46 protein-coding genes (1 of these 46 running past the window's edge) are annotated in these 57,671 nt (G+C 58.8%); 18 read left to right on the plus strand and 28 right to left on the minus strand.

Annotated elements, in window-relative coordinates; all coding sequences use genetic code 11:
• Both IEX24_RS04775 and IEX24_RS04780 read left to right on the plus strand, forming a co-directional pair.
• Positions 1 to 193, plus strand: partial view of a dihydrofolate reductase family protein gene (locus tag IEX24_RS04775; protein WP_188674652.1) — the 3' end only. 365 nt of this gene lie to the left of the window's left edge; 193 of the gene's 558 nt are visible here — the last part of the coding sequence; its start codon lies off the left edge, out of view; the stop codon is at positions 191 to 193.
• Between the two features lie 324 nt (positions 194 to 517).
• Positions 518 to 1,153 (plus strand): hypothetical protein, encoded by a 636-nt coding sequence (locus tag IEX24_RS04780; RefSeq protein ID WP_188674655.1) that lies wholly within the window; start codon positions 518 to 520, stop codon positions 1,151 to 1,153.
• A 165-nt stretch (positions 1,154 to 1,318) separates the two neighbouring features.
• Here IEX24_RS04780 and IEX24_RS04785 read toward each other — a convergent pair whose 3' ends face one another.
• The 5 genes from IEX24_RS04785 to IEX24_RS04805 all read right to left on the minus strand — a co-directional run bounded on the left by IEX24_RS04785 (position 1,319) and on the right by IEX24_RS04805 (position 9,111).
• Positions 1,319 to 3,826 (minus strand): glycoside hydrolase family 65 protein, encoded by a 2,508-nt coding sequence (locus tag IEX24_RS04785; RefSeq protein WP_229715102.1) that lies wholly within the window; start codon positions 3,824 to 3,826, stop codon positions 1,319 to 1,321.
• Between the two features lie 94 nt (positions 3,827 to 3,920).
• Positions 3,921 to 4,694, minus strand: a complete 774-nt coding sequence (locus IEX24_RS04790) for an HAD family hydrolase (RefSeq protein ID WP_188674661.1) — start codon at positions 4,692 to 4,694, stop codon at positions 3,921 to 3,923.
• A gap of 152 nt (positions 4,695 to 4,846) precedes the next feature.
• Positions 4,847 to 5,131: a GNAT family N-acetyltransferase gene (locus IEX24_RS04795; RefSeq protein WP_188674664.1), complete on the minus strand. Its 285-nt coding sequence runs from the start codon at positions 5,129 to 5,131 to the stop codon at positions 4,847 to 4,849.
• A 112-nt stretch (positions 5,132 to 5,243) separates the two neighbouring features.
• Positions 5,244 to 7,622 (minus strand): FUSC family protein, encoded by a 2,379-nt coding sequence (locus IEX24_RS04800; protein ID WP_203585891.1) that lies wholly within the window; start codon positions 7,620 to 7,622, stop codon positions 5,244 to 5,246.
• Between the two features lie 265 nt (positions 7,623 to 7,887).
• Complete coding sequence (locus IEX24_RS04805; RefSeq protein ID WP_188674667.1) at positions 7,888 to 9,111, minus strand: alpha/beta hydrolase family protein; 1,224 nt, start codon at positions 9,109 to 9,111, stop codon at positions 7,888 to 7,890.
• A 103-nt stretch (positions 9,112 to 9,214) separates the two neighbouring features.
• On the opposite strand from IEX24_RS04805, the gene IEX24_RS04810 reads away from it, so the two are divergent.
• The 4 genes from IEX24_RS04810 to IEX24_RS04830 all read left to right on the plus strand — a co-directional run bounded on the left by IEX24_RS04810 (position 9,215) and on the right by IEX24_RS04830 (position 12,998).
• Positions 9,215 to 9,835, plus strand: a complete 621-nt coding sequence (locus tag IEX24_RS04810) for a TetR/AcrR family transcriptional regulator (RefSeq protein ID WP_188674669.1) — start codon at positions 9,215 to 9,217, stop codon at positions 9,833 to 9,835.
• 30 nt (positions 9,836 to 9,865) lie between these two features.
• Positions 9,866 to 10,084: an SRPBCC family protein gene (locus IEX24_RS04815; protein WP_188674672.1), complete on the plus strand. Its 219-nt coding sequence runs from the start codon at positions 9,866 to 9,868 to the stop codon at positions 10,082 to 10,084.
• Between the two features lie 233 nt (positions 10,085 to 10,317).
• Complete coding sequence (locus tag IEX24_RS04820) at positions 10,318 to 11,160, plus strand: MBL fold metallo-hydrolase (protein WP_188674675.1); 843 nt, start codon at positions 10,318 to 10,320, stop codon at positions 11,158 to 11,160.
• Positions 11,161 to 12,095: 935 nt separating this feature from the next.
• Positions 12,096 to 12,998, plus strand: coding sequence for a hypothetical protein (locus tag IEX24_RS04830; protein WP_188674678.1), 903 nt, complete (start codon positions 12,096 to 12,098; stop codon positions 12,996 to 12,998).
• Positions 12,999 to 13,355: 357 nt separating this feature from the next.
• Here IEX24_RS04830 and IEX24_RS04835 read toward each other — a convergent pair whose 3' ends face one another.
• Positions 13,356 to 14,093 carry a S1 family peptidase gene (locus tag IEX24_RS04835; RefSeq protein WP_188674681.1) on the minus strand — a complete coding sequence of 246 codons (738 nt, stop codon included), beginning with the start codon at positions 14,091 to 14,093 and terminating at the stop codon, positions 13,356 to 13,358.
• A gap of 574 nt (positions 14,094 to 14,667) precedes the next feature.
• Here IEX24_RS04835 and IEX24_RS04840 point away from each other — a divergent pair.
• Positions 14,668 to 16,095 carry a methyltransferase gene (locus IEX24_RS04840; RefSeq protein WP_188674683.1) on the plus strand — a complete coding sequence of 476 codons (1,428 nt, stop codon included), beginning with the start codon at positions 14,668 to 14,670 and terminating at the stop codon, positions 16,093 to 16,095.
• Here the strand turns inward: IEX24_RS04840 and IEX24_RS04845 are convergent.
• Genes IEX24_RS04845 through IEX24_RS04855 form a run of 3 tightly spaced genes read right to left on the minus strand, consistent with a single transcriptional unit; the run spans position 16,092 to position 20,172 of the window.
• Positions 16,092 to 16,859, minus strand: a complete 768-nt coding sequence (locus IEX24_RS04845; RefSeq protein WP_188674686.1) for a protein NO VEIN domain-containing protein — start codon at positions 16,857 to 16,859, stop codon at positions 16,092 to 16,094. The two genes, IEX24_RS04840 and IEX24_RS04845, sit on opposite strands and share 4 nt — an antisense overlap.
• An 8-nt stretch (positions 16,860 to 16,867) precedes the next feature.
• Positions 16,868 to 18,742 carry an SNF2-related protein gene (locus tag IEX24_RS04850; RefSeq protein WP_188674689.1) on the minus strand — a complete coding sequence of 625 codons (1,875 nt, stop codon included), beginning with the start codon at positions 18,740 to 18,742 and terminating at the stop codon, positions 16,868 to 16,870.
• Positions 18,739 to 20,172, minus strand: a complete 1,434-nt coding sequence (locus tag IEX24_RS04855) for a hypothetical protein (protein WP_188674693.1) — start codon at positions 20,170 to 20,172, stop codon at positions 18,739 to 18,741. Before IEX24_RS04855 ends, IEX24_RS04850 begins: the two co-directional genes overlap by 4 nt.
• 549 nt (positions 20,173 to 20,721) lie before the next feature.
• On the opposite strand from IEX24_RS04855, the gene IEX24_RS04860 reads away from it, so the two are divergent.
• The 10 genes from IEX24_RS04860 to IEX24_RS04905 all read left to right on the plus strand — a co-directional run bounded on the left by IEX24_RS04860 (position 20,722) and on the right by IEX24_RS04905 (position 32,416).
• On the plus strand, positions 20,722 to 22,107 hold the full coding sequence (locus tag IEX24_RS04860; protein ID WP_188674695.1) for a hypothetical protein: 1,386 nt from the start codon (positions 20,722 to 20,724) through the stop codon (positions 22,105 to 22,107).
• Between the two features lie 153 nt (positions 22,108 to 22,260).
• Positions 22,261 to 24,768 (plus strand): helicase C-terminal domain-containing protein, encoded by a 2,508-nt coding sequence (locus tag IEX24_RS04865; RefSeq protein WP_188674701.1) that lies wholly within the window; start codon positions 22,261 to 22,263, stop codon positions 24,766 to 24,768.
• A gap of 304 nt (positions 24,769 to 25,072) precedes the next feature.
• Positions 25,073 to 25,531 (plus strand): hypothetical protein, encoded by a 459-nt coding sequence (locus tag IEX24_RS04870; RefSeq protein ID WP_188674704.1) that lies wholly within the window; start codon positions 25,073 to 25,075, stop codon positions 25,529 to 25,531.
• Positions 25,507 to 26,178, plus strand: coding sequence for a hypothetical protein (locus tag IEX24_RS04875; RefSeq protein WP_188674707.1), 672 nt, complete (start codon positions 25,507 to 25,509; stop codon positions 26,176 to 26,178). The genes IEX24_RS04870 and IEX24_RS04875 overlap by 25 nt, the downstream gene beginning before the upstream one ends.
• A gap of 38 nt (positions 26,179 to 26,216) precedes the next feature.
• On the plus strand, positions 26,217 to 27,185 hold the full coding sequence (locus IEX24_RS04880; RefSeq protein ID WP_188674710.1) for a hypothetical protein: 969 nt from the start codon (positions 26,217 to 26,219) through the stop codon (positions 27,183 to 27,185).
• 236 nt (positions 27,186 to 27,421) lie between these two features.
• Entirely contained in the window at positions 27,422 to 28,219 is a 798-nt protein-coding gene (locus IEX24_RS04885; protein ID WP_188674713.1) for an HNH endonuclease signature motif containing protein, read from the plus strand.
• A 63-nt stretch (positions 28,220 to 28,282) separates the two neighbouring features.
• Positions 28,283 to 29,116: a DUF2971 domain-containing protein gene (locus tag IEX24_RS04890; protein ID WP_188674716.1), complete on the plus strand. Its 834-nt coding sequence runs from the start codon at positions 28,283 to 28,285 to the stop codon at positions 29,114 to 29,116.
• A 228-nt stretch (positions 29,117 to 29,344) separates the two neighbouring features.
• Positions 29,345 to 29,551 carry a hypothetical protein gene (locus tag IEX24_RS04895; protein WP_188674719.1) on the plus strand — a complete coding sequence of 69 codons (207 nt, stop codon included), beginning with the start codon at positions 29,345 to 29,347 and terminating at the stop codon, positions 29,549 to 29,551.
• Positions 29,552 to 29,967: 416 nt separating this feature from the next.
• Entirely contained in the window at positions 29,968 to 30,762 is a 795-nt protein-coding gene (locus IEX24_RS04900) for a DeoR/GlpR family DNA-binding transcription regulator (RefSeq protein ID WP_188674722.1), read from the plus strand.
• Between the two features lie 403 nt (positions 30,763 to 31,165).
• Complete coding sequence (locus IEX24_RS04905) at positions 31,166 to 32,416, plus strand: CaiB/BaiF CoA transferase family protein (protein ID WP_188674726.1); 1,251 nt, start codon at positions 31,166 to 31,168, stop codon at positions 32,414 to 32,416.
• Between the two features lie 150 nt (positions 32,417 to 32,566).
• On the opposite strand, the gene IEX24_RS04910 is transcribed toward IEX24_RS04905, so the two are convergent.
• The 5 genes from IEX24_RS04910 to IEX24_RS04930 form a co-directional block, all read right to left on the minus strand.
• A complete protein-coding gene (locus IEX24_RS04910) occupies positions 32,567 to 33,514 on the minus strand; it encodes an alcohol dehydrogenase catalytic domain-containing protein (RefSeq protein ID WP_188674728.1) in 948 nt (315 codons plus the stop codon).
• Positions 33,515 to 33,718: 204 nt separating this feature from the next.
• Positions 33,719 to 34,684, minus strand: coding sequence for a hotdog family protein (locus IEX24_RS04915; protein WP_188674732.1), 966 nt, complete (start codon positions 34,682 to 34,684; stop codon positions 33,719 to 33,721).
• A complete protein-coding gene (locus tag IEX24_RS04920; protein ID WP_188674735.1) occupies positions 34,684 to 35,919 on the minus strand; it encodes a CaiB/BaiF CoA transferase family protein in 1,236 nt (411 codons plus the stop codon). The genes IEX24_RS04915 and IEX24_RS04920 overlap by 1 nt, the downstream gene beginning before the upstream one ends.
• A gap of 458 nt (positions 35,920 to 36,377) precedes the next feature.
• Positions 36,378 to 37,394, minus strand: coding sequence for an NAD-dependent epimerase/dehydratase family protein (locus tag IEX24_RS04925; protein ID WP_188674738.1), 1,017 nt, complete (start codon positions 37,392 to 37,394; stop codon positions 36,378 to 36,380).
• Between the two features lie 160 nt (positions 37,395 to 37,554).
• Positions 37,555 to 38,403: an HpcH/HpaI aldolase/citrate lyase family protein gene (locus IEX24_RS04930; RefSeq protein ID WP_203585890.1), complete on the minus strand. Its 849-nt coding sequence runs from the start codon at positions 38,401 to 38,403 to the stop codon at positions 37,555 to 37,557.
• Between the two features lie 522 nt (positions 38,404 to 38,925).
• On the opposite strand from IEX24_RS04930, the gene IEX24_RS04935 reads away from it, so the two are divergent.
• The gene (locus IEX24_RS04935) at positions 38,926 to 39,381 is read left to right on the plus strand and encodes a MaoC/PaaZ C-terminal domain-containing protein (protein ID WP_188674741.1); all 456 of its coding nucleotides are present in this window, start codon (positions 38,926 to 38,928) and stop codon (positions 39,379 to 39,381) included.
• A 225-nt stretch (positions 39,382 to 39,606) separates the two neighbouring features.
• On the opposite strand, the gene IEX24_RS04940 is transcribed toward IEX24_RS04935, so the two are convergent.
• The 14 genes from IEX24_RS04940 to IEX24_RS05005 all read right to left on the minus strand — a co-directional run bounded on the left by IEX24_RS04940 (position 39,607) and on the right by IEX24_RS05005 (position 57,593).
• Positions 39,607 to 40,983 (minus strand): aldehyde dehydrogenase family protein, encoded by a 1,377-nt coding sequence (locus tag IEX24_RS04940; protein ID WP_188674745.1) that lies wholly within the window; start codon positions 40,981 to 40,983, stop codon positions 39,607 to 39,609.
• Positions 40,984 to 41,124: 141 nt separating this feature from the next.
• Positions 41,125 to 42,813: a thiamine pyrophosphate-dependent enzyme gene (locus tag IEX24_RS04945; protein WP_188674748.1), complete on the minus strand. Its 1,689-nt coding sequence runs from the start codon at positions 42,811 to 42,813 to the stop codon at positions 41,125 to 41,127.
• Positions 42,814 to 42,918: 105 nt separating this feature from the next.
• Positions 42,919 to 43,791 carry a glucose-1-phosphate thymidylyltransferase RfbA gene (gene rfbA, locus IEX24_RS04950; RefSeq protein WP_188674750.1) on the minus strand — a complete coding sequence of 291 codons (873 nt, stop codon included), beginning with the start codon at positions 43,789 to 43,791 and terminating at the stop codon, positions 42,919 to 42,921.
• Positions 43,792 to 43,909: 118 nt separating this feature from the next.
• Positions 43,910 to 46,792, minus strand: a complete 2,883-nt coding sequence (locus tag IEX24_RS04955) for an FAD-binding and (Fe-S)-binding domain-containing protein (RefSeq protein WP_188674753.1) — start codon at positions 46,790 to 46,792, stop codon at positions 43,910 to 43,912.
• Between the two features lies 1 nt (position 46,793).
• Positions 46,794 to 47,603 carry a CoA-transferase subunit beta gene (locus tag IEX24_RS04960; RefSeq protein ID WP_188674756.1) on the minus strand — a complete coding sequence of 270 codons (810 nt, stop codon included), beginning with the start codon at positions 47,601 to 47,603 and terminating at the stop codon, positions 46,794 to 46,796.
• Positions 47,604 to 47,613: 10 nt separating this feature from the next.
• The gene (locus tag IEX24_RS04965) at positions 47,614 to 48,495 is read right to left on the minus strand and encodes a CoA transferase subunit A (RefSeq protein WP_188674757.1); all 882 of its coding nucleotides are present in this window, start codon (positions 48,493 to 48,495) and stop codon (positions 47,614 to 47,616) included.
• Between the two features lie 31 nt (positions 48,496 to 48,526).
• A complete protein-coding gene (locus IEX24_RS04970) occupies positions 48,527 to 49,963 on the minus strand; it encodes an aldehyde dehydrogenase family protein (protein ID WP_188674760.1) in 1,437 nt (478 codons plus the stop codon).
• On the minus strand, positions 49,960 to 50,976 hold the full coding sequence (locus IEX24_RS19825) for an alcohol dehydrogenase catalytic domain-containing protein (RefSeq protein ID WP_188674763.1): 1,017 nt from the start codon (positions 50,974 to 50,976) through the stop codon (positions 49,960 to 49,962). The genes IEX24_RS04970 and IEX24_RS19825 overlap by 4 nt, the downstream gene beginning before the upstream one ends.
• 23 nt (positions 50,977 to 50,999) lie before the next feature.
• A complete protein-coding gene (locus IEX24_RS04980; protein WP_188674766.1) occupies positions 51,000 to 51,869 on the minus strand; it encodes a cyclase family protein in 870 nt (289 codons plus the stop codon).
• 92 nt (positions 51,870 to 51,961) lie between these two features.
• Complete coding sequence (locus IEX24_RS04985) at positions 51,962 to 52,756, minus strand: shikimate dehydrogenase family protein (RefSeq protein ID WP_188674769.1); 795 nt, start codon at positions 52,754 to 52,756, stop codon at positions 51,962 to 51,964.
• Complete coding sequence (locus IEX24_RS04990; RefSeq protein WP_188674771.1) at positions 52,753 to 54,120, minus strand: FGGY family carbohydrate kinase; 1,368 nt, start codon at positions 54,118 to 54,120, stop codon at positions 52,753 to 52,755. Before IEX24_RS04990 ends, IEX24_RS04985 begins: the two co-directional genes overlap by 4 nt.
• Complete coding sequence (locus IEX24_RS04995) at positions 54,117 to 55,031, minus strand: 2-deoxy-5-keto-D-gluconate 6-phosphate aldolase domain-containing protein (protein WP_188674774.1); 915 nt, start codon at positions 55,029 to 55,031, stop codon at positions 54,117 to 54,119. The genes IEX24_RS04990 and IEX24_RS04995 overlap by 4 nt, the downstream gene beginning before the upstream one ends.
• Before the next feature lie 402 nt (positions 55,032 to 55,433).
• Positions 55,434 to 56,228, minus strand: a complete 795-nt coding sequence (locus tag IEX24_RS05000; protein ID WP_188674777.1) for a DeoR/GlpR family DNA-binding transcription regulator — start codon at positions 56,226 to 56,228, stop codon at positions 55,434 to 55,436.
• Positions 56,229 to 56,732: 504 nt separating this feature from the next.
• Positions 56,733 to 57,593 carry a Gfo/Idh/MocA family protein gene (locus IEX24_RS05005; protein ID WP_229715167.1) on the minus strand — a complete coding sequence of 287 codons (861 nt, stop codon included), beginning with the start codon at positions 57,591 to 57,593 and terminating at the stop codon, positions 56,733 to 56,735.
• Between the last annotated feature and the right edge of the window lie 78 nt (positions 57,594 to 57,671).

Here is a 57,671-nt window from a genome sequence, read left to right on the forward strand (position 1 = left end):
CGGCGGCCCGGGCATCGCGGCTCACGCCATTCGGGCGGGCCTCGTCGACGAATATCAGCTCTTCGTCTCCCCCATCGCCGTGGGTGGCGGAACCCCCTTCTTTCCCTCCGACGCGCGCGTGCCCCTCACCCTTCTCGACCACCGCCGCTTCGAGGCCGGGGCCGTCTACCTCCGTTACGCTTCTGCTCGTTAGCGCGAAGGTCAGTCGTGCCGCGGGTCGAAGCGGCAGTGATGAGGCGGCACCTGTGCGGCGGCAAATTCGAGCAGGCGGCGTGAGGCGGTTGAGAACGGGTTGTGAGGCGGTAACCAGGTGCGGGCGGTAACGTAGCTGATCGCACAGCCCGACCGCCTCATCGCGCGCGTCACGAGAACCTGACCCGACGAACGAAAAGCCGAATTGCGCCGCTCCACATACCAAGCACCTGGCCGCCATGCCGCCCCGGCGGTCGCCCCTGACCCGACCCGGGTTTCGCGCGGCCGAACCGCCTCGCCCCTGACTCGACGGGAGAAACGGCCTGTGATCGCCGTCGCGATCGCCTGCTTCAGCATGCTGCCCGTGTTTCTCGTGGGGCCGGCGGCGAACGCGGCTGAACCCGGTGGCTCGTCGTTCGGTTTCGCGGCCGGGGCCGCATCCACGTCAGGGCAGGTGGATGCGCAGATCACGAGCGCCGCAGCGAACGCGAGCGGCGTGAGTACCGATCGCGACGGCTACACGGTGAACAAACCCACAGAAGCGACGGTTGCGCCCGGCAGCTCCACCAACCGCGATTGGGCGGCCCTCGTGCTGGTCGACGGCGGCTGGCCCACCACCGACAACAACGTCACCGTGATTCTGCAATGGATGGACTCGGAGAATGACCCGCAGAGCTGGTGGCTGCGCAATAATCCGCTGAACAATGGATACGGGTCGGGCGGCGGGGCCGGGTTCGGCAGTTACCCCGAGCTCGTGACGGCGGCCAGAGACGCCGCCATCAACCTGTCGCAGAACTCGGTCTATTCGGCGATCATTGCCGACTTCGCCGCATCCGCCCCCGTGTCGACCACGGTCGCCGCCATCGAAGCGTCGCCCTGGGCGAGCTCGCACTACGGCTACGGCAGCATCTGGCACGGCGTCGACGTGCCCATCGTGGCAGCGGATTCGTCGGCCTGGTAACGCCGAGCAATAAACGCAGTGGCCTGGTAAGGCCGAGCAACAAACGCAGTGGCCTGGTAAGGCCGAGCAACCAGACGTAGCCGTGGCACTTTCGTCGGAGCTGACGCACGGTGCCCGCAATACGTCGCCTTAGCGCGCGTGCTCCGACGAAAGTGCCTCAGCGACTCAGTCGAAGCCGATGGCCTCTTCGAGATAGTGCTCGTCGAGGGTAGGGATGGTCGCCGTGATGACCGATCCATCGGCGCGAAGAGTGCCTTCGATGTCGCTCGTGGTCGGCGCGCCTTCGAACACCGGCGCATCGTCTTTCAGCGCCACGGTCACCGGGGTGCCGGCCGTCACGAGCACTCGCTTTTCGCGAACGTAAACCTCGACAGACTCGCCCGTTTCGATCGTGAAGGTGATCACCGCGGCGTTCACCGCCACGTGCATCCGTGCGCCCAGAATCGTCACTCGAAACGCCAGCGACTCCCACTCGTCGGGCAGCCTCGGGTCGAAGGTGAACGTGCCCAGGTAGTCGCGCATTCCGCCGAAGCCGAACGCGAGCGCACTCCATACGCCACCCGTCGAGGCGACGTGCACGCCATCGGCACTGTTGTGGTGCAGATCGCCGAGGTCGACGAACAGGGCGGTGATGAAGTACTCGAGCGCGAGGTCACGGTACCCCACCTCGGCCGCCACGATCGACTGCGTCGAGGCCGAGAGCGTGGAGTCGCCAGTGGTCAGCGCGTCGTAATACTCGAAGTTGCGGCGCTTCTCCTCTTCGGTGAACTCGTCACCCTGCAGCAGCAGCGCGAGCACCACGTCGGCCTGCTTGATGACCTGAAAACGGTAGATGACCAGCGGGTGGTAATGCAGCAGCAACGGGTGCTTCGACGGGGGCGTGTTCTCGAGATCCCACAGCTCTTTCTCGAGAAACTGCGAGTCTTGCGGGTGGATGCCCAGCTCTTCGTCGAAGAGAATGTGCATCGCCTCACCGGCAGCAGCCCACTCGACGATCTCTTCGTCGCGTAAGTCGAGGCGCGCACTCAACCGTGCGAACGCCTCCGGGTCTTCGTGCTCCACCTTACGAAGCCGCCGCACCGCCGCCCGCAGGTTGGCACGCGCCATCACGTTAGTGAACAGATTGTCGTTCACCACGGTCGTGTACTCGTCGGGCCCTGTGACACCGTGAATGTGGAACGACCGATTGACGTGCCCCCGCCAAAACCCGAGGTCAGCCCACATGCGCGCCGTCTCGACGAGAATGTCGATGGCTTCGCCGGCGATCAGAAAGTCGACGTCTCCCGTCGCCGAAACGTACTGCGAGAGGGCATGCGAGATGTCGGCGTCGATGTGGTACTGCGCGGTTCCGGCGGCGTAATACGCGCCTGCCTCGAGCCCGTTGATGGTGCGCCAGGGAAAGAGGGCGCCGCGCTGGTTGAGTTCGCGCGCCCGGTCTCGTGCGGCATCGAGCATCCCGCGGCGAAAGCGAAGCGCATTTCGAGCGACCTGCGGCGACGTGTAAGTAAGAAAGGGCAGCACGTAGATCTCGGTGTCCCAGAAGTAGTGACCGCCGTAGCCCGAGCCCGAGACGCCCTTCGCCGCGATACCTCCGCCGTCGGTGCGGGCCGTCGATTGGGCCAGCTGATAGAGGTTCCAGCGAATGGCCTGCTGAATTTCGGGCTGGCCCTTCACCTCGACGTCTGAGCGCTGCCAGAACTCGTCGAGCCACTCTCGCTGCCTCTCGAAGACCTCTTCGATAGGCGACTCGGCGATGCGATCGAGCGTGCGGTCGCATCGGTCGGCGAGGCCGCGCGTGGGCACCCTCTGCGACGTGTGATAGGCAATAGTCTTGATGAGCCGAATGGGCACACCCGAATGCGCCTGAATGCTGTACACATGCTTCGCGAGATCGTCATCGATCTCCGATGCCTCTCGGTACTCATTCGCGGTCTCGAGCCGGTGCTCCATGCCCACGGCAATGGTCATGCCCGAGTTGGCGGCCCGGTAGCCGAGAATGTAGCGCGAGTCATGCGACGTCTTGAATCGGGGCTGCAGCACGCGGTCTGAGAAGGTCGCGGCACGCCGGGGGTCGTCGATGGGATGCTCGGAGGCAGCCGCGGCCGCAAACTCGTCAACCCAGTCTTGCCTATTGAGTATCTGGCTGGAAATGACCACTGACGCGTTCGCATCGAGCATGGTCACCTCGTATTCGACAACCGCGAGGTGCCGATCGGTGAACGACGCAAGCCTGCGTGATCGAATCAGAACGCATTTGCCCGACGGCGCCCGCCATTCGATTTCACGCCAGAGCACCCCGGTGCGAAAGTCGAGCCGGCGCTCGTAACGAATACAGTCGGCTTCGGCGATGATGAAGGGTTCATCATCCACATACAGACGAATCAGCTTCGCGTCGGGGGCATTCACGATGGTCTGACCGACGCGTGCGAACCCGTATGCCTCTTCGGCGTGCCGAATGGCCCAGGTGTCGTGAAAGCCGTTGATGAAGGTGCCGTTCGAATAGCCGCCGTAACCCTCTTCAGCGTTGCCGCGCATGCCGAGGTAGCCGTTGCCGACGGCGAACATGGTCTCAGACTGGCCCTGGCTCTGGGCGTCGAACTCAGACTCGGTCAGCGCCCATTCGTCGACCGGGTAGCGAAAGCGGTCGAGGGGGTCGGAGTTGACAGGGTTCACAGGGGGCCTCTTTTCGGGTGATTCAGGCGTGTTCGCGTGTTTCGGGTGTTCGCGTGTTTCAAGTGTCGCGTGGCTCGCAGGTACTGGCGCGTCTTCAGGCGTGTTCGGGCGCAACTGCCGGTTCTGAAACGGCATCCACGAGCTCGGCAAGGTCGGTGACAACAATATCTGCGCCCGACGCCAGCAGACCAGCGGCGCCCACCCCTCGGTCGACACCCACGACCAGCCCGAAGTCGCCTTCGCGGCCGGCCTGCACTCCCGAGTGAGCGTCTTCGATGACAGCGCAGTCGGCGGGGGTGAGCCCCAGCAGTTCGGCCGCGTAGACGTAGGTGTCTGGCGCCGGCTTACCCGGCAGCCCGGCGTCGGTCGCCACCAGCCCGTCGACCACCACCGTGAACCGGTCGCCGAGTTCAGCCGCAGCCAGCACGCTCACCGCATTGCGTGAACTCGACACCACTGCGACCTGTCGACCTGACGAAATGGATGCCTCGAGAAAGTCGACCGAGCCGGCATAGGCGACCACGCCGTCGGCTTCCAGCGCAGCGAAGAACTCATCGTTCTTCTGCAGACCGAGCCCCCAGACCGTGTTGCTGCCCGGAGCGTCGTCTGGTGTGCCCTCGGGCACCACGATGTCTCGCGAAGCGAGCAGAGCGCGCACACCGTCGACGCGCGGCTTGCCGTCGATGTAGTCGAAATAGTCGGCCTCGCTGTACGCCGGTTCGACTCCGCGCTCGGCGAGATAGTCGGTGAACAGCCGCGCCCAGGCCCGAACATGAATGTCGACGGTGGGTGTCAGCACGCCGTCGAGGTCGAACAACACGGCCTTGATGGGCTCAAAACGTGATGCGTGTAATGGCAGCGCGGGCATGCAACTCCTCAGATGATCAGTCGGCCGTCATCGCCCGCTGATGACACCATAGCGGCTTACGATTACGGGCCGGTTACACGTTCTGCCGATCATCCGGTGCCCGCGGCACTGCCTGTGTCTCGCCGGTCAGCCAAGTGAGAAGTGGGCGCTCCTCAGCGGGTGAGAAGACCCGCACGCTCAGGATGCTCGTCGAACCACTGCCCCACATACCAGCACATCGGAATCACCCGAAGAGCGGTGTTCTGCTCTACGTCGTCGATGGCGAACGTCACCACTTCGCCCGCATACCCGTGCCCGCGCAATTTCGGGTCGGTGAACGTGTGGTTGAACGAAATACTGTCGTCACGCTTGACGTAGTCGGCAGCGCTCACGAGGGCCCCGTCGACCCGCAACTCGTACCGGTTCCGTTCGGTGTTGTGAATCAAATCGCGTGCCATGCCTCCACTCTACGTCTGCCGCGACCCTCGGCGGCCTCTACCTAGCGCACCCGAGGCTTACGAACGGCGGCACCGATCACCAGCTGGTTTTGCGTTCCAGTACAGCCCTAGTTTAGGAATGTGACTGAGCGGGGGCGAGCGCCGGCACCGACTCGACGATCATCGACTCGAGGCGGCGTACCACGTCGAGGTAGTCGCCCGTCCAGATCACTCGAACGGCGGTGCGCGTGGCGGCACCCGACGAGTGACTCAAGTCACGCCGCACGGCATCGGCCAGCGCGTCATCGGCCGCCGAGTCGCGGAGCGCCGGGCGCGGCAGGGCGCGTTGGGCTACCAGCTGCCGCCCCAGTTCGCCGTACCAACCGGCGAGTTTCGAAGTCGACGCGTCGAGCGCCAGGCGGGCGGTGGCACGGTCGCCGTCGATGATGCAGTCGTCGCTTCGCCAGATGTCGAGAATGGCGTCGCCCGCGAGCCGCATTGCCCCGACGCCAGTGACAGCTGAGGCGACGTTCGCCAACGCGAGCCGCTTAGCGCCGCGTTCGGCCAAATACGTACGGAACGTGTCATCCAGTCGCCTGGATGCGGCCGCGGCCTGCAGAGCCTCGGCCGTCGGCACCGGCTGCCGAGATGCGGTGCTGTCGCATCGGCCCAGTCCGAACGCAACCGTGGCGCTGAGGTACGCGACCGTTTCGACGTACGCATCAGCGAGCGCTCGGCGGAGAGCCGCCGCGGCCCCGCGCGGCCAGAACAGCAGCCCGACGATCAGACTCACCGCGCAGCCGAGCGCGATGTCTTCGATTCGCAACAGCCCCACGCTCCACCCTGTCGGGGCGATGATGTTGAAGAGCAGCACGAGCGTCACGGTGAAGCCGGCCTGACCTGCCGCAAACGAGATGGCGGTCGGTGCCACACCGGCCACGAGAATGGCGATGGGCAGCAACACCCAGAGCAACACGGTCTGCGGCCCGATGGCGAACAGCACGGCGGCGCCGACGAGCACCCCGGCTGAGGTGCCGAGCACCCCCCGCAACGCACTCTGCCCAGTGCTGAGAGCGTTAGAGCGAAGCACCGACAGCGTGCCGAGTACCACCCAGAACGAATGCTCGACGCCGGTCAGATCGGCGATCAGCACGGCAATTCCGAGGGCGGCGGCCCCGCGGATGCTGTTGTGCAGCCATACCGAATTCCACTGCAGCGCGGCCGCAGCACGTTGCACGCCTGCGTCGACGGTGCCGGGCAGGTTGCCCGGCTGCTGGCCGAGCATCCGCTGCCACCAGGTTCGGCGCTCGGCAGCCGCCGTCAACACGATGTTCTCGCCGATCTGGGCCACGGCGAAGCTCAGTTCTTGGGCACGAAATCGCGGGTCGAGTGCCGTCACGAAGTCGTTCACCGCGGTGCGGTCGGCAGCGGCATCCGGTGCCGTATTCGCCGCGCTGACGCTGACGCTGGCCGTAGCCGGCAGCCCCTCTGACGTCGCAGATGTCGCCGCAGGTGTCGCCGCACCGCCCCGCCGAACCGAAACCTCGCTCGTCGCACTCGCCTCGACCGCCCGGCGCGCCGCCGCGAGCTCGGCCAACGCAGCCTCGAGATCTGCCGTCGGGCCACCGGTTCGGGTCAGAGTATCGGCGCCGAGTTCGAGCACGTCGGCCGCCGCCGATTTCACCCGGCAGGCGCTCACGTGCGAGAGCTTGGCAGAGGCTGGCGCTGCGGGCGTGTACGGGTTCGAGTGCACCAGGATGCTCTGCAACCAGTTCAGCTCATCGATCAGCCGCACGACGGTTCGAGCCGACGTGGTGAGCCCGGTAGGCCGGTACGGCGTGCCGAGAAAGATCTCGTGAAGATCTGCAACGGCCGCATCTGCCTCGGCGATGGCGTGCTCGAACTCGCTGCCCTTCTCAGGCGCTTTCTCGCTCACGATGAAGGCGACATCGGCCCTCAACCGCACGGCCAGCGCGCGGCACGCACGAGCGGCCCCCGTGCGCAACCGATCACGCGCGGGCGCCGGCCAGAGCACCGCGATAGCGAACACCCCGACCACCGAGGCAATACCCCAACCGACGAGCCGCGGGCCGATCGACGAGGCCCCGCCCGGCAGGCTCACCGGCAAAATGAACGCCAACAGCAGCGAGGTGCTCGCTGATGCCAGCACAGAGCTCACCGCGCCGACGAAAAGCACCGCGAACGCGACAAGAGCCATGGCAACCGCAGCGAGCCAGATGGGCCGCGAAGCCAACGTGCCGAGACACACGAACACCGCTCCCGTCACGGCGAGCGCTACCTGCGACTGAATTCGCGCCCGCATCGACCCGCCGAAATCGACCAGCAACAACATAGCGAACGAGCCGAAAGCGGCGAACGTTGCCACCTGGGCGTCGCCGATGACGATGCTGCAGAATGCGAACAGTGCCGGCATCACGATCGCTGTGCGCGTGGCTCGGCGCAACGCCGCGTAGCCTGCGTCGCGTTTGCCCAGCCAGCTCCAGAACCGCACGTGCTCTCGCCCTCCCTGCCGCTCGCCACGTCACAGCGTTCGGCTGGTCACAGACTACGAGGCGCATGCCCGTTCTCTCTACAGATGCTTATGCCAATAACCATCCGTATGGAGCCTTGTTTGCGACGATTGGTCAGACAGGAGGCTGGCTAAGCGCAATTGTTATTCTGCCAAAGAGAGTCGTGACGGCGTGTCGCGCTCGATCGGTGCCGAAACGCTGGCAGCCAAGATATTGCTCGACATAGCGAACGCTTCACCATCGGAGTCAGGCGCTGACCGACTGTGCCGCGTTGTCGGTCAGCACAGAGTCGAGCCAGGCGAAGACCTCCTGGTGAAAGAGGGTGCGGGCGCCGCTTTCGCAGTGCGCGCCCGCGCCGTCGGCAGCCATGAACTGCACGTACTTCTTAGGGCAGTCGAGCGCCTCGAAGAGGCGGGGTGCATTCACGCTGAGGTCGTCACCCTCGGCCGAGCAGACGAATGTGGAGCACGCGATCAGACCCTCACGGCCCTTCAGCGAGTACTCGGGCGCCATTCGAAAGTACTCGAGCGGGTCGGTCAAGCCGTGCACCATCAGGTTGCGCCGCAGCGCCCAGCCCGCAGTCGGCTTCTTCATCACGCCGGCGAGCACAGTGCCGAGCAGGCGCAACAGCGCCGGGTTACCGTCGGGCAGTTGCTTGGCGAGCACTCCCGGCAGGCGACTCGCGCTGGCGTCGAAGAGGTCGTACGGGCCGCAGTCAGAGACGCACGCCGCCAGGCGATGCTCAACGCTCGCGGCCCGCGGGGCGAGGTAGCCACCGAAACTCAGCCCCATCAAGACGAGGCGATGTGGATGCACGCCAGCGAGCTCGAGCGCGAAGTTCACCACCGGGGTGACGACCGCCTCCCAATCGGGCCGAAAGACAACGCCGCGATCGATCAGCATCGCTCCCTGCCCCGGGCCGTCGAAGGCCAGCACGTTGTACCCGCGCTGCAACGCGGCTGCGCCATTAGTGAAGTACAGCTCTTCGGCCGTACCGTCATACCCGTTGACAAGTATGAGTGTGGGGCGAAGCGCAGCATCCTGAGCCGCCCGAAAGAAGTACCCCGGCAACGAGCCATTCTCGTATGGAATCTCCACAATCTGCGGTGGAATGTCTAACAACGCGGCGCCAGCACGAAAGTTTTCGACTTCTCGCGCGTGCGCTTCGACCAGTCGCGAATCCAGCGGGGCTCCCATAGTGAACAGTCCCGCCGTTCTGAAGTAGTTCGACGCGCGAAAGTAGGCGCTTCTCGCGCTGATTCGATCACCCGCCGCCAGGCTCATCTGTGCACGGTCGTGCAGCTTCGCTGCCGTCGCCGACCACTGATCGTGCCACGCGTCGAGATCAGTACCGTGAATTCGCGAGGCGATAGCCGCACACTCGCCGAAATCTGCGCCGCCATACGGTGCGTAGCCGAGGGCTCGAACAAGCTGCGCCTCGAACAAGTCGTCTTTCATCAGCCGGGCCATGCTCGCTTCTCCTGTAAACTAACGCGCGTAAACTAACTTGTGTAAGACTATAGAACATAAGCTAACGACTGTAAAGTGATGCGCAACATGACAGGCACCCGGCATGACTGACACCGCACGAAAACGCAACCCGCGCGGCAGCGGAGATCTACTGCGTGAAGAGATCCTCGTCGCCGCCATCACCCTCATCGACACCACCGACGACACGAACGCACTCACCCTGCGGGGGGTTGCACGGCAGGCTTCCATCAGCGCGCCCTCGATCTATTCGCACTTCGACAATCTCACCCTGCTCGTCGAAGCGGTGCTGCAGAGCAGCTTTCACGAACTCGCCGAATCCGTCAGAACGGCCATGGCGGCCGAGCAGCAACCCGCCGCCAAACTCCTCGCCGCGGGGCGGGCCTACGTCGACTTCGGCTGGCAGCACAAAGCCCGGTATCGACTGATGTTCGCCGAGACCGGCTACGCCGAAAACGCAGTGGAAACCTTTGCACTCGTCGCAGAGTCGCTTCAACGCTGCATCGACGCCGGCATCAGCGGGAGTACAGATGCCCGCGCAGACACCTGGATCGTCTGGGCCGCCCTGCACGGCGTCGCCACTCTCGACAAACCCGCGCGCGCCGACTACCTGAGGCTCGGAGCGCTCGACCGGCCAGCACTACTCGAGACGATCATTCGCCGGCTCACGCTCATCCACGGACCGCCTGCCCTAGCAAAGTTGTAACGGTTGCTCTAGAGTAACCGTTACTCAAAAATGACCATTCATTCGTCGGCGCATCGAGTCGCCTTCGAACTCTTCACTTCCCCCATCGGTGAATGGTGGCCCGTAGCCACCAACAGTGTCTATCAAGGCACGGTGGTGCACCTGATCCACACCGGCTGGCAACGCCTTGGCGACGGCGAGCAGCAGTCGAGAGGCTACGCAGAGGGCTGGCCGCAGGTTATGAACGACTACGCGAGGCTTTTCGCGTAGCGCGTCACCGCCTGGTCAGAGGTCGCCTGTAGCGTCGCAGCCGAATGGATGCTCGAGAGAAAGACACCTCGATGAGTGACGACTTGCCGACGCTGCAGTTCGAGCGCCGCCTGAAAAGTCTCGCCCTCTAACTTTGCCGTTAGAGAGACAGATTTTCGATAATCTACGCCTCGCTGCACTACTCTGGGCATGCCCCGAAAGCACGCATCCTCAACGTCGAGACGAGAGTCGCTATGGCACAGAAGCAGTACGCAACCCGCTCGCTCGGCGAGTACACGGTGACAACGGTCTACGACGGGTTTGCCCTTGCCCCGGCAGCCACACTGGTGACCGAAGACACGGGGCTCAACCTGGCAAACCAATGGCACGTGTTTCGACAGACGCGCAAACTTCTCATGCGGGCCGACGTGCTGATGTTCGTGGTCGATACCGGCGACGAGAGGGTACTCATCGACGCCGGCGCTGGGCGACTGCTCGGCCCCACGATGGGGTCTGGCTTGAAGAATCTCGCGGCGGCGGGCCACGACCCGGCTGACATCACGAAGATTCTCATCAGCCACCCGCATCCAGACCACATCGGCGGAATTTCAGTTCGAGGGCAGATCGCTTACCCGAATGCGCACGTTTATGTCGAGGCCGACGATCACGCGTATTGGACCGCTCCGGAGAACACCTATCGCAAGCTCGGCGAAGTTCTTGCGCCGTATGTGTCGCTCGGGCGAGTCCAGCTATTCCGAGCCGGTGACGAGTTCGCGAAAGGCGTTCGCGCGGTGGCGCTGCCCGGCCACACCGTCGGGCATGCGGGTTTCGAAGTGCAATCCCTTGGCCAATCGGCTCTGTTCTGGGGTGACATCATCCACGACTACACGTACCAGCTTGCTCACCCCGACCGAACGCTCGTACTACGTGACTTCGACAAAACCCGGGTCGCCGAAGAGGTGGCGATGCAGCAGAAGATGCTCGCCGAGGTCAGTGCGAGCCATCTGCTGGTCATCGCGCCTCACGCTCCGTTTCCTGGCGCCGGCTATGTCGACGCTAACCCCGACGGCACTTACGCCTGGCGGCAAGCCGCCTGATCGCGACCCGATTTCGAATCTTGATGCCATCGCGACTCAACCCTCGGCTTCGACGCGGCGTGCGGCTGACGTTGCCAGCAGCGACTCCGCGATCAGTTGTGCCGCCCGTGCAGCACCGATGTGGGTGGGTTCGATGACTTCTGCATCGTCTTGCAACCATGTGCGCGCCGCCTCGGCACAAGGCTCGACGTATTCAGGTCGAAAAGCTGACGGGCCCAGAACCTGATCGTTCAAGATCCGCTCGCGTAGCTCTCTCGACCACGAGCGGACGCCAGGGATCCGAGTGCTGGAAGTTGGTGGTCGGCGGCAGGCCCGGCTTGATGTCCATGAGAACCTCGCCGACCTTTTCCGCGTCAAGGATGCGGGCGTCGGGCAGTAACCGCTGCCAGGCCCCTACGTTGCCAGGTATTTCGACTCATCGGTAACCAATGTCGCGACTCTTGACAACGGTGCCCCTAGCGGGAGCCCTCTCGAATTGTGGGACCCCTGTTATTTCGCTGATTCAGCTACTCAATTCAGGCCAGATAGCCAGAATACTGACACAACTCCCCCGCGACAATCGCGATGGGTCAGTGCCACAGAAGCGGCTGAATGCTGACGAGATTCAACTACTCGTTGCGGACTATGAGGCTGGTGAGGGGTCTATCTATGTACTTGCTGCGCGGTATGGCGTGCACCGACAGACCATAGCAAAACACCTAAAGAATCGAGGATGTGCGCTGGGAGCGCGACCGCTCTCGAGTTACGAACTCGCGAGAATCAGGCAGCTTGCGGAAGATGGCTGGAGCCCAAATCGAATTGGGATTGTGCTCGGGCGAGACCCGAAAACAGTACGGAAGGGGCTCGAGTCGCTCATTTCGGAGTTTTCGAGAGACGATGGTTAGGGTGTTGAAGCTCTTGCGAATTGAAGTGCAAGCATAGCGAGCTTCCAAATGATGACAGTTGATTTGAACACGTCACCGATCCAAAATCGCCTCGAGCAAGGTTGGAAACCAAGAGGCAATTGGCAAAAATTAGAACAGGGAGTCACGATGTCCGGCTATCTCGACTCACACTCGGTGTCCGCCGAGTATGTGTTCTGGCAACGCGACGAGGAAGAGGTTCGTGCTTACCTAGTCTCGACCAACAAGGGCATGGGCGCTTGGTTCGACCAGGAATGGGAAGAAGCAGAAGATCACGCGAACGAGATCTTTGACCCGGATTATCACGGCGCGGACCTTCCAGCAGTTCTATTTGAAAAGTCAGTTGGCGTGTATCCCAGCGACTATTTTTGGCAGCTTTCCAGCGCCACCATTAAGGACGCCTGCACTCTTTATGAGGTGTTTCTTGAACAGATGGCCAACGCGGTGCTTATTCGCTCACAGGCACGCCTCGCGAACCTCTCGACGGAAGATTCGTGGAGCTGGTCACAATGCGAACTCTTTTTTCGGCACTACATTGAGGTTGAGGTTAGGCCAGAGAAGATCCGCGCCGTGCTGTGGATTCGAAACAAACTCACACACCTTCGAGATCAATTGCGCACCGACGCCGGCAAAGCCGAGTTCGAAGCCCACATGACAACACTCGACATTTCCGGCCCACCAACTCCCGACGAGACCGAGCTGGGTCTAATCGAGCATCGCGCCTATATCGACAGCGCAATGCAACTCACTCAGCTGCAGACATTACGGGTTCTCGACGTCATCAGGGACCACATTGGAGTAGTTGCATTAGCCGCATTCTCTTTCGACTACGGACGATCGACCACTGAGTACTTGACAGCGTTGCGCAACCGATCACCGATCAGAATTCCAGATTTCCCATCTCAAAAGCTAATCACTTTCGTTGATCCGTCCTAACGACTCCCCCTTTACGTTCACCTAGTCTCCGGACTTTGTCCGCAATAGCATCTGGGCGGAGACCACTTGCGACTGGTCGGACGTACTCATGCGACGTCGCGGATCGGCCAATCTCGTGGAGTCAACGAGCGCAAGATAGTCACGCAGGATCCTCGAGCTGCATCCTACGTGTGTCACCCAGCCCGCGGCGGCGTAGCTCAGCTCAAGGCGGAACCCATCGTCATCGCACTAGGCTCACCGCCCCCCTGAAAGCCACCTCGATGTCTCAAGAATGATGGTGCAGCGAAGACGACTACATCTCGCGCAGGGCCGAGGAGCGATGCCCAAGATGTGCGCTAGCCACAGTGCATCCTTCTGTTACGAGAAAACTGAGCCCGGAACGCCACCGTCTATCACCTCCAAGATCGTCTTGGCGTGCCACACAAATCCGAGATCAGAATCGCTCGAAACCCGACCGGAATAGATTCCGACTAGCTGAGTCGTATCCTCGGGGGCTACCGAGTACAGGCCTTCCCGGCCGACCGGATTGTACATTCGACCAGCTGGATTGAGGTAGACCGGGGATCCGGACATTCCGGGGCGCGTGCGGCTATCCACCAGAAATCGCGGAAGACCGTCTATCGGCAAATGAAACTCGCTGGCGATGGTCCCTTGGACCCACACTCCAACACCGGTTGCCCCTCCGTTTCGCCCAAATGGATAGCCAACGATCATCACGCGATCAGGAACGGCAGGAGTGAATCGGTACTCGCTGTCATCGATAACTGGCGGGCGCTGCATGTTCAGGGCGTGAGCAAGCGAGACGGCCTCGTCGGCCAGGCAAAGTGCACTTACATCGATGTCGGCGCCTCCGTCCGGATGCTCGATCCACGTCGCGTCGAGTTCTGAGGTTATGAGTTGCATCGTGGAAGTCTGCTTGACCAATACGCCTTCGTCGTCTTGTGTAGTCGCTGTAATCCGTATCGAGGTCGGATTTACTCTCCTCTTCGGATCTAAGTACTCGTTCGATCCCGGTTTGCGACCAGAAAGCACATGCCGGTTTGTAATCAAAAAGCGACCCCGTGGGGACACCACGATGAATCCGGTGCCAGTCATCAGCAAGACATCTTCGAATAGCGTTTCCAGAAAGCATGATTCTAAAGAGACTCCATTTATCACGCCCCGACACTACTCGGTGCTCGGACGGCGCAGTCGAGATTGGCCCCGACCGTGCGCGGGTCGGGGGCGGGCCCAACCGCTCCAACACGCACCGGAGCGGTTGCATCCAGGCACGAGGTCAGCCCTTTTGAGGGTCGAAAGCGCGTTGAAAAGAGGAGCACCAGGACGCCACCCTTCACTGGATTCGGCATCGTCGGGCGTGCACGGTAAGACTAGGGGGATGCCTTCTTCATTGCCAGCCGCTCTCGAACGCTGGTTGCGCGCTCCTGACCATGCCGAGGTGCCCTTGGCCTGGGTCCCGGGGTTGGATTTGGCGGAGCGGCAAGCACTCGGAGCCGCGGGCGGAATCGCCAGAGAACTTCTCCCCCCGAGGACAGTAACGGCGCTTCCTGCCGATGTTCGAGACTGGATGGTGTCAGGCCCGTCACCCGACGCGGGAGACCTCGCGGAGTACCGTGCAGTACTTGAGGCTGATGCGGACGGTGGCCTTGCGGGCCTTTATTCCACGATCGTGAAGCGAGCACACCGTCGTCAACTTGGAACATTCTTCACTCCGACAGCGGAAGTGAAGTTCATGCTGGACCTGTGGGACGAGATTGAAGAATCGTCACCCGATGTGGTTATCGATGTCGGGGCCGGGGTGGGTGTCTTCACCGCAGAGGCGGCAAAACGCTGGCCCCAGGCTAAAGTCGTCGCAGTAGACATAAACCCGGTAACCCTCGGGCTTCTCGCCGTTCGGCTTTTCTCTGATTCGGTCACCGATTCAGCGAAGGACTTCGAGGCCCGCGTCACGTTGGTGCGCGAAGACTTCACGACTTGGTTTGTATCCGGGCGTGCGCCGGAACCTGGGCGCCGCCTCGTTCTCGGAAATCCGCCCTATACCCGCGCACAGCTTCTCGAACTTGCTGAGCGAGAACGTCTCCATGAACTAACCGACGGTCTCTGTGGGTCGAGGGCGAGCTTGTCGACCGTGATCACGGCCCTCACTCTGCAGCGCCTTGCGCCGAGCGATGGGCTGAGCTTGCTCCTTCCGGCGCAGTGGCTTGAGTCACAATATGCTCGCAAATTGCGCTCGAGACTGTGGAACGAACAGCGCCGTAGCGTGGAACTTCGTCTGGTTGAGTCGGAAGATCTTTTCGGCGGTGCCCAGGTTGACGCCGTGGCGCTGCTTGTAGGGGCGGAGCGCGACACCCCTCGTCCGTTTCGCATCGGAAAGTGGCGTGAGCCGGAACTCGAGGAACTCGACCGCACTGAGCCGGTCCCTGATTCCTGGCGTCAAGCTTTCGATCACTCTCCGATGCTCGAGCCGCAAACCATCCTGAAAGAGCAATTCGTACTATCCGACCTCGCCGAGGTCCATCGCGGTGTGGCAACGGGCGCAAATGCAACTTTCGTCCTTGATGAGACGGTCGCTCTAGGACTTCCCGTAGACGCAACAAGGCGAGTCGTAACACGGCTCGTCGACCTACCCGACGATCTTGACAGCGCGGCACTCTCTTCGGCATCCGATCGCGCGATTGGATGGCTGCTCACAGCAACTAAGCTGCACGTTGAACAATCAGCGGCGCTAAGAGCGCTCATAAAAAACGCCGAAGAAAACGAGATCCACACGCGCGTCCTCTGCCAGCGTCGAAGCGACTGGTTCGATTTGACCGCTGAAGTACGTTGCCCAGACGTCATCATTGGCGCAATGACACAAAAGCGGTTCAAACTTGTGAACAACTCGATTGGTGCGACGCTGACCAACAACCTGTATGGCATCACATGGATGCGAACGACAACTTCTAAGCAACGGCGCGACGTACTGAGGTGGCTTCGAACCGACGAGGGACAGCAGGCACTAACGGGCGTGGCCCGGCGTCAGGGTGCTGGCCTCATCAAGCTTGAACCCGGCGGACTTCGCAGGTTACCGTTACCGTCGGAAATCGTTTCTGGCTAAAGCACTGCCGAGGGAACACTGGACATCAGCGCGCTCCTCGGCAGATTGACAAGAGCTTCTGTCCACCGCCCGTTCCCGTCGTCCGGTACGTATCGCTCAAATTCCGAAGCACGGCACCAGCCCAATATCGTCGCAGTCTCACCATCGAAGCCGCAAGCCACCATGGCCCACTGCCGAGAGTTTCGTCGGCCAACCTCGTACTCGTTGCGCGACAGAAAGAAACGGAAAGTCTTGCTTGAATTGCTCATCGATGTCTTGACTTCAAGCATTCGCGGACCTGTTCCAATCGTAGGAGCGCTGACGTCATAACCGAACCGATCACTTACTAAGCTGACCCGGCGCACCTGAGCAACGATCTCGTAGTGCCCAAGCGCGCGAAGTTCATCGACGCACCACGCGACTACCGCTTCCTCGCCCAACGCTCCTACTATCTCTCGAACATCGACTCCGTCGATCACGGTGTCCGACGCTGTAGAAGCGGCGAGTAATGTTGAAAGGAGTGGCTCGGCCGCCGGGTCAGGGAGCGCCAGAAGTTCACGTAAGTTCTCACTTCGGTGAACTCGCCCGTTTGAGACGACGACGAGGCCGTGCTCAACGAGCAGAGAAAGAGCGTTGTCCAGGTCGAGGCGAGGGAATCGACCTAAAGTCACGGCGTTTCGGAAGACCAAGTCGAGCGTCGCAGACCCCGTACCACCTTCGTCGACCGCTCGCACGACCCACAACGCGGCACTGATCTGAAAGTCCGAGATCGATAGCGAGCCCATATCAGTCTTCAGTTACGTCGTCGCCCGAGCTCGGCGAGCACAGCCTCGAGGTCTGCACGGTCATCCAAAACGGCGGCCGGCTCTTCGTCGTCTGGAAGAGCTAATTCGACAAGGCGGTCGTCCGCCAGGAGCTGAGATAGCCGCTGAACCTTTTCTTCAACGCGGCGATCGACTCGCTCGTCGATACTCCCGATCGTCGAAAAAATGGTGAAGGTTGTTTGGGTGTCCTGAGGCAATCCAAGCCTGTGAATACGATCGAGCGACTGCAGATACTGACCAGCGTTGAACGTCCGGTCCAGGTAGATCGCATCATGGCATTCCATGTGTAGACTCACTCCCTCAGCAAGCGCAGCGGGGTTCGCAAGAAGCACTTTGCAGTTCGGATCACGACGGAAGCGTTCGATTTCCCGTTCACGAGTTCGAACTCCCTCAGGGGCATCGTCGGAGCTTGGCACGCCTCCGTAGACGATGGCGGGCTCGAGCGCAGCGAGCTGCTGTTCGAGGTCCAGCAAGTTGCCTGGAAAATTTGACCAGACCAAGGTCTTATTCCAAGTAGGCCTTCTGGAGTTTTCAGAAACCAGTCGGCATACCGCCTCGATCTTTGCCGAAATCTCATGATCGGCGTAGCGCTCAACCATCTCTGCGAGATGCGAACCCGCCGGAATCGCCAGAGGGGGGAATCTGTACGCCCGTGCTGCGTCCGCACTGGAGCGCAGTAGCCTCGGGCTCGAAGCGGCCTGTAGGAGATACATCGTGATCTCGCCCATCTGCGCAAACATGAGTTGATCGCCGCGGGATAGATCGAGCAATCCCGCATACCGGTTGAGCAGTGCGTCATAGATTTCTTGTTGGAGGGGATTCATCGGCAGCTGGACCCGACGGATGTCTGAGTCGGGAATATCGAGTTCGGTTTTAGTAGTCCGAACGAACAATGGAGTAATCGCTTCGTTTATAACTCTCATAGCCCGTGGTGCGGGCTGAGGCGCCATTGCCCAGTCCGGAATCCTTCTGCTCGCTCGACCCGAAGGCCAAAGGAAGTCCAAGAGGAACTTGAGATCGCGGGGGTGGTTTGGTGCTGGCGTTCCCGTCAACACATCCCGACGAACGACGTGCGGAGCCAGAGCGAGCAACGCACGTCCCCATTCGCCGCTGATACCACGCTTCGCTCGGTGTGCTTCGTCAAGGACTAAGTGGACATGGTGGCGCGATGCCCAAGAGATGAGATCGTCAATCGCTCCCGGAACTCGCTGATAATTGATCAGAATTACATCCGCGTTCGGGATTCCTTTCGATCGGACGCGCGCCACAGAAGGGGCGGGGGAAAGTACAGAAACGGCGTCTTCTTCCCAAGCGCCGAATGCGGAAAGCGGAGCAATTACAAGGAGCTTGTCCACTCGCCCTCGTGCCTGTTCGATTGCGTGCAGCGCGTAGGCGACGGTTGTCTTACCCGCACCCGGCACAGAAAAATTGGCACCGTGGTGGAGATGCATCAGCTTGTTCAGGTCACGGACCTGGAATTCTCGAAGTGTTCGAATCACCCGATAAAGCCCTCGAGCGAGCTCGTCAGATAAGTCGATCCCTCGCGCCGTGTCGGTAGCGTCGACGGTGTTTAGGAAGCTAATATCCCTGCCATCCTTGACGAGCAGCGCACGCACATTATCGTCCACTTCAAACGCGACATTTCGAGATCGCAGTGTCCCTGACAGCCGCTGTCGCGAGCGCAGGAACCCGTCTGCCGACACGCGAATCTCCGTACGAGCCAGATTACTGTCGCCACCGACGACCAACGCGATCTCGTTCCACGAATCGCCCGAAATTTCCGTGCCAGTGAGGACAACGCGAGCCGGACGCGACTCAAGACGAGCCCGGAGCTGGGCGGTCACTCGCCGTTCTCCTCGTCATTCGTGATTGGCACCTTGATGTCGGCAACGATGCTTAAGACTTCCTCGAGTCGCGATTGAACCAGATCTAATGTCGTTTTCAGATCATCAATCCTCGGGGAAAATTCAGGGTCATCGGCCACATCTTCCAGCGCCTCGACGAGGGACTTGAGGCTGCTGGCCGCCGAATCCGCGCTGCTCTGGGGGCGCACGAGCCGGTTGGCGTCTTTCTTGCGTTGAGCGGCGTTATTAAGGCCTTCCGCCACGCTACCGTGCATGACCCGCTTGATTTCTTGGCCGGTAAGGCTAGTACCGTCCGCCATCGCAAACTCGCGCTCGGGGTCCTGGGACGCCTTCACCACTAAGTCGAGCACACGTTGCGTAACGGAAGACGAGGCCGGTGTGGACTCGCTGCTATCGACATCTAGAAGATCTAAGCCTGCAGGCGCTGCTGCGGGGGCAGCCGTCTCGGTACTTGTTTCTTCAGCCGAAAGCGTCTGCGTAATCGAATCCCCGTCTCGTCCCGCCTCAGCGAGGTGGGGAACCAAGTCTCGCGTTATCCAATCACCTTTGGCTTTTCGAAGCTGGTGAACAGCAGAGTGTCCTGAAAAGTAAGCGATCAGCCATCCGCGAATATGTTCGTCCGCAGGTTCGCGTCCGTACAAGTTCTCAATGTCGCGCACCTCCTTCAACAAATCAATCCAGTTTTGCTGCTGGTCTTCGACCGTTACGAAGATCGAGAGCGGAAGTGGGTCTGCCGTCAACGAGCGCGACCGGTTCATCAGGACCAATACCTCGCGCAGCCGTTTGATGTCCGCAGCTTTGTCGACGCGGAGGCTCGCCGCGATCGATTCATCGGTCATACCGTTGTCATACAACGACTGAATCATCATGAGACGGGCGACAAGGTTGTATTCGTCCTTAAACTCCTTCTGCTGCTGGAGCACGCTTTCCAGGTCGAGCTCTTCTTTATTGTCTGTATCCCCCGGCAACACCGCGACACGAATCGTTGTCGAAGCGGGAATCTTGCCTTCCGCGACCAGACCCCGTAAGAGAACGCAGCGAGAGTTACCGTTGATGAGCTTGCCGCTCCGGGTGATAACGCCAGGCTGAGCCTGCCCCTGCGATTCGAGGCTGCCGCGAAGCCCATCAATATGGCGGTGCGATTTTCGCACGAGATCCGTGACAATCGCCTGCGCCTTCGGGGACTCGGGGTCTGTCTCCACGACGCCTCTGTCTGGGTGATCAGCCAGGAGCGGGGCAATCCGGAAACTTCTTGCGTTCAGAATAGGCACATCGAGCGGGAGTTCGATGACTTCAAAAGTTTGGAAATGACCACGAAACTGGAGACGCTCGGTTTCCGGGATGTCCGGACGCTGGCGCAGCTCGTCAATGGCCTTCTTTATGTGAAGCTCCCGGCTCGTACTGCTCACTCTGTTTCCCCTCATGGCGCCTGCACCCTTTTCACTCAGAGTAGCGACAGCTTCGGACATCAGAGCCCGATGTGACGTTTATCCTGTTGCTACTTCGTGTGCTCTTATTTACGCGCCAGCGATCAGCGCGATGATCGATGCCTCCGTTACAGGGATTCGAGGACCATTCGTTTCGCAAAGGCAGCGCTTCCGCTGTGGCCGAGGAACACTCTGCTCGCGTCGACCGCATCGAGCAACGTAATCGCTGCCGCGTCTTGCTGGTCGAGGAATCTGCCCTCTCTCGCCGCTGCGCCACTCGCGCCGGAGTAGGTTTTTACGGCGGGATTGGCGCCGGCCGTCAACAACCCGATTTGCCGAGCCAGTGTCATCTACTCTCTGTGGCGATTCAATCGGGTCGATATGCTTGCCTCCTCCCGGGATGACCGTCAGCCCATGCGACTCAATGGTGCCTGCGGTTCGATGAACGCGAACATCGAGTTTCATCAGTACACCGGCTTCTTCCGGGTGCACTCCAGCAAGAGATAGTTATCAGGGCGATTGGATTGGGCGATGGAGCATTTGTTACCTGAGGGCCGCGCGGTTATCGACGCCCTCGAACAATTAGGTCAGTCGCTGGGTTACGCGACTACTCGCGAGCATACGGTCGGGCGGTCGGCTGCCATAGATCTGTCCTGGACTGCCGCTGACTCAAACGATGTCCCTCTGTTCGTTTTTGAGGTCGAAAGCACCGCATCAGCGGGCCTCGCGAACAACGCGATGAAGATCTTTGGTTCCCCGTCGAAGTCACTTCCCAAGCCGTTGTTTTTCTTTCATCTGGTCGTCACGGCATCACCGACGAATGAGCGAATCCGAAACGCTCAACACACGTGGGGCAATTACAACTACCGCGTGTATCGGCTGTCCGAAGCCGCACAACGGCGCGATATGTTCGTTGAAATTCTCGGTCAACATCGTCGAGTGTCTAATCGCATCGATATCCTCTGGCTCGCGGAAGTCGCCGGGCACCCCTTCTGGGGTGGAATCGAAATGATTCCTGATGTTTTAGGCGAGATCTCTAACCTGCGGTTTGACACTTCCTACCTACATTCATTTGCATGCCTCGCGATTGCTCATCCGCACCTCCTGCCGTATTTCACGCGGCGGCTCAGAGAACTGGATTCCGGTGTCTGGGCTGCCGCAAGCCGCGAAGGCTACCGCGGGGGCCCCGGGGAATACATCCCGGGCCTGCTGGAATTGGCCATTCGCATTGCATCTGGAGACCTTCTGGACGCTGAAGGTCCAGAGGCGTTTGAGAAGTGGGCGCTGCGGACAGGGCAGTTCCCGAGAACAATCGACGCGGCATTCGGACTATCCAGAGACTACGACGGGTTCGTGCTAGGTATAGCACCGTTCCAGTACGCGCTGAGCATGGCAGCGTTGAGGAAGCAACCTCGGTCGCGCGCGTGGGTGATTACCGATATGTACCGCCTCCTCTTAGAAGAAAGCAACCAGGGTCTTAGCCCTAAGTTCCTTTTGCCTGGAACGACGTGGCTTGCTTTGATGATCGCCTTCGAAGCGGCACAACACCGCAATGATTCGGTTGTTGGCAAGGTTGACCTCGAGCAGATGTATCTGACGGCCTCAAAGATAGTCAGAGGTGCGGGCGGTATTCCCGGTAACTGGCTCCAATGTCCGCCTGACCCAGTCTCAGAGCTGGAGGATTTCAATGTTGCGCTTGATAGCGCCACGGAAGGCGCGCATTTGCCTTCGTTAGAGGATCTCGCGCGCCACGCGTCCCCTTCGGTCGGTGCCGATCAAGATTCTGCGACGGCTGAGGCGATTCGCTGGTGCCTAACAGCGCTGGTGTCTCTCGATGCCTATCAGGGCCCGATGAGCGGAATCGTCGCGTTAATGGGCCTTCAAATCCCTTCCACCGCTGAAGACCTAGCACCCTAACGCATCCGAGCGCGCTCCGGTCGCGATTGAACAGTCGGCGGCCCGGGTATCAGGGGCGCGCTGGCCGCCGCATCGATCACTCAAAACGTCAGCGATCAGTCGCACGATATTCGGGTACGCAGTACGGTGCTTCATGAGGAATAGGGGAATCGCGTGACAAGCATTTTCGAGAGCATCAACGCAGCAGATCCAGCGTCATCGACGCTGGACCCGAAGCGACTGTTCCGAGCACTACCCAAACCAAAGAATTCGAAGTACCAGTTTCCGCATGATATTCAAACTGAAGTTTGGGACATGTGGTTCCGTCGCCGCGACGAAGCCGACCTTATCTTGAAGATGAATACCGGAAGCGGGAAGACGGTGGTCGGGCTTGTGATTGCCAAGAGCTCGCTCAATGAAGACAAAGGCCCGGCGGTTTATCTCGTTCCTAACACCCAGCTGCAAGAACAGGTTGGAATCACAGCATCGGAATTGGGGATCGCCTGGACCGACGACCCTGCCGACCCCGCGTTCCGACAGAGCGAAGCAGTGCTGGTCGTTCCGGTCCACACCATGTACAACGGCCGAAGCAGGTTTCGGCTCGAGGGTCACGGAAACACCGTTCACGTCGGGACTGTAATAGTCGACGACGCCCACGCATGCATTCCAATCATTGAGGATCAGTTCTCTACAACACTCGCCGACACGACACCCGCCTATAAGGGTCTACTCAAGCGCTTCAACAGCGTCCTGAAGGAACAATCGCTCAGCGGCTGGACTTCGATCACGACGGGCAGCGAGACCCAGGCCGTCCCAATTCCCTACTGGGCATGGGCGAATGAACTGGCATCGAGCTATGCCCTCCTAAATGCCGTGACGGAAACGGACAGCAAGGACCATCAGTTCAAGTGGCCGTTGATGCGCAATCAGCTAGCGCTGTGTGACGTTGCGTTCACCTCCAAGGAAGTTGAGGTTCGACTTCCGTATCCGAATCTCGCTGTTATTCCGTCGTTCACCAACGCAGCTCGCCGTATCTATATGACTGCCACCCTGGCGGACGACGGCATCCTCGTGACGAAAATGGGAGTCGACCCGAATTGTGTGACGCGTCCGATCGCGCCATCATCGGCAAGTGACATCGGCGATCGAATCATTCTCACCCCCGTCGAAACCAGCCGAATGGTGACAATCGAGGACGTGAAGGCCAGCGCCGCCAACTGGGCAACGAGTCTCAATGTCGTCGTGATCGTGCCGTCCCGACATAGAGCGAACGAATGGCAACCGTACACGAGCGAAATACACGAGAAGACGACAATTAAGGCGATCGTGAAGCGCCTGAACACACAGCATGTTGGTCTCGTCGTGCTTATAGCTCGTTACGACGGCGTTGACCTTCCCGGTGATGCGTGCCGCGTTCTGATAATCGATGGATTGCCCGAGCGATATTCCCCGGCGGAACTGGTCGAAGCAGCCGCGATCGGCGGAACCGAGGTCATGAGCAGCCAGCAGACGCAACGAATCGAGCAGGGTATGGGTCGCGGCGTGCGAGCCACGGATGACTACTGTGCAGTAATTCTGCTCGACCCCCGCTTAGTCGGCCGGCTGTATTCGGCGGCTGACCTTCACCAGCTTTCACCGGGAACGCGCGCGCAATACGAATTGTCTGCGACGTTTGCGAAGAGTGGCCGTAGTAAGCCAATGTCTTTTTTCGCGGATGCTGTCGACGCCTTTCTTGCCCGCGACAGCGCATGGACCAACGCTAGTAAGGACGCGGTCGAAGGCCTGACCTATTCGAGTCTGAGTTCAGTGCAACCACTTCTGGTGGCTGAACGCGACGCCTTCCGAGAAGCGTGCGCGGAGCGTTACACGCAGGCGTTCGAACTCTTGCAAGCTCAATTTTCGAGCATCTCCAATGCGAGGTACAGAGGATGGATTAAGCAGCGAGCTGCGAGTTATCTTGAACTCGTTGATCCTGTGAAGGCTCGCGAAATTCAAGTGAAAGCCCGAATCGATAACAACTACATTTTGAAAGTGCCAACCAGCACAGCCGAGCCAAAGCTAAGTCATCTCGGGAATCAAGCGGACGCCGCAAGCGCCCACCTCGGGCAGTACGCGAAACCACGAGACTTGGAGGTCGTAGTCGACGGAATCCTCTTTGATCTCGTGCCCAGCACGGATAAGAACAGTCACAAGCGATTCGAGGCTGCCCTTGACATCGTGGGAAAGATGCTCGGATTCAATGCCTCGCGGCCAGATGCGACGACCGGAATCGGTCCGGATAATCTGTGGGCAATAGGTCAAGACTCATACTGGGTAATCGAGTGCAAGAGCGAAGCTGTTGCTTCTCAAGTCTCGCGCGAATACCTCGAGCAGCTGACACACTCTGCTGACTGGTTCGAGTCTCAATACGACATAAGCCAGCACCCCTATCTCCCGTTACTCATTCACCCGTCGCGCACCCCGATGTGGGACGCAGTCCCCCGTCAGACTGCGCGGGTTATGTCCTTTGACCTCCTGGCAGAGTTCCGGATTGCGGTTCGGGGGTACATCACCGCCTTGTGTTCAACCGACAGCTACCGAGACCCGTCGGAGATCAGCAAAAACCTGAATCACTTCGGTTTCGCGGCACGAGACCTGGCTAATCGTTGGACTCAAACTTTCCGAGCTCCCGCTAAACGCTAACCAACTTCGGGTTGAAAGCCGCACACCGATTTCGAGAGTTGACCCGCTCGTATGCCCGGCGAAACGGAAGTTGGCGCCTTCCCGAAGGACACCACACCAACCTGCTCGCAGCGCTTGTAGTCTGCTCAAGGCGTCCGCGCCATTCGGTGGAGCCAAATCAGACATCCTGATCAGTTGTGAACCCGTGCAAGAAATGTCTGTCGTCAGCGCAATACTTAGTTCAAGAGTCCTCGTCGGCCGCCGCAGATGATTTATTCTCGTTAGCGACGTCTCGTTCCGGAGGTTTATGGTGCAATATGTTCACATGGCGCCACTTCAGTTGGTCCTCAGCCACTCGGAGGTTGAGCTCGTCGCCAACAGCGAGAATAGGGCCCCGTCATCCTTCGAGGATGCAGCGCACGACGTTCGCGTTCCGCGGCTTGGGGCGCCAGAATTGGTGTTGCTTGCCCAGCAGGCCAAGTCCGCGGGCTACCGGTTGAATAGCTTCGAGATAGCTGGGCCAGACCTCAAACTGGTTCGCGACGCACAGCTAGAGGAAGAATTGTCGGCTGAACTGGTTGCCGCGCTCGAATCTCATGGTACTTCTGCGGTTTTTTCTCTGCTTCGACATGAATTTCACGGCTACGCCATCGCTGGCGTCCGACTCTATAGAGCAGACACCAAGATAGTGACAATACGACGTAATGGAGTCGTATTGGCAAATGGTCCGGAAGGCGTACTCGAGTTTGTCAGGAGTGCGTGGAAGAAGGTCTCGGCTTGGTAGCGGACTCCGTCAAGGATGGAATCGCCGACGGGATCAAGCTCGCCATCGCTATTCTCGCGTACCTATGGTGGTCGCCTCATTTTGAAAAGCTTGTGGAACCCGCCCCACCAATAGTTGGCGACGTGATCACGGTTCTGCTTGCCGCCACAGCGACCATAATCGTCTACTGGCTGCTTTTTCCAATAAGCACAATCGAGATCGTGTTCGGCCGGACGGACACGGGCGCTGCGCTCGCCAGCACCGTGATCGAACTTACCTGCGCCCCGAATGATCCGCGCATCGCGCGCTTCGATGTTCGGGTTCGTCAGAAGTATCGTGGATTACTAGCGCGGCTCATTGCCCGCTGGGCGGCGAGCAAGCCGCTGACGGTGCTCGTGATCGTCCTGAATTCTGGGCTCGAGTTCTCAGCCGATCTTCCGGGGTGTCGTGGAACTGACCGCGGATTCGAGATCAAGCTTGGTGAGCTTCCGAACACTGGGGATTGGGCGAATGCCAGCGTTACGTTTGGCAGCGCCGAAATAGCTGATTGGGCCGATCTCGGGGTCTCAACCGAGCTGAAATCGATGTCACGAGCATCCTGGATTTACCGGGTCCTCGTCCGGCCCAAGGCAAACGTCCGAAGAATCACGATCAGGAAGATCACGTAATGCCCCACCTAACAAAGGGTGTCCTGAAGGCGCGCCCGATGAGGATCACTAGCACGGCAACATTGGCGCAAATCCAAGTGGCTTTAGCAGCCACTCGTCCCGATCTACAAACCGTAACGCGAGGGTGGGGCAGCATTTACGATGACGACTCTTTAGTCGGAACGATAAATGCGATTGCTCCCGCTCACGACGGAGTGATCTTGCCTGTAATTCAGGGGAGCCTTGGACCGCTTACAACCTTCATCCGCGCTCCAGAAACGCTGGCAGCAAGACTCTACTGGTACAAACCGGACCCTACTGCTCGGCGCCTCTTGCCAGCAGGGACACCGAAACCGAAGTACTACAAGCTACAAGCGGCCGACATTCTTATCAACCAAATCGACGGAAGCCCCGATTTTACGCTTGTCGTCACTACGACCGATTGGCGCGACACGAACTTTCAAATTATTCCAGCCCTAGAGTCAGCTCTGCGCGGTATTGATTCCGCCGCCACGATCTCGACCGTCTCGTCCGTGCTCGACCTAGGCACGCCCGATTTCTTTCTCTGGCTAGTTCACATGCATCTCGATGGCTTGCCGATCACACCAGATCTTTCCATTGACAACATGTACAAAGTGAGTGCGCAAGACTCGCTCGATCACGAAACCTCAATTGCTCGGGGAGTGACAGCTGGAAGGTTAGAACTTCTTTCACTTCTAGCTGATCCCAACAAATCTTTTGGCCCCGCGCAAGTAATCATCTCCTCTGCCTTGCTCGAGGCGCACATCGGGTTTGACCTCGAATTGGATGGTTCCTTTCAAGTTCAAGGCCAGCAAACTCACTACTCCGATAATGTAATCCGCTCCAAATTGGAAGAGCAGCTTCTGATTACTCAGGATCTGACGCAGACCATTATCCCGTCAATGAAGCAGGCCTATCAGAGCGACGTGGGATGGCATTCCGCCGATCGAGTCGCCTACCGCAATGCACGAAAGGCCGAAGCAACAGCGGCAATGGGCAGGTTATAGCCAAAATTTGCTCTGCGGAAAAGACCGGATCTTCCCGGCCGTCCAACATCGCGTTGAACCGTCCGGTACTGGTACTTTCGCCCGGTCAAATCGAGCCGTGAACCTATCGCTGTGCGATATCGTCGCTCATGGCGTATTGGTGGGCGAGTCAGAACAAGAACTATCGGGTCGTTATTCCGAATGGGACCTTATGGACACGGCCTCGAGTAGATGGCGTGATGCCGGAGAATCGGCGCTTGCTCGAAGACCTCGAAATAGATGACGTGGTCTTTCACTACGGGGGCCCGTACGTCAGAGCAGTGAGCCGGGTGGTGGCCTCCGCCACGGACTGGCCCCGACCCCCTGGCTACCCGTATGGTCCGCGTGAATCGGAAGGAGTCAACGATGACGGGAAGCTCGTCCGCGTCGAGTTGATTTCATCCGGCTTCGAGATTCATCGAGACGAGGTCGCTCAGCTTATTTCCCACGGGACACCCGGGCCGCTCTCTCAATACGGCGTTCCTCGCGAAGCGTACATTTCGCCTCTGACCGTCGGCGACGCTGAGGCTCTGCTGGCGGCCGTAGGGATTTCAGTCCCGAACCGCACGTTGCCTGGTCGGCCTCACGAAGACTGGATTCCTGGGAGTGGCCCGACCGATGCCGAGGCAATAGCGAGGATTCGAAAGGAACAGGGGGCCCTGAGAGCTTTCCTGCTCGACGGATCGGAGGGAGCACCTTGCGCCATCTGTGGGCTGGAGACGCCGGCGGCGTTTCTGGTGGCTGGCCACATCGTCCCTCGCTCAGAGTTAGAAGATTCAGAGCGACGACGGTTCGATTCGGTGGCAATACTTGTCTGTTTGTTCGGCTGCGATGCCCTCTTTGAAAACGGATATGTGGTAGTCGATAGTGGCGGCAAGGTTGCCGCCGGCCGGGCAACCAATGATCCCACGATCGCCTCGGAGATTTCTCAGCGCCTCGGTACACCGTCAAGCGGATGGTCGTTGGCGACCTCAGCCATGTTCGCAACGCATGCCGCTCAGCATGCAAGTACTTAGTATGACGTTGTCGTACCCAACCGTGTCATGCTCGGGATACTGAATCAGGGAAAGTCAATACAAATGAGCCACGACGATGATCTTGTTTACCATTACACCGACGCCAACGGCCTAAAGGGCATTTTGGATTCTGGTAAGTTCTGGGCAACGGACATGCAATATCTGAACGACTCAGCGGAGCTGACACTGCTTCAGGTTGAAGCCATCGAGGAATTACGCTCCTACGCCTCAATCCATCTTCAGCATGCAGAGATCATTGAATTGGCCATTCCGATGTTGCCGCTAGAGTCAGGATCGCACTACAGCATTTCGTTCTCTGAGGATCCGGACTCATTGAGCCAGTGGCGCGGCTATGGCGGGGTCCAAGGGTACGCAATTGGATTCAGTAAGGACTCGCTTGCCCGGGTCGCTCAGAACGATGACGATGGGGCGCGGTTCGGATCGTGCGAATACGACCCCACAGTAAGGGCAGCGCAGATTTCGAAAACAGTCCGAGACGCGATCTCTATGCTCAACGACGAAACGGCCATGCACTCGCCTACCTGGGGCGGCGCCCCAGCAGAGCTAGCGGTAAATGTGGCGGGCGGCTTCGGTGCAGTCGCCCCGTTTATCAAGCACGAATCATTCCACGAAGAGCATGAGTTTCGGATCGTCGTCCACAGTGTAAGCGGAGGACGCATAAGAGTTCGCAACCGGTCCGGCGAACTCGTGCCATACATTGAGGTCTCGGCACCAGTTGGTACATCGGGTTCCGAAGTAGCGTCGATGAACGGATTGCGATCAATAGTGATAGGTCCGACCGCGACAAGGAAGCGTATGAAATCGCTCAGTGCGTACCTCAGCTATCTAGGGCTCCAGACGACCATCGAATTGAGCAGCACTCCCTACTTGCCCTGATTCTCGCCGGCGCCAAAATACGAATGCTGGAAAGTGGAATCAGGCGGCACTGTGAGGGCGTCCTCCGTCTCATCCAGCCCAATCAACCCCGCGGGGATTCGGCTGGACTAACTGTGTTGAAATCCCTCTCTCGTTTCCAATTCGATTTTGACAAGCGTGATCACTTTCTGGCAGACCCTCGCAGATGTACCCTGAGAATTATTCAGTCACACAATGATAGGAGTCTCGGTGGCGAAGGAATACTACGAGGTTGAATGCATGGTGGGCAGCTGCACGCACCCAGTCCAGCGCGAGCTGATCGTTTCGCACCGCCCGGCTCTGGTTGTCTTCGGGGTGTGTGATTGTCACTTCGAAATCATTCTGCAGTCGGGATTCGTGGAGGAGTCCATGGATCCGACACGTGGGCTGATCAGCATCACCAATGAGCAATATTGACCACTCTCTGAGGGCAATGGGTGACCTGTGCGGATGACCGCTAGGCAGCGCTTTTGGTCGAGATGCGCCTGACTGACTTGCCGGGTTTTGCACGAGAGGTGGCTTGTCGTTTGGAGTAGCCAGCCAAGCAGTTTCGGGTTGTTCTTGATCGAAGGAATATTACGCGGTGGGCCATCGAATGAGAACCATAGTCGATTCTCGAGGCCGGCACGGCACATACCTGACCCACCACAAGCGAGCCGACCGCGCCCTCATCCGAAACATAGTTCAGGGACGCTCAAATTCCGGGACTTTCTTGTTCACCCAGTTTGGTAGCGCTTCTGGGTACCCTCGGCGCGGTTGACGCTTGTGGAATTGGGCTGGGCTACCATGTAAACGCACGACTTCGCACACGAACACGGCTTGGAGGCTGGACGTTGGCCCGAAACGCAGGAAAAGGAACGCAAAGCTCCTTCGCGATCGAACGCCAAACCCTCATGCTTGATCGACTTCGCGCGAGCGGTCGCCTAGAAGTGACGGCGCTGGCCGAAGAGTTCGGCCTATCGGCCGAGACCATTCGCCGTGACCTCATCGTGTTGGAACAAGCAGGGTCTCTAAAGCGGGTGCATGGCGGCGCACTGCTTGAGACGTCTCGTCCTGTTGTGCCTGATGTGCGTCAACGCGAGTCCCTGATGACGATCGAAAAGAAAGCAATCGCCGAGATAGCTGCGGAATTCGTGCCCGTGGGAGGGCTTGTACTCATAGACGCGGGTACAACAACCAAGGCATTTGCCGAGGTCTATCCTCTTGAGCGTGCCTCGACGGTGGTCACGCCCTCGCTGAACGTTGCCACCACACTTCTCGAAAAATCAGCCGCAAGTGTTCACACATTGGGCGGGGACGTTAACCCGCGGACATGGTCAGAGGCGGGCCAATGGACTCTTCAGGCGCTCAGCCGGATCACTGCGGAAGTCGTATTTCTTGGCTGCTCGGGTATTTCACTGGACCAGGGAGCGACTACCTCGGATGGAGCAGACGGCGATGTCAAACGCGCGATGCTCGGGTCTGCGCGGCGCTGCGTCATGATGGCCGATTCGTCAAAGATCGGTACTCGCCACTTGATCTCATTCGCTGAGCTCGGCCAAATTGACATCCTGATCACTGGACGCAGCGCCGACCCTCATGAACTTGAACGCATAGCTGCAAGCGGAGTTGATGTGCGGCTTGCTTGATTTTTCCTTCTCGTAACGATGAACCTCCCAAGCTTTAGAAAAGTTCGCTTCAATCTCGAGGTCTATTGACTCGGCCGCACGAGGTATGACCCGCGTCTACCCTTCAGGACGTTCTCCGCCTACCGTCATGGCACGTAAAGTCCACCGACGTAAACGACCCCCGCGACGAGTTTTCTGATTGATCTGCACTTTACTTCGTTGGTGGGTCCCACTCTCCGGTTGCTGTTCTTCGGCTCTGGATCGCTTTGTCGCGAGAGGTACCTGGCGGCGACGCGAAACCACGGCGACCTAGGCGAGGGTGAGGTATTCGTTCAAGCGCGCGCGTAGCCCCAATTTCCGCATAAACGCAACCATATCCACGAAATACCAACTAATATCGGTTGCACGAGCGGAATCGCGAGAAATGAGCATCCAGTTGATCGACAGCACGATTCCTTTCAGGCCGCTGGTTTCGTGGGACAGAAGGGCTCAGGGTGCACTTCATGACGTACATGTACTTGACCTTTCTCGTTTCATAGCGGGACCTCTTTGCGCTCAGAATCTGGGGGATTTGGGAGCCGACGTTATCAAGGTTGAACGGCCCGGGGGTGAGGATTCCCGCGACACCGAGCCTAAAACCAATGGCAAGGCGCTATACACAATGCTCTACAACCGCAATAAGCGGGCGATCACACTTAATCCGCGCAATCCGGATGGCCGGGCGATCTTGCGCCGACTAGCCGAGTGGGCCGATGTAATCGTTGAGAACTATCGCCCGGGTACCTTGGATCAAATGGGGCTCGACGAGCCAACCCTCAGAAAAACGAACCCCGGCGTCATCGTGGTTTCGATCTCGGGATATGGCCAAGATGGCCCGTATCGCGATCGTCTACTTTTCGACTGTATCGCGCAGGCAATGTCTGGGCTCATGGATATGAACGCGGGCCCCGACGAACTGCCACGGCTCACCAAGATGTTCCCGGGCGACACAGCGGCTGCTACCCAGGCGACGTCTGCGGCTCTGGCAGCTCTCTTTCATCACCAACGGACTGGAGAGGGTCAGAGAGTGGATATTTCCGTTCTCGATTGCCTGGTCGCAGCACTCGGAGCGTCACTTCCCGCGAACCTCGCATTCGGGGCCGTGCCACAACACGAAGGCAATCGCGACCCGTTTAACGCTCCTGCGAACCTATTCCACGCTCGTGACGGCTTTGTCTACATTCATGCGGGTACCGACTCATTCTGGTCTCGTTTTTGTCTTGAAATCCTCGAGCAACCCGAGCTCGTAGAGGATCGACAGTTCAATTCAACTACCGCTCGGACGAGAAACACTGCGGCGATCGAAGCAATCGTTACGGGGTGGACCATCAACCGCACGGGGCTTGAGGTTGAGGAAGTCCTTAAGCGGGTGGGCATCCCCTGCTCCCGCGTTGCGCGAGTAGGTGACGCGGCGCGAAATCAGCAGCTTTGGTCACGTGACATGATCTTTCGGTCGCTGGACACGGATGGAGATGAGATCTTCCTACTTGGTTACCCGGCACGATTCTCGGGCAAGCCGGTCACAATGCGCTATGCGCCACCGACGATCGGGGAACATACCGAACAGGTTCTGTCGGAGATATTAGGGTTTGACGAAGCCGGCATCGCGCGATTACGGGCGGCGGGCGCCGTGTGAGGTCGTCGGGTCCAAAGTCGCGACCGCAAATAGCTCGACCTGAACGTCCGGGCGTAGCCATTATGGACGAAGCAGCCGCACGCGAGTTTGCGTGCGTAAGCTCGTTTCGGCATTACGCAAGACCTGCCTAGCGTCGTTTAGCGAGCGAGGTCAGGGACGGATTAGCACTTTGAGGGCACTCTGAGAACGAGTTAGATCGAGCGCTCGACCGAAATCCTCCAGCGGAACGTTGTGGGTAACCAGTTGGCTAACTTGGTCACCTATACGCCCAAGCATCTCCAGGGACCGAAAGAACGTATGGTTGATTGCGGACGAACCGAGGATCGTCAACTCTTGCCAGTTGATTCGGTATGGATCAATGCGCACCAACGATCCCTGCTCGGCCACGCCCATCAGGAGCATTGAGCCGCCTCGACCCACCACTCTGAAGGCGTCCTCAATCGCGGCCGGAACTCCAGTCGCGTCAACAACTACCGGATAGTTGGCGCGCGGCAGGGCACCGACCGCATCGACCACGATCTCGAAGCCAAGCCTGCCCGCCAGCCCGCGTCGCATTTCGGACCGCTCGACAATGGCGACCTCTGCCCCGTTATAACGAAGTGCGATCGCGACCAGCAGACCAATAGGGCCCGCGCCAAACACGACTGCGTCGCCGCCTACGGCATCTCCTAATCGATCTATCCCGTGCAGCACACAGCCCAGTGGCTCGGCGAGGAGTGCAACTTCCCACGGCATCCCGTCCGGAATCTTCACACAGTTACTTGCACGCACTGCGACCTTCTCCGCGAACCCGCCAGGGTGGCGCGAACCGTAGCTGCCTTTCTCGGGACAGAGGTTGGCGCGACCCGAACGGCAAAATTTGCAATGTTCGTCGGTCCTTGTGGGGTCCACAATGACTCGATCTCCAACCCGAAGCCACGAGACTTCATCGCCTACCTCGGATATCCAGCCGCCAAACTCATGTCCCGGAACCGCAGGGAAACGGAGGAACGCGTTGCCTCCCGAAAGGCTGTGCAGGTCGGTGCCACATATTCCGCACCCGGCGATGTCGACGACGACTTCGTTGGCCGAAGCGACTGGCTCTGCCGTGTCGCCCACTTCCCACTCGTTAGGTGCTGTCAGCAGTAGCGCACGCACAGTAAGTGCTCCTTCGCTTGAGGGTGAACCATTGACCAAAGCAGCCGATCAACCTCGATCGCGTGTTGCTGCTATCGGCCAGCATGACTCGGGCCGCGTGGTTTCAAGGGGCAACACAGTGCCGCCCCCTGACGTCAGTCGAATGCGTTACGCGAACCGAATGGGTCATTCGTTCCGCGTCGTCGCTGACGCCCAGGCAACCGAGATGACACGGCCGTCCTGATCTTTGGCCCACAGCTCGAGCCGAGTATTCAAGCCTCCGTCCTCAGCCCTCTCCTGGCCCGCAACTTTCCCCGATATCGTGATCGATGATCCCTGATATGCCGGGTTGATGTACTTCGCCTTAATTCGGCCCGAGGTGAACCAATCAACGCCAAAGAAGTCAGTACAAATCTCTGACATGAAGCCCGTTGTCTGGAGGCCTTGCGCAATAGTCGTTGGAAGATCCTTGCTCCTTGCGAGCTGCAGATCATTGTGGAAATTCAGCTCGTTCTCGCCGATAAACGAGAAGACCGCCATCATCGCCTGGGATAGTTTTTTTGTTCTTTCCTGAATTGGCGAGCCCGGTAGAATCCCCTCGTCCGGTTTGGTGATCGGAGTTACATCAAGCGCGTCGAAGACAATTCGGTCGGTTGGCTCCTCAGCCGTTGATCTCCCGGCGACCGCACCAGGTGTGATGGATGTCACCTCACCACCGCGGTGGGATACGAGCAATTTGCCACTGCTGTCGCGAGCCTCTGACTCCATGATCACAAGACCCAGCCCCCGGCGCAGATGCTTGTCGACGTAGTGTCCACGCAACGTTACCGTCTCACCTACAGGAACCGGAGCGTGAAAGGCGAGTTCTTCTTCCACGTGCATCGCGACTCCATCATGTCGGTCAAACACAGCGGTATATACATTGAGAAGATCATTGGACAACAGGGTTGCATGGGCTATTGGGCCTCCAAAGGGAGAGTCTGTGAAATGCCACGATCGATAATCATCTACCGAAAACGCATACTCCTTAACACGCTCGTCGGTCACTTCGACGCGGATCGGACCCAGCTCTTCGAAGAGAAGAACGTTGTCGTATGCTTGCGGCCTCGTGCCGGAGTCGCGGGTGAAAAGTTGCTCGGATGCGCCGGACATCAAATGACGCCTTTCTCGCGGAGATTGTCAATCTGATCCCCGGAAAGTCCGAGGATCTCAGTCAGAACTCCGTCAGTATGTTCGCCCACCTGCGGCGGCGCATATCGGAACTGCACTGGTGACTTAGAAAACTTAAGCGGACTCCCGTACAGCACAATTTCATCCCCTTCAGTGTCCGTAGTCTTCACGAGCATCTCGCGCGCCCACACCTGGGGATTCACTGCAGCCTGAGGAATGTCCGAGACGATCCCACAGGGAATGCCAACGCGCCGGAATGTTGCCTCGACCTCTGCGCCAGGCCGGACCGATGTCCATTCGGTCACCATTGCCTCGGCGGCGACCATATTGGTCATACGCGCCGACACCGTATTGAACCGGGGATCTGTCATAAGTTCGGGGCGCTCAAGGATGTCAGCACAAAGGCGCGCCCAAAAGCTCTGCGTCCCCGCGTGAAGGTAGACGTAGCCATCGTTTGTGGGAAAGATGTTGGCGGGCGCGTTGTAGTCGTCGCGATTACCGTTGTGGGGCGGAGTAACATCATTGACCAGGTACGCGGGAATGGAAGTTCCGATTGCATACATCAACGAGTCGAACACCGAAAGATCGACGTACTGCCCCTCCCCCGTCTTCTCCCGGTGGTACAACGCTCCCAGCGCACCGGCTGTCGCGTAAGCGGCGGCGAGAGAGTCGGCGGGGAAGATTTTGGTCAGCACGGGAACCAAATCAGCTCGCGCGTTCAAATCCATGAGTCCGGACTGCGCCTGTGCAATGCAATCGAGAAGGACTTGGTCGCTCTGCGGTCCGGTCTGCCCAAATCCGGAGATGGACACCACGATAATGTCGTCGTTTACTGCTTGCAACGCCTCGGGACCGAGGCCCATCTTCTCAAGCGTGCCCGGTCGGAAGTTCTCGACGATGACATCTGCCCAGCTAGCCAGGCTGAGTAAGAGGTCTTTCCCTTCTGCGCTACGAGTATTGATGGTGACACCCCGCTTGTTGCGATTGAAGATCGCGGTGTACAAACTCTTCCCGTTGTACTGAGGCTCGTTATGGCGAGTGTCCTCGCCCCCGATGCGTTCGACTTTGATGACGTCTGCGCCCAAGTCGCCAAGGTTTTGCGCGGTGACGGGACCTGCAATGAATCGAGAAAGATCCAGCACGTGAACACCCGCGAGCGCCCCTTTCCGGCTTGGATCCCACGTCGCTGAGGGCTTGTCGGACAGGATCTCGTGCATTAGTCGCGCTCCAGGGCTCTTGAGGTAATCGTTATGGGTGGATAGGTGAAATGCGGCCACACTGAGCCGTGCCTGACTGGCTCAATTGAAGGCGAGTATGGCCTCGCGTACTGGCTGAAACCGGGCGTGGAAATCGGCGAGAAGGCTGTTGTCAACGGAATCCTCTTTGATAAATGTGGCATGAAAGTTTTGACCGATAATGTTGTTTTATATGGATTTGTGTGCAAAGTCAAGTTGCGTTCGAGACAGCCGGGCAACTTACCAAGTCACAAAGCAGAGACACCAGACCGAGGAACCCATAACCTGCGGGTCAAGCATTCGGTGCACACGCCCGCTGAGGGAGCAATAGTCTCCCGGGCAACAACGGCCTCAAGCGACAGGTAGGTCGTCGTCGTGCGCGATCCCCGGAGATCGACCCGGAAACAGTGGTTGTCTGCGCGAGGCCTCACGAGAATTTCTCAGTGATGTATACGAGGCTCGTGATTCGCTCGTCCCGCCGCGATGAAAGCAGAACGCTGCGCGTTGATAATGTTGTCTTCCCAATCGCCTTCAGGAACCTCCTCTACTAGACCATGACGATGGAGATGGTCGAAAGCATCAGCTAAACCGTTCTCGAGCGTGATGCGAGGAGCGAACTCCGGAATATCCCGTCGAATCTTCTCCGCGGTGAAGAGTAAATTGTGCGCGAAAATCCGGCGCGCCATTTGAAACCTGTCCGGGTCAAGCGCAAACAGAGTCTCCACGGGAACGCCAACCTTCGGAACTTGCTGACCAAGAATCCGCATGGCCGTGTCGTGCACCTCTGTCCACCGTGTCGATGATGGATTGACGAGGTGGTAAATCTGACCAATCGTGTTCTCATGACGGAGCACGCCACCAAATGCAAGCGCAGCGTCGTCGACGTGAAGGAGGTGGTGAATTGCGTTCCCGTCCCCCAGCACGAGGATGGGACGCCTGGTTTCGATCCGCGTAATCCACCGAGTGTCTATTCCTATCTGTCGAATAACACGCTGACGACCGTACGTCGTGGAGGGCTTGATGATGGTGACGGGAAATCCGTCGTTGTAATGGGCGCGCAGATACAGCTGATCGAGCTCGTTCTTCTTCTCTCCATACGGCGTTGTCGGGCGCGCCGGGTGATCCTCGGTCACGGGAAGCCAATCGAAGACCTCGCCAAGGGTCGTGACCGTCGATACGTGGATTACGCGCCGAATTCCTCGGTAAGCCTCAAGGTTCACGACACCCTGCTCCGGGGTGAACGCGAAGAAGTCGATTACCGCATCGAATGCCGCGGCTCGTACGGTGGGGACGAACCAGTCCGCATCATTCCGGTCTCCTCGCATGTGGAGAGCGCCCTCAGCTGGCTTGCCACTATTGCCGCGCGTGAGACAGACGACCTCGTGACCCGCGTCCAGAAGCAGTGGGACCACGCTCGCCGAAATATTTCCAGTTCCGCCGATGATTAGTACCTTCATCTGAATCCTCTGACCTAGATTTCATTGCCGAGTGCGTGAGTCTGTTTCGACAATCGCCCCGTCAAGTCGAACGTCGATACAGTTGAGCCGTGGCTTGGCGAAAATCTTTCGCATACTTCCGTGTCACCATTTGAGCTGAAGGCAAAGAGGGCTGACACAGTCATGGCCCAATCGCGAAGGCGCGGGCCAGCTTTTCGATCTTGCGCGCACGTGCTAACCGCGGCAGGTCACTGCCATCCCGAATAACTTCACCTCTATCGATGAAGTCCGCGATGAACTCGCGCGCCCAGGATAGATCGCTGGGGGTCGGCGAGATGACCTCGTTGATGACCTCCGACTGACCGGGGTCTAGACATAGCTTGCCCGTAAGGCCGAGCGACACCGTCATCATGGACTGCTCGCGCAGGATCGGGTGGTTGCTGCCAACCGTCGGTCCATCAATCGGACCGGGCAGATTGCCCACTCGGCTGGCGACAACGAGTCGAGACCGGGGGTAGGCCATTGCCAAATTGTCAGCCGAAGTCCCGGTGTCTCTGCGGTAGTCACCGCTCCCGAATGCTAGCCGAAACGCACCACGCGCCCTAGCGATCGTGACGGCCTCTTCGATGCCGAGAGCGGATTCCAGAAGCGGCACAACCGGCACCGCTCCGTGCAGTCGATCGAATGTCTCTGTCACGTGTTGCGACGATTCGGCTTTCGCGAGAACAACCCCCGTTAACCCCGGTACACCCACAAGCGCGTCAACGTCGCTCGACCAAAAATCAGTTGAGTGATCATTAATTCGAACCCACGCTTCACCACCAGAAGACAGCCATTCGACGACGTCGAGCCGAGCTTTGGGCTTAGCCTTTGGATCCACAGCGTCTTCGATGTCGAGGATCACCTGGTCTGCGCTGGATTCTGCCGCACGATCGAACTGGTCGGCGCGATTACCTGCGACAAGCAGCCACGAACGGGCGAGGGCGGCCGGAATGCCGTGGCGTGCGATAGTTTGCACGAAATCGATCAATTTGACTCCTATTCAGCCGAAGGACTTGAGCGCCGGCGCCGTCGAGAAACGCAATAGAACGTTGTGGAGACCTGGGTGCCAGTCGAATTGCGTGCAATCCCCTTCGACCCACAGCGGTCATAGTGATCCCTCCATCGGGTTGAGACTCGGTCACTTAAGCGCAAACGACACAGGCAGCTCCGCCAATTATCAATTCCAGGACCAACCGGGAGATCGAATCTCCCAACTAATGCCTCGCATTCCCACATTTTGTCACATAATAGGTAGCAGGTAAAGTAAGCGTCGCATCTCTGAGAAGCGATGATCTGCAGAAATTGACTCATCATCCACAGCGGCTAGGTCCTCTGGCCGTGAGCACGAACTATTCGGCCAAGCCGGGTTAACGAGAAGCGCGGGCTGTCCTTGCGTGCACGGAAATCGCATGAGATTACAAGAAATACGACGTTTCAGGGGAGTCGCGGGGCACAGCCCAGCGATATCGGCACAGTGCAATACATAAACGTCTCTTAGGAGGTTTCAGTCATGGTCCATTATCTGGAGGATCTCCAGGCAGGCCAGACCTTTGCCAGTCCTGGCCGCACGATTACGGAAGCCGATGTCATGTCGTTCGCGGCCTGGACCGGAGACAATAACCAGGTCCACACTGATTCTGAATTTGCGAAAAGCACCCGATATGGTCAACGCATTGTTCACGGAATGCTGGGCGCCTCTCTTTGTCTCGGATTGATCGCGCGGACAGGTGTCTTCGAGGGTTCCGCCGTTGCTCTCTTGGGCGTCGACAGTTGGACATTTTTACAACCAGTTTTTATTGGAGATACCCTCACCTGCACCGTGGAGATTCTCTCAACGCGCAAAACGTCGTCAGGGAAAACAGGAGTAGTTGAACGTCTGGTGATGCTTCGTAACCAAACGGGCGAAATAGTTCAACAAGGACGAATGGACCTAATGGTCCTCACACGCTCTGAGGCGTTCGGCTGATCATCGGTAGCCGACGGGCGAAACCCACCGATGGAGAACGCAACAGCACCGCTCCGAAACCTCGTGCCTTCAATACGAAGCTGCGAGTGCGCCTCTTGCGATTGGACTCCCTGTGCACTCATCAAAGATGTGTAGGCCCAGACTTACGGCGCCCCAAGTCGCTTCGCCGCATCCGACTTCGGTCCCAGCCGCCGACGGATCCTCTCCTCTAGTTCACATTCGCGATCAGGCCCGCCACACCGATTTCAATGTCACAAACTCCCGGATGCCTTCCATCGACAGTTCCCTTCCGATGCCCGAGTCTTTTGTGCCGCCAAAGGGTAGTTCTGGGTACGAGATAGACATCCCGTTCACAAACACCGCACCTGCCACGAGACCTTCGATTAGCTGAGCCTCTTCGTCCGAATCCGCAGTCCAGATCGCAGAACTCAGTCCGAAGCTCGTGTCGTTGGCGATGCGAAGAGCATCCTCCACGTCTTGTGCTTTGAAAATCGTAGCGACGGGACCGAAAGCCTCTTCACGATAGAGCCTCATCTTCGACGTGATGCCGGTAATTACCGTAGGCGGGTAGTACCAACCGATTCCGCCGATCAAGAACCCCCCTGTGGTCACCAAGGCGCCAGCTGCAATCGCGTCGTCGACGAGTTCCGCGAGCTCGTCGCGCCCAGACGACGTGGCAAGTGGACCAATATCAGTGGACTCGTCGAGCGGGTCGCCGATTCGTAGCGCAGCCATCGCCACCGTGAATCGCGCAACGAAATCGTCATAGATCGCGTCATGCACGATGAAACGCTTTGCGTTTATACAGGCTTGCCCGTTATTGCTCGTACGCGAAACGACGGCTGTGGCCACTGCGCGGTCCAAATCTGCGCTCGGCATCACAATGAACGGGTCGGACCCTCCTAGCTCTAGGACCACGGGTTTGACTTCCGAGCCGGCAATCGCCGCTACCGACCGGCCGGCGGGCTCAGAACCCGTTAGCGATGCCGCGACCACTCTAGGATCACGAATGACATCTTCGACCTTCGCCGCCGGAATTAGCAGCGCGCGAAACGTACCCGACGGGAAGCCTCCACGTTCAAACAAGGAGTCTAGGTAGATGGCGGCCTGGGGAACGTTCGATGCATGCTTCAGTAGGCCGGAGTTCCCGGCCATAAACGCGGGTGCCGCGAATCGGATGACCTGCCAAATTGGATAGTTCCATGGCATTACAGCAAGCACGGTTCCGATCGGCTCGTATCGGGTATAGGCGGTTGAGGCATTCATCCGTCCCGGCTCATCGATGTAGCGCCCCGTTAAGAAGACTTCGGCGTTCTCGGCGTAAAAGCGCATCGTGTTGGCCGACTTGCTCACCTCTGATCGTGCTTGAACCAGCGTCTTGCCCATTTCCGTGGTTAGCATGTGCGCAACACCATCGACCTCAGACTGAAGCAAATCGGCTGCAGCATGCATCCAGCTTGCTCTCTGCGAGAATGTCGTGCGACGGAGCCGAAGGAATGCGTCGTGTGCCTCACCGATACGCACGTCGACCTCTAAGTCGGTATGCGCAGCGAACTCTCGCTCTAAGACCCCTGTGGCGGGATTGACGGTGGCAATCGCCATGACTGTACCTTTCGCTAAATCGGAGTCGCCGTATTCGAGCGCTCGTAATGGGATGGTCTAACAATCGAATTCTTTAGGTCTGCATATGCTCAATCAGAAGGGGGTTGGATGTTGCAGTCGAATTGTTGCAATAAGTGGCTTTTAGTAGGCCTGCCGTCGCTGTTCGACAACCAGATGCAATAGTGCGAATCGTCCGTTCTTTGTCTCGCAGAGGGCTTGTTCAACGGCGGGTCGAACCTCGTCCTCGGTCTCTATCCGCGCTCCGTACCCTCCGCAGGCAACAGCCAGGGCTGCGAAATCCGGGTTGATCAGTTGCGTGCCGGCTATGCGGCCCGGGTGGTGACGCTCTTGATGGGTGCGAATGGTTCCGTATTCTTGGTTGTCCATAACGATGACCAGGGGAGCCACCCCATACTGGATTGCAGTAGCGAGCTCGAAACCGTTCATCATAAATTCGCCATCTCCGGCGATTGTGACAACCTGGCGCCCTGGGTAATGAAGGCTCGCCGCGACCGCTGCGGGAATCGAGTATCCCATCGATCCGTTGCCAGAACTGAGCATGGATGGGAACGCGCGGGTAGGGAAATAGCGGTGCGCCCAGTTGGTGTGTTCTCCCGCGCCAAACGTCACCATTGCATCAGGATCGAGTTTAGGAATCAGAGCAGCCATCACATTGTCCATCGACGCACACATGTCCCCGTAGGCAGGGCGAGGCGGCTCAGAAAACGCCACCTGCTGGGCGCGCATTTTCTCTGTCCATTCACGCCACTGCGCACGTGGCTCCACGCTCAGAGATTTCAAATCACGAACGAATGCGCTGGGCTTGGCCATGATCTGATGAGAAACCGCACCTGATCGACCCCTCAGTGAAGGGTCAATCGAAACGAGGAAATTCGTCTTATACATGTCTTGACGAGCCAGGAATCCGTTCGTGAGGACGTCCCCGGGCAGCGTGCCCACAAAGATGAGTAGGTCGGTTTCGTCGAGCAGATCGTGCGTTGGTCGAGGTCGCCCATAGCCAATTGGACCAACGTAAGAGGGCGAGTCGAATCCGACCACACCTTCGGTTCTCCATTCCGCGGCAGCCGCGATACCGTGTCGCTCCAGCCATTCAGTCAGATCGCGAGCAGTCGAAGTGTCCCAATCGTTCCCACCGGTGACAAATAATGGTTTGCTCGACTGCGACAACGCAGACTGGAGTATCGAGGCGTCCGTTCCCGACATCCCCCCGAGCGCCCGCGGGATCGGTGGGTGCTCCGTTCGATCTATTGATTGGCGCAAGACATCTTCCGGCACGCCCACGATGACAGGCCCTGGACGCCCAGAGCTCGCGGCGAAGATCGCCTCGGCCACCACTTCGGCAGCTCGCTCCGCGGAATCTAGGACCAGCACACGTTTGGCTCCAGACTCGAACCAGGCGCGAATGTCGAACTCTTGAAATGCCTCTCGACCCCTGTGATTCAGCGGAATCAACCCGACGAAAAGCACGACTGGGGTCGAGTCCTGCCACGCAGTATGAATTCCTACATGGGCATTTGCGGCCCCCGGTCCTCGCGTGACCATCACTACTCCCGGAAGTTCGCCCAGTTTTCCTTCCGCTTCGGCCATGTAAGCCGCCCCGCCCTCATGCCGACACACAACCGTCTCAATCGTGGAGTCCCGGAGCCCATCGAGAATCTCAAGGTAACTCTCGCCTGGAACGACAAATACTCGGGGGATCCCGTGCTTTTCCAGGGCCCGGACAATGGCATGCCCTGCTGTAATCGTTGCCGAGGAGTCTGCGACATTTCGGTGCGATGAGGTTCTGAGGAGTAATTCATCGTTCGGCATCGGGTCATCTTTCGTTCAGAGGTGGTCTTCCGGTCCGCCTAGGACCGTTAGCAGGTAGCCCGTCGAGCTGAAAAGAGCTTTGGTTGAAATGGATTCAGGGTTGGTTCAAGAAGAGATCGTCTCGGGCAGTCGTTGGAGGTAGGAGCCGTAGCCGCTTTTCACGAGCGGTGCCGCCAGAGCGCTCAGCTGTTCGTCGTCAATCCATCCGGCTCGCCAAGCGACCTCCTCAATGCACCCGATTTTCAAACCCTGACGATCCTCGATTACTCGGACGAACTCTGAAGCCTGCATCATCGATTCGAAGGACCCAGTGTCGAGCCAGGCGACCCCACGATCAAGCACTTGCACCTTCAGAGTGCCCGCCTTGAGGTAGTGCTCGTTGATGGTTGATATCTCAAGCTCACCCCGAGCACTCGGACTGATTGATTTTGCCAACTCAATGACGTGATTGTCGTAAAAGTAGAGGCCGGGGACGGCAAAGTCACTTTTCGGTGTCGTCGGCTTCTCTTCGATTGAGACAGCTCTGAACTCGCTGTCGAATTCGACGACCCCGTAACTTCTCGGTCGAGCGACGCGGTAAGCAAAAATCAGCCCGCCGACAATATCGCCGTTTTGCCTCAGAGATGAGCCAAGGCCCGCCCCATGGAAAATGTTATCCCCGAGCACCAGCGCAACACTGCTTTCACCGATGAATTCCTCCCCGATGATGAACGCCTGAGCAAGGCCGTCGGGTGAATGCTGGACGGCGTATTCGAGGCTGATACCCAAGTCCGAACCATCACCCAACAATGTTCGAAACTGCGCCTGGTAGCCAGGTGTGGTGATGATGAGTATCTCGCGGATTCCCGCCATCATCAGAGTCGAAAGCGGATAGTAGATCATCGGCTTGTCGTAAATAGGCATTAGCTGCTTCGAGATGCCTCTCGTAATCGGCCAAAGTCTTGTGCCAGTTCCGCCGGCAAGAATGACGCCTTTCATCAGCTGCTTTCTTCGTTTGGTGGATTGCGTCGAGGCATCCGGCATGCGGGCCGTCGTGCCAGTCGAACGATTCGAGGAGGGGGGCTGCCTCTGCCGCAACGCGAAAATGTGGATGGGCCTATTTGTGGTTAGTGGATACCGACGCGGCGTTCGATTCGATGCCGTTCATCAAGACCTGTGCAAGCGTCAAGCCGGCCACTTTGGCCAATTGATCAGCTTGTGTCCGACACGAAAACCCGTCAGCTAAGAAAATCGTGCCCTCAGCTGCCTCCCTTAGAGCGGGCAGAAGCTCAAGCTCAGCGACGGACACGGAAGTCTCATAGTGCCCCCGCTCCATTCCGAAGTTGCCTGCGAGGCCGCAACAGCCGGCGAGCTGGTTGATTTCGACGCCCGACCGTTTCAGCAACGCCTCGTCCGCCGCAAACCCTGTGACGGCGTACTGATGGCAGTGAGGTTGGACCACCGCGACGGTGCCCGCCAGGTTGGGCAGTACCCAAGGGTCCTCAACGCGGTTGGTTGCCTCCGTCAAGATCTCGGCCAGAGTCCGAGTGTTTTCGGCGAGCCGTTCTGAGCGGGGATCCTCCGGAAGTAGGTCGAGCAGATCCGATCGAATAACTGCCGTACACGATGGCTCGAGGCCAATAATCGGGATTCCTTGCTCAACAAACGGCGAGAATGTGTCAAGTAAGCCGAGTAGCTTGCGTTTCGCACCAGCGAGTTGGCCTGTGCTGATCCAAGTGAGTCCGCAACAGGCGTCGCTCTGCGGAACGAGAACTTGGTATCCAGCGTCCTCAAGCACGGCGATCGCGGCCTCGGCCGCATCGGGTGAAAATCCATCCGTGAATGAATCGACCCACAATACGACACGTGGACGTCCGCGGTCACCCGAGCTTTCATCCCGGTGGAGCTGGCGGCGTCGCCGGAACGGGACGTCAGCGAATTGTGGTATTGAGCGCCGAGTGTCCATGCCACCAGCCCAAAGAACGAGCTTGTCGATGCCCGGAATCCCCGTAACGATGTTGATTATGCGAGGTGCGATGCTCGCGAGCCTGCTCCACCGCGGTAACCAGCCGAGAACATAGTGGTTCACCGGACGCAGCTTTCCTCTATATTTTCGGTGAAGCGTTTCGGACTTGTATTTCGCCATATCGACACCGGCCGGACAGTCAGCGGCACAGGCCTTGCAACTGAGGCAAAGGTCCAGTGCTTCCTCGACTTCATCCGCGGCCCAAGACTTCCTTCCGAAACCACCAGCGGCTAGTTCCTGCAGCACTCTTGATCGTCCACGTGTCACATGAGTTTCGTCCTTCGTAGCTTGGAACGAAGGACACATGAATCCCCCTGAACCGCCGTTATCAGCTCGGCATTTACCGACGCCTGTACATCGGTGAACAGCTTTGGTGAAATCGCCATCGTCCTCCGTGAACGCAAAGCCGCCGGCCTTCAATATCGGCAGAGCCCGTGGCCGCCGAAGCTGCGCGTCGAGGGGCGCTGGCTCAACGATGATGCCAGGATTTAGCAGATTGGTCGGATCAAAGAGACCCTTCAGTTGTCTCATTGCGATCAACGCGTCTGCTGAATACATGAGATCGAGAAGCTCGCTGCGGGCTCGGCCATCCCCGTGTTCCCCGGAAAGCGAACCTCCGTGAGAGGTGACCAGTTTCGCTGCTTCGGTCGCGAAAACGCGGAGCGAGTTTGGACGCTCTTCGAGTGGCAAATCGACTCTGACGTGCACGCAACCATCACCGAAATGCCCATAGATCATGCCGTCGAGGCCCTGAGCCGACATTAGTTGCTGAAATTCACGAAGGTAGGCACCGAGTGCAGACGGAGGCACTGCGGCGTCCTCCCATCCGGGCCAGGCTTGGCGACCCGACGGCGTACGGCCGCCAAGCCCAGCTCCGTCCGCACGAAGTCGCCATAACCGTGAAGCGTCAGGCCCAGCGGGCAGGATGCGATATGAGTCGGTTGATGCGTCTGCAACAAGTCGCTCCGAGGCCGCGATCGCTTCGTTAGCATCGACATCTGCCATTTCGATCATTAGCCAGCCCTGGCCATCGGGTAAGTCAGGAACAGCGGCTGAGCCACGGGCGCGCCGCACCACTTCCACGAGTCCTGCGTCCATGCCCTCCATCGCTTGCGGGTGGTGGAGAAGCAGACGAGGAACATCGTCCGCGGCGGCGACCATCGTCGGATAGCCCAAGACCACGAGTGAAGGGTTGGGCGGAATTGGCACGAGCGCAACTGTTGCTTCGAGGATGGTAACGAGCGTCCCTTCCGTGCCGACCAAGGCCTTGGCCAGCTGACGCCCGTTCTCAGGCAACAGATGCTCGAGCGAATAGCCGCTCACCTGCCTTCCAAACTGACCAAACTCGGTCCGGATGAGCGCTAGGTGCTCTGAGACGAACCGCTCAAGCCCCGGAACGACTGTAAGGTCGTCGCGAGCCACGTACCTGCGGCCGGCGCCGTCAACAACGTCTAGCTCGACGACGTTGTCGGACATCTTGCCGTACGCCACTGCGTGCGGACCGCAGGCGTTATTGCCAATCATTCCGCCAATGGAGGCGCGGGTGCTCGTCGAGGGGTCCGGACCGAGCCGTAATCCGTACGGCTTCGCAGCCTCCTGGAGCGTGCTCATGACCGTTCCAGGCTGGACGCGGGCTGTCCGCGCGACGGGATCTATCGAGATGACTCGATTCATGTGAACCGACACGTCCACGACAATCCCATCACCGATGGAGTTTCCTGCCACGGAGGTCCCACCGCCACGCAGCGTGAGAGGTATTCCTTGATCCCTCGCTACTGCGGTAATTGCCACAAGATCATCGGCGTCGAGCGGATAGACCACGACCGTCGGAAGTACGCGATAGTTCGATGCGTCTGTTGCGTATTCCGCACGGCGAAGGGCACTGTCGGAGACCTCTCCCCGCACGCGTGATCGAAGTGCGTCCAGCAATAATTGCGTTGAGATCACGGCAACCTGGGGCTCCGAAATCGTCATTCTAAGACACCAAAAGGATCTTGCGCGGGTCGATCACGTCACGAATAAGCCGAATTTCGTGCTCGGTTGGCGCGACGGTTACCGAAACGTTGTCGCTGATTCGGGGCAGAAACCCCATTTCGGAGACGACTTCCTCGATGCTCGAAGACTCGTGTACGGTCAGCAATTCCATTTCCCTCGACTCATCATGAAATCCAAAGATTGCCTTGTCTGTGATGACTCGGCTCGGACCACCGGGCCGCAAACCGGCCTCAGCGCGCGAATTGCCACCGTCGAGGTATCCGACGCTAGTAATGAAATCGACCTTCTCGACAAAGGTCCGCTTCTTAAGATCGGTCAGAATCAGCGGCCGGCGAACATACGCGAAGTGGTCTGTTTGAGCAAGGGCGCCAATCAGACGGCGCTTAGGATGCCGATAGTCTCCGATAGCTGTGATGTTCAGGTTGCCGTAACGGTCGATCTGAGGAGCGGAATCGAATGACACGTCGAAACGACCTTTCGACAACATGTCGTTTTTGTCACTGCAGTTATGCAACTGGGCCGCAGTCGGCCACGTCGTTAGATAGTGCTGCGTGAGCCTCTCCGGAATCTGCTGAAGATCCGGGCTGAGCAAGTTGTTCCAATAAATGGCTAGGTCGGGTGCGTGAGTCTCTTGCGCGAGCCTTGCAGCTGCGATCGGGATTCCGCAGGCCATAGTGAAAGCGCGTCCTGCCGTGCCGACGCCGACGAAGATCAGATCGCCATTGCGAAGCTCTCGTGCCGCGGCGACGACCATGAGTTCATTGAGTGAGTAGTTGCTGGAGCTCGTCATGATTGGCCCTTCACCGAACCGAGAGTTGAAGAAGGCGCTCGGGGGTGAGCGCGGCGGCAAGGTACTCCGCATGATTTTGAGGTTTGGCAATGTAGAGGTCGGCGTAGGAAGCAAAATCGCCTTCCTTCATTCGCCGCTGATAGTCCTCCATGTGCAGCTCGTCTTCGTCGTAGTAACCGTCGCAGCTCAAAGGGTGAGCTCCGAATGGAACCTCAACGATGGCTTCAACCCAGGTATGTGGGATGTACGTCAGGTTTGGCGTCTTGAGGATCTCACTATGGGGCACGATCTTTTCGACGGTGACAATGAGTCGATTGGCTGCCTTAGCCATCACGGGATCCAGATCGTCTGCGTCACGAGCCACCGGGAACTGCACGTTGCCGTATTCGTCGGCGGTGTAACCGTGTAGCAATGTGAAGTCCGACTCGGCTGCCGGCAAAGCGTGCAGCTTCCGACCAGAGAAGGGGTCAGCAATCTCTCGCACCTGCTCCGGATTGTGCTCTGCCATTCCTGTCCCGAGTAGAGCGTCGGTGACCGCAAACGGAAGGCCGGCGGCAGCCGCACGAAAGCGGGACGCCATTGCGACCTCTGAGAAATCGCGTATGTCGATTCGTCCCTCTTCCACACCGCGGCGGAAATTGTATGAGAAGCCAAATTGAAAGAGGCCCTCGTAGACGGCTTCGACCCGGTCTACCGCGCCAGCCCCTGCGAGCAAATCCGTAGTGAAACCGGCAGGATATGCGAGAACAGTGAAGCCACTCTTTTTTTGATGGAGCAGCTCACGGATTAAGGCGACGGGCGAGCGTCGGATTATGCTTCCACCGATCGTTAGGGACGAGCCGCTCGGGATCAGCGAAGCTGCATCCTCAAGGCTTACAAGCTTCGATTTCATCGTGTAGTTCTCTTCTCTCTTATCACTCTGATCAAACCGAGCCGACGTAAACCGACTTGGTCCAGCTGTAGAAGTCGAGTGCCTGAGCACCTTGTTCTCGATAGGCGTTATTGGATGATTCCTTGACGCCACCGAAAGGCACGTTTGGATCGACACCGCCGGTAGGCCTGTTGATTTTTACGACGCCGGCCTGGCTGAGCTCAATGAATTTCGCGACAGAGGAAAGCCGCTGGCTAACAAGCGAGGCCGACAAACCGAACTCTGTGTCGTTCGCTAGCTCGATAGCGTGGTCCTCATTGCGCGCCCGGAGAATTCCGATGACCGGCCCGAATACCTCTTCGCGTGCGATCCGGTGCTTGGGATCGACGTCGGTAAGAACGGTCGGCTCGAACAGCAGGCCGTTCACCTGGCCTCCGTGAGCGATTGTCGCACCCTCTTTGACCGCAATATCCAAGTACGACTCGTCCGTGGCGAGCTGACTGGTACTTACGACGGGACCCATCTTCACGCTTGGGTCCAGACCATCGCCGGGGGTAAAAGAAGCCGCGCGGCTAATTACCGCGTCCACGACCGCGTCGTACACCTGCGGGGTGACAATCGCGCGGCTCGTCGCGGTACACGCCTGCCCGGTAAGCCCAAACGCTCCCGACGCGATGATGTCCGCGGCGTGCTCCGGATCCGCGTCATCAAGGACGACTACCGGATTTTTGCCGCCCATTTCGAGCTGAACCCGAATACCGCGTTTCGCGGCGATTTCACCTATCTGTCGGCCGACCGCGTTCGAGCCAGTAAACGACACGGCAGAGACTAGTCCGTGCTTTACGATCGCATTTCCAACGACCGTACCTTTGCCATGAACTAGAGTCAGCACCCCAGCAGGAAGTCCAGCTTCACGGAGAGCATTCGCCAGATGCATCGTCGAGACGGTAGTGAGCTGCGCAGGCTTCATCACGACAGCGTTCCCCGCTGCGAGTGCAGGTGCGAGCTTCCACGTCGGGATGGCGATGGGAAAGTTCCATGGGGTGATTAGACCAACTACTCCCATCGGTTCTCGACGAGTAAAGACGAGCGTGTTAGGAACGCCCGACGGCAGGGTCTCGCCGTTCGCCCGCCAACATTCGGCGCCGAAGAAGTCCAGAATGTCGGCCGCGCGACGTACCTCGCCGGTCGCTTCGGCGATTGTCTTGCCCTCCTCGCGGACTAAGTCTCTGGCGATTGTGTCCACACGGCTGCGCACAATATCGGCGGCGCCTTGAAGCACCGCACCACGCGCGGGTCCGGTCAGTTTGCCCCACGCGGATTGGGAGGCCGCCGCGACCTGAATGGCTCTATCGACTAGTTCGGGAGAACCGGCCGCGATCTCAGCGACTACATCCAACGGATCGAATGGGTTGGTTCGTTCGTCTGCGGTGTCGTCGTCCGTCCACTCACCGCCGATGAGGTGTGTTACGCGGTATGTAGTACTCATGCTTTGCTCCTCGCGTGAGGTTCGGCTGAGGGTCGAACCAGGATTTTGAGTGCGCCCTGCGAGCGCACAAGTTCAAGTGCCTGCTCGAAGTCTTCGAGTGGTACCTCATGGGTGACGAGTTGACGCACTTCGTCTTGGATGCGGGCGAGTAACTCGACCGCAGTCCCGAATGTGTGGTTGATCGCCATAGAGCCAACGATCGTCAGTTCTTGCCAATTGATGCGGTAGGGGTCAATGGAGATTGAAGATCCCTGCTTGGCGACACCCATGAAAAGCATGGAGCCACCCCGGGCAACCGTGCTGAAAGCGGCCTCGATGGCTGCGGGCACGCCAGTTGCGTCGACCGCCACGGTATAGGTCAGATTTGGCAATGTTGAGGCGGCATCGACCACAACATCAAAGCCGAGCTTTCGAGCTACGTTGCGACGCAATTCGGATCGCTCCACGATTGCGACCTGGGTACCTTTCTGCCGCAGTACGATCGCGACAAGTAAACCGATAGGACCGGCTCCGAAAACCACCGCGTCGCGACCGACCGCGTTCCCGAGGCGGTCCACCCCGTGCAGTACGCAGGCGAGCGGCTCAGCCAATAGCGCGACCTCCCAGGGCATATCGTCCGGGATCGCCACGCAATTCGTGCCGCGCACTGCTGCCTTCTCCGCGAAGCCTCCCGGGTACCTCGATCCGTAACCACCCTTCTCGGGGCACAAATTCTGATGACCCGAGCGGCAGAGGTCACAGTGTTCGTCGGAGCGTGACGGGTCGACGACGATCCTGTCTCCGATCTGTAGCCATGTCACGTTCGCGCCCACACTCGTCACCGTCCCGCCAAATTCATGACCGGGAATGGCGGGAAACCTTACTAGAGCGTTTCCACCCGAAAGGGTGTGCAAATCGGTGCCACAGATTCCACAACCAGCTATGTCGATGACCACCTCGTCTGGAGCGGGGACCGGTTCTGGTACGTCGTCTATGTGCCATTGATCGGGCCCAGTTAGTTGCAGTGCACGCATCGTCGCGATCTCCTGTTCATTCGTTATTTCAATACCAAGGCGTTGGCGGGAGAACCAGCCCCGCCTGGAGTGTTGAGCGGCGCCGCTACGAATAACCCGTGATACCGGCCGTCGGTTTCGCAATCCGCCGCAAGTTGCTCCAGGTCGAAGAGCTCGCCAAGGGCGAATCCGAGCTTCGGGATCAATCGGATATGCAGAAAGCTGTCCTCCGACCCCTTATCGAACGGCATCCGTTCGACGGCCGGGCAGTCTGCGGCGATTGCTGCAATCTTGCGGTTCCAAAGCCAGCGAACGGTCGCCTCGCCCGGATCGAGCCCCGGCGTCGCCAGGTCTTCCCCTTGATCCGCTAGACGTTGGCGCGCCTGAGGTGCTAGCGTCCGGTACCACCTCGTCCAACCGGTATTGAGAAGCAAAATGTCACCCGGTTCAATGATGCTTTCTTGCGCGGTGAGTACTTCTTCCAGCAGCTCGGGATGTATTCCGAAAGACTTCGAAGCATCGAGAGGCGTTCCGCGACGAGCTAGATGCCCCGCGACGTCGACCAGCACGAATCGACCGGCGATGCCTCGCTGCGACCATTGCTCAATTCCAAGTGCTGGCGTAGTTGAGTCCGTCACGGCCGCACTGTCATAGCCTTGATAGAAGCCAACCTCAGGGTGTCGACAATGACCGAGCGAGTCCCACTGGCTGGATGCCTGCGGGTAGAACGAGTCGTAATAGTCATCCCATCCGCCGTCGTCGAGCTCGATGCGGTGGTGCTTGAGGGTGCCACGTCCCAGAATCGGCGGGTCTGGAAGAGTTGTCTCAAGGTTTAGAGAAAAAACAACGCCGCGGCGCACCTCCTGCGCCGCTCGCACGAGCATCTGCGCGGATATCAAATTGAGAGTGCCCACGTCATTACCGAATAGACCCCACGCCGTTCCGGCGGGTCCAGTGCTCGAAATGAATAGGTCGTCGTATTCCGGAAGTTCGTCTGAATTCATAGTCATTTCGAGGTCAACCCCAGAAAGTCCAGGATGACTTCGAACTGTGATCTGAGCATGAGAATGCCAGGATGGGGAATCGCTCCTCGCGAGGCTGCCAGTTTTAACAGGGCAGTTTCGGGTGGTGCCATGACTGCGTCTGCGACGACCACGCCAGGTCGCAGCACCTTCGCTTCCACGGGCAGCGGGTCGTCGGAATTCATTCCGAGACTTGTCGTGTTGACGACGATGTCGAATTCATCGGCATCCTCGTGGACTCTGACGTCGCGGTCGGGGTAGGCCGCGCGGATCTCGGCGACGATGCCTTCAGCTTTCTCGCGAGTCCGATTTGCGATCTCCAGGCGGCCGACTCCAGCGTCGGCAAGAGCAAAAGCAACAGGGCGCGCTGTTCCACCGGCCCCCGATAAGAGTACTTTCGCGCCGGAAACTTGATGCCCCGCGCCCGTGAGGCTCCTAACGAGACCCGTACCATCGCACTGTCCCCCGATGAGCCGTCCGTCCGGATCCCGTCGAATGACATTTGTTGCGCCGCATAGTTTCGCCATAGGGGTCAACTCGTCGACCAAAGAAAGCATTGTCTCTTTGTGCGGAATTGTGACTCCCACTCCAACAAGATTGCGCCACGCCCGGAACGCCGGGATTGTTGCCGAGAGTTGGTCGGGTTCTATTTCGAACGGCACGACGGCGACGTCGATACCAAGATCCTCAAAGAGGCCGTTGAAAAGGGCAGCGGCTCGGGTGTGATGAATCGGGAATCCAATGTGAGCGTAAATGCTCGTGTTTCCAGTGATCGTCATTTAATTGCTTCTCTACTATTCGGTGGAGGGAAATCAGTACGCGAAGCATAGACACCGCTAGCGAGTCCTGCGAGAAGTGCTGCGCCTCGTGTCCCTGCCTCGCCTGACTCAAACACCTCGAACGGCCCCAGCAAGGCCTCGCGCACGTCGCGAATGCCTTCATTGCCCAACCATCCGCCTGCAGCGATGAGACGAGTCGCTCTCGGAACAAGCCTGCTAAGGGAATTGAGCACGTCACGCGCGTTGAGAGTCACCCGAGCGACTTCCGCCCACCACAGCGCCTGAGCGGTGGCGAGATCCAGGACGTTACGCGCCACGATGGCAGCAATGTCGTCTCGGACCGACTGCCAGTTCTCAGCTCCTAGCGTTTCAACGAGTTCGGCCAGCTCCCCGGTCAATGCTGCATCCGGATCGCTACGTCGTCCGAGAGAGTCAATAACGTCAGCACGGCCGAAGCCGTTAGCGGCAAGTGCAGCAAGAATAAGGTTGAGCCGGTTTCCTGTTCCGAGCCCGGCCAGGAGGATCACGTTGGTTTCACGGAGGCCGAGCCCAACATTGAATTTCTCGGCGGTGAGCCGTCGCAAATCGGCAGCTGAAAGCTGAGCGTTGTCAGCGAGAACCTCCGCAACGATCCCTTCTCCGGTACCCAGAGAGTCAAACAGTCCTGTGTCGTCTGCGGCTCCCGCACCGAGCGCTGCCGTCAAATGGTCGTGGCCAGCAACAGTTAGCACCGCACCGGCGCATGGTCCGACCGTCATGACACCCGCGGGGGTGCCGGCATGGCTAAGGGCTGGCACGGGAACATCCGACACACGGGCCCAAGTGAGTAACGCTTCACTCCAATCGCCAGCCCGTACGTCGACCAAGCCGCTCCGCGAGGCAAGGGACCGTTCTGCGATCGAGTCGCCGCCCAGGACGCGCACAGCGTATTCCGGCACGCCACTCCATGATCGGACGCGCTCCCCCGAGTCGCACAGATTTCGAAGCCGAACAGCCGATGTGCGCGTCACATCGAGAAGGCCGGTTTGCTCGAACAACTCCGGGTCGGGCAACTCCGCTGGGCCGCCCCGGTCGTTCCAGGCACGGGCTGAATGGGTTACGCCATCGACCGTTTCAACGAAGATCGTCTCTGCCATCCCGGTGATCCCAATCCCGGCGACGGAATCCAAGGCAAATCGACTAGCACATTTCTCGATCGCGTCGCGAACTTTATCGGCGAAGACCGAGGAATCCAGTTCGGCACCGGATCTCCCTACCTGCCAGGGAGTCGAACACGACGTCGTGCCTAGGTGCTCGCCAGTGTCCCGATAGGCTGACACCTTCATTGAGGACGTGCCGAGATCTAAGCCGAGAAGGGTGGTCATCGACTTCCTGATCCCGGCTCTCGGCCGAAGGCCGCAATCAGTTCGGAGAATGAATTGGCCATGGTTTCAAGGGCTGCCGGCCTTGATTTACCCGCGAGAATGTCTGCGAGTGGTTCTCGCCAGATCGTGCGGCCAACAGCGAAGCCGGAGAAGGTCGGGACAGCGGAGGCATTCGCTAACCAGCCGTTAACAGTGTCCTGCGATTCGCCGCTCCCGAGCACGATGCACCGAACGCCATCGCGGCCACCGGACACGGCCTGGTTGCCGACCGCTTGCGTGGCCTCGACGCTCTCAAGCCCTTCAACCTTCCACACGTCAGGCTCGATTCCCGCCTCCTGCATTTCTCGGATCGATTCGACAAGCAATTCCGGGAAAAGCTGAGTGCGAAAGCCTCGTTTTCCATTCGCGAGCTCAAGTTGTTCTGGCGTGGGGATCATGAGGATCTCGAGAAGGTAGTCACGTCCTTGTTCGCGGGCGAATTGACCGATTTCGCGCAACATGTCGAATTGTTCGAGTTTACGCCCAGCCCCATCGGACGGATTATGGAATACCAGTGCCTTCACACATTGCGGATCAAGACGAGCGAACCGTTCGCGGTAGTCATTCGGGAATTGCAGTTGCAAAATTGGCGTTCGACTGGCCTCGATCGGCATAGCAACATAGAAGCCCCGCTCGCGTGCTGCACGTGCCGCATCGGCTCCGTACTCCTCGTCCACGAGAAACGCGAGGGACTGAGACGACCCAACGGATTGTGGAATGAGCTCAAGTGAGTCCAGCACAGCCATCTTGGTGGTCTCGAGCTCAGCAACTCCATACCCCGGGTACATATCGCGAAGCACCTGACGGTGGTCGAAAGCCAGCATGTACATCGGATACGGCGAGGCCGACCCACTCTCCATCTCGAACGCCATCGTTTCGAACTCCTTCGGTGAACCATCTGCCGGCCGATATTTGCGGCTTCATGTGGTTTTTTGTTGTTTTACAGAAAGTACCACATAAAACCTCAGATAGGAAAGTCGGGGTTGAACCCGCAACCCGTAGATCACCCCTCAGCTAGCAGAGTTTGATTGTCTATTTTGTTGCGCTGATTGCCGCTTCTCTGCGTTCTATTCGATCCGCATCGATTCGCCAGGATTTCTTCGGAACGCAGCGCATTCCCCTGACGCGCATCAGCGCTCGACGAACGGCCGGTTTATCCCGGGCCGCCGTTCCGGTCGAGTCAGCGTCCCCTGAAACACGGAGCCGTCAACGCGGCCACCCTATCGAGAGTGAACAGACCATCCGACCTGGCCGCGCCCAATCTCAATCACAAACTAATGCGCATCAGCGCTGGACTCCCGAGAGCTCCGTGATTGCTCGACGTTTACGCCCGCAACCCGAAGGGCAGCAACATCACTTCTCGATGCACCAGAATCGGTTATCAACACGTCGACGCCGTCAAGCGGTGCAAACACATTCATGAAAGATCGATCGAGCTTGGTGTGATCGGCCATTACGACGACCTTCTTCGCCGAACCGACCATCGCGCGTTTCACCGCCGCCTCATGAGAATCGGGGGTCGAAAAACCGCGCGTATTTGAGATGCCGTACGTCCCCATGAATGCGACGTCAACGTCGAGCGCTTCTAGTTGCTGCAACGCCCAACTGTCCATGGTGGCTAGGGAAAGCGAGCGCAACCGCCCACCTAGCACGTGGATATCTAACAGCGGATAGTGAGCTATCGCCTCGGCTGTCGGCAAAGCATTTGTAACGACCGTCAATTCGCGATCCTCGGGGATGACCAAAGCTAATTGCGCCGTGGTGGTGCCAGCGTCGATCAGAATCGTGCCACTTTCTGGCAAATGCATGGCCGCGAGCTTTCCTATCGCCCGCTTTGGAGCAGCCATTATGTCGGTGCGTTCACTAAGAACGGGAACGGGACTCGCGAGCTCTATCAGTACCGCCCCGCCGTGAACTCGCTTAAGAATCCCCTGGCGCTCCAAAATAGACAGATCACGTCGGACCGTCTCCGTCGATACACCGATTGAGTCGGCTATGCCCGCAACGTCGATTCGGCCCTCCACGCGGGCTTCTTGGACTATAAGTTGTCGCCGTTCTAGCGCGAACATTCAGCGATTCCTGAGCACAGAGTGACGTCGGGTCTTGCCCGGGCCAGGTTCACTCGGCAGGTCGATGCACTTCAAGTCGATTGCCGGGGTTCCTGCGACATGACAGTTTTGGCAGCGCCCGAGAGTCACCGCAGCCAAAAGAAAGTCCATTAGGATCTCACGTCGCATTAGCACTCCCCGAATTGCTTGGATTGTTTACCAGCGTCTGTTTAGTGGTGGCGACGCTGCGCGGCCAACACACCGAGAAGAAGTCTTCGGGAATGGCTCTCTTGCGTGTGCGTGCTTGTTGCATTATATGGGTTTATGTTGAGAATTGAACGTAAAGCCCACATCGCTTACGCTGTCGGGCCCTATTCACATATTGCGGGCCGGGCCACCTACAACCATTCGATGTTCAAATGCGATTTCAACCATCACTTCCGCACCTGTATTGTCGGCTCGAAATGAGCGTCATCACGTCCCGCAGAACGCATCAAGCAACAGGGTATGTGAACCGAGGTTGCTCTACTCGCGATCCATGGCGCTCTCGACGAGTTCTAGTGCGGAGACAACCTCCGACCCCAGCCGCAAATCGCTCGTATCGCCGTCATCGGTGAAGCGATCTAAGAGCAACCCATACGCTTCCTGGTGAGTCGTCGAGATAGCAGGCATAACCGTCCGACCGTCGGGACCTGAAATCGTCAAGTCAATCCCGCTCACCTCTTGTGGTGCGGCCAATGAAAGCTGCACCCGCACTTCTGCGGACTCAAAATGTAACTGAGCCTTGAGCGTTTTCGCTTCCCAGCCGACCTCCGGTATCGACGTTACGGGCCCGAATATAGGCAGGAGGATCGACATGGCGTGGGGCCCCAGGTCCCAGAGAGGTCCCCGCTCCTTTCGCCACGCCGATTCGAAATACGGACCCGACGAATCAGACAATGCCGTTCCGAGCCAACGGCCTTCACCGGATTGCCAGGCGCCGCGAGCGGTTTTCTCAATCCAGAGTTCGATTTCTGGTCGGTATCGGGCAGTATGAAAAACCTTCGTGGTGAGGCCTCGTTGCACACTTCTTTCTTCTAACTGTCGAACCTCTTGAGACGTGAGCGCGGCGGGCTTGTCGAGTATCAGGTGTCTACCAGCCTCAACCGCTCTCGGCGCGAGATCGGTTTGCTGATCGGGATCGGTTGCAAAAGCGATCGCATCTACAGCGGTCGCCATCTGATCGAACGAGCCAAACGTTTGGATTCCGAATTCGGACGCAAATTCGTTTCTTCTATGCTCAGAACGGCCCCAGACGCCGACCAATTCGTGAACCTGATGGCGCGCGATTGCGGGAGCGTGGGTCGCTCGCGCCCAATGCCCTGTTCCGACTAAACCGATTCGCATATTTATTGCCTCCAATTTGATGCGCAACTCGCGGATGGAACACGGCTGACACTTCGGCAACACGGTGCCTCGTGCCGC

Source organism: Subtercola lobariae (assembly GCF_014640255.1).
In the GTDB taxonomy this organism is placed as follows: Bacteria; Actinomycetota; Actinomycetes; order Actinomycetales; family Microbacteriaceae; genus Subtercola; species Subtercola lobariae.

Bases quoted from the DNA above. Each gene is read 5' to 3' on its own strand.
- IEX24_RS04955 (WP_188674753.1), bottom strand. From the start codon at position 46,792: ATGACGATTTCGGAGCCCCAGGTTGCCGTGATCTCAACGCAATTATTG.
- IEX24_RS04960 (WP_188674756.1), bottom strand. From the start codon at position 47,603: ATGACGAGCTCCAGCAACTACTCACTCAATGAACTCATGGTCGTCGCC.
- IEX24_RS05000 (WP_188674777.1), bottom strand. From the start codon at position 56,228: ATGTTCGCGCTAGAACGGCGACAACTTATAGTCCAAGAAGCCCGCGTG.
- IEX24_RS04805 (WP_188674667.1), bottom strand. From the start codon at position 9,111: ATGGCCCGGCTGATGAAAGACGACTTGTTCGAGGCGCAGCTTGTTCGA.
- IEX24_RS04790 (WP_188674661.1), bottom strand. From the start codon at position 4,694: ATGCCCGCGCTGCCATTACACGCATCACGTTTTGAGCCCATCAAGGCC.
- IEX24_RS04835 (WP_188674681.1), bottom strand. From the start codon at position 14,093: ATGACTGGCACCGGATTCATCGTGGTGTCCCCACGGGGTCGCTTTTTG.
- rfbA (WP_188674750.1), bottom strand. From the start codon at position 43,791: ATGAAAGGCGTCATTCTTGCCGGCGGAACTGGCACAAGACTTTGGCCG.
- IEX24_RS04915 (WP_188674732.1), bottom strand. From the start codon at position 34,684: ATGTCCGGCGCATCCGAGCAACTTTTCACCCGCGACTCCGGCACGAGG.
- IEX24_RS04860 (WP_188674695.1), top strand. From the start codon at position 20,722: ATGGAGCATTTGTTACCTGAGGGCCGCGCGGTTATCGACGCCCTCGAA.
- IEX24_RS04905 (WP_188674726.1), top strand. From the start codon at position 31,166: ATGAGCATCCAGTTGATCGACAGCACGATTCCTTTCAGGCCGCTGGTT.
- IEX24_RS04970 (WP_188674760.1), bottom strand. From the start codon at position 49,963: ATGAGTACTACATACCGCGTAACACACCTCATCGGCGGTGAGTGGACG.
- IEX24_RS05005 (WP_229715167.1), bottom strand. From the start codon at position 57,593: ATGCGAATCGGTTTAGTCGGAACAGGGCATTGGGCGCGAGCGACCCAC.
- IEX24_RS04810 (WP_188674669.1), top strand. From the start codon at position 9,215: ATGACTGACACCGCACGAAAACGCAACCCGCGCGGCAGCGGAGATCTA.
- IEX24_RS19825 (WP_188674763.1), bottom strand. From the start codon at position 50,976: ATGCGTGCACTGCAACTAACTGGGCCCGATCAATGGCACATAGACGAC.
- IEX24_RS04795 (WP_188674664.1), bottom strand. From the start codon at position 5,131: ATGGCACGCGATTTGATTCACAACACCGAACGGAACCGGTACGAGTTG.
- IEX24_RS04830 (WP_188674678.1), top strand. From the start codon at position 12,096: ATGACAGTTGATTTGAACACGTCACCGATCCAAAATCGCCTCGAGCAA.
- IEX24_RS04870 (WP_188674704.1), top strand. From the start codon at position 25,073: ATGGCGCCACTTCAGTTGGTCCTCAGCCACTCGGAGGTTGAGCTCGTC.
- IEX24_RS04845 (WP_188674686.1), bottom strand. From the start codon at position 16,859: ATGGGCTCGCTATCGATCTCGGACTTTCAGATCAGTGCCGCGTTGTGG.
- IEX24_RS04880 (WP_188674710.1), top strand. From the start codon at position 26,217: ATGAGGATCACTAGCACGGCAACATTGGCGCAAATCCAAGTGGCTTTA.
- IEX24_RS04945 (WP_188674748.1), bottom strand. From the start codon at position 42,813: ATGCCGAACGATGAATTACTCCTCAGAACCTCATCGCACCGAAATGTC.
- IEX24_RS04815 (WP_188674672.1), top strand. From the start codon at position 9,866: ATGACCATTCATTCGTCGGCGCATCGAGTCGCCTTCGAACTCTTCACT.
- IEX24_RS04820 (WP_188674675.1), top strand. From the start codon at position 10,318: ATGGCACAGAAGCAGTACGCAACCCGCTCGCTCGGCGAGTACACGGTG.
- IEX24_RS04890 (WP_188674716.1), top strand. From the start codon at position 28,283: ATGAGCCACGACGATGATCTTGTTTACCATTACACCGACGCCAACGGC.
- IEX24_RS04935 (WP_188674741.1), top strand. From the start codon at position 38,926: ATGGTCCATTATCTGGAGGATCTCCAGGCAGGCCAGACCTTTGCCAGT.
- IEX24_RS04985 (WP_188674769.1), bottom strand. From the start codon at position 52,756: ATGACGATCACTGGAAACACGAGCATTTACGCTCACATTGGATTCCCG.
- IEX24_RS04995 (WP_188674774.1), bottom strand. From the start codon at position 55,031: ATGGCGTTCGAGATGGAGAGTGGGTCGGCCTCGCCGTATCCGATGTAC.
- IEX24_RS04920 (WP_188674735.1), bottom strand. From the start codon at position 35,919: ATGCACGAGATCCTGTCCGACAAGCCCTCAGCGACGTGGGATCCAAGC.
- IEX24_RS04990 (WP_188674771.1), bottom strand. From the start codon at position 54,120: ATGACCACCCTTCTCGGCTTAGATCTCGGCACGTCCTCAATGAAGGTG.
- IEX24_RS04925 (WP_188674738.1), bottom strand. From the start codon at position 37,394: ATGAAGGTACTAATCATCGGCGGAACTGGAAATATTTCGGCGAGCGTG.
- IEX24_RS04940 (WP_188674745.1), bottom strand. From the start codon at position 40,983: ATGGCGATTGCCACCGTCAATCCCGCCACAGGGGTCTTAGAGCGAGAG.
- IEX24_RS04965 (WP_188674757.1), bottom strand. From the start codon at position 48,495: ATGAAATCGAAGCTTGTAAGCCTTGAGGATGCAGCTTCGCTGATCCCG.